This window comes from Carbonatibacter coralli (assembly GCF_039592655.1).
In the GTDB taxonomy this organism is placed as follows: domain Bacteria; phylum Pseudomonadota; class Alphaproteobacteria; order Kiloniellales; family Kiloniellaceae; genus Carbonatibacter; species Carbonatibacter coralli.
In genome coordinates this window covers 1-53,022 of sequence record NZ_JBBUTJ010000011.1, presented here as the reverse complement: position 1 = coordinate 53,022, position 53,022 = coordinate 1, and the positions used below count along the sequence as shown (strand labels likewise).

The window sequence follows — 53,022 nt, the reverse complement described above, 5'->3', positions numbered from 1 at the left end:
TTCTGTCTCCATTAAAGAAAACAGACACATGTGTGTGTACACGTATGATGCATAAACCGACAGTTTTACTGATACAAACAGCAAACCGCCGCCTACGCATCCCTTCCAAAAAACTATGTCAAACAGCTGATCCCAAAAGGATCTTTAATCTCGTCCAACCGAGCCGCGCTCAACCGCGCCGCCCCGTCGGTGAAGGCCCTTTTAAGGAACTCGCTCAACACACGCAACCCCTTTTTTTGCATTTTTGTAAAATAATTCGGACCTGCACCCCCAAAGGCCGCAAACCCTTAGAAAGAATCACTTTTCAAATACAAATGTGAACCAAATGCACCAGCACAACAAAACCACGCCCGATAGAAACAGGAGCTTCTGGCAGGAACACAACAATAAACATCAGAGCAAACAGAGTAGCGGACTCGGCAAAAACCGATTCCAGGACACCAACAAAACAAAAATTATTTGTATTTAAATAAATTTCGAATTAACCAAGTAAAAAGATCAAGATTAAACCACCTGAAAATTTCAAATTGTGACAAAAGACCAAGAAAAAATTAAAAAAAGACTTTCAAAAAGATCAATTCCGGTAACAAACCGGTGAAAATTTAACTCTTTGTTATTCCCTCCGAAACAAAAACTGAACCTACCTGATCATATTACCATAGTAGGCTACACAATGCGTCGTTTCCTGATCCTGCTTGCATCCATAACAGCTGCAGCCCTGTCTTCAGCCGGGCAGTCAGCACAGGCTCAATCCACTCCAAATCATGTGTTTCAAACTGTTGAAACCCTGAACCTTCAGCTGGAAGAGATCCTGAAGGCCAACTTTCTGAGTGTTCCTTCAGATCGTCCGCTGACCCGGGAAGCAAGACGCCCGCGTCATGTCTTTCAAAAAGCGCGCACTGTCTTTTCAACCCTGCAGACCTACAAACGCCTGAACGGCCTTCAGGTCAGCGCCCTGCCCGATATTCCGGGACGGGACCTGACGCCCGCCGATGTGCACGGACTGGTGACCCGGATTCATTCCGGCACAGAGGAACTGGCCAAGCGCTTCGCGGCCCCGGTCGTTCCCCAGTCGGAACTTCCGAGCGGAAAATCCCCGCGGGATGTCTATCAGGAACTCGAGCGCTCCATGGTTCTGCTCGGCAGTCTGGATGTGCCCAAACAACAGCCCAATGACGTTTACCAGACAGCCTCCACCATTGTGAATGTTCTGGAGGAGATTGCAAAAAGCAGAGGCGTTGAAGGCTACCCCCGGCAAACAGAGAAGATGCCCGGCAAAAAGCCCGGAGATGTCTACAATCTTGCAGGATCGATGCTGGACTATCTGAAAATAGGCAATCCGCTCTTTGAAGTCCCGGCCGGCGCTGCCGCCTATGACAACAGCCCTGAAAGAGTCACCCCAAAGGAAGTCAACGACATCATCGGCCTCCTGCTGGCAGACCTCGCCGTCATCAAGCGCAATGTCGGCCTGACATCGGAAACTCCCTATGCAGAACTCGAGGGCGGCAAGAATCCCAGTGACGTCTTTGAACGCATCAACACGAGCTACATGATTCTCATGATGATTGATCAGTAATGCGGGGTTCTTCAACTTCAGTCTGCAGAATTGCCATGCCCTCGTTATTTCAGCAGCACTGCGTGGCAAACAGAGTTTCGCACAACTTAACTGTTTTTTATCGTTTCTCGGGTCAAACAGGTAGAACCCAAAACCATAAAAACAGGACAGGGCTTTTGAAGATGAACAAAATTCTAGCTCTCTTGCTCACTCCACTGTTCAGTCTGTTGCTCCTCCAGCAAGAGGCCAGTGCCCAGGCGACTCCCAATCATGTTTACCAGACTGTTGAGACGCTCAACAGTCAGCTGGAACAGATCATCAAGGCAAACATGCTTGCAATTCCGGATGCCAAAACACCGGAAAAGGAATCAAGAAAGCCCCGGCACGTCTATCAAAAGGCCCGTACCATCTATTCCATTCTGCAAACCTACCGCAAGCTGAACGGTCTGGAGGCAAGAGCGCTTCCGAACATTCCCGCAGAGGCCATCAAGCCTGCGGAAGTTCAGAAACTTGTCCAGCAGACTCTGACGGACACGGTCGACATTGCCAGGCTTTATCAGGCCCCCCTGGCAGAGACGACCGCCCTGCCGGATGGCAAGAAGCCGGACGATGTCTATGTTGCCCTGACCAGAACACTTGAACTCCTGCAGGTTCTGGATGTCCCAAGGCAGCAACCGAATGACGTTTACCAGATCGCCGCAACGATCATGAACGTCATGGAGGAAATCGCCCAGGCAAGAGGCATTACGGACTACGACAAGGCTTCAAACATCATTCCCGGCAAGACACCGGAAGATGTCTTCAAACAGGCCGGCGGCATGCTGGACATGCTGAGAATTGAGAAACCTCTTTTCGAAATGCCCAATGGCGCTGCCACCTACACGGTCCCGAAAACACCGATCACACCGCAGGAAGCAAACGAAATCATGGGATTGCTTCTGGCTGATCTGACCGTTGTCAAACGCAATGCAGGTGTTACCACCGCAACACAATACGCTGCGCTCGAAGGCGGGAAAAACCCGAATGATGTCTTCGAACGAATCAGCACGTCCTATCTGGTTCTTCTCTGGTTATTGGGTGAGTGATAGTTATGTCAGCACTAAAGAAAATCACAGCCAAACTGGCTCTTTTGTCCCTTTTACCGATCGTCATCCTGTCGGTTGTCTTCTTTGTTTCCCTCTTCATTACCAGCCAGCTGGCCGAGGAAACGGAAACGCGCAATGCAAAGCTGAACGAAGACATTGTTGCAGTCGAGGAACTGAGAAACTCGATCGAGAAGGTAACCGGAGAACTCCGCCTTACGCTTTCCCAGAAGAACGAGGCTCACCTTTCGACCATTGCAGGCAGCAACCCGAAGGGCAGGGCCATCAGGGAAGAGCTTGATGCAAAGATTCTGCAAAGCGTACAGGAACTGCAGGAGCTGGTCGCCACAGCCGCCCGCCACGAGGTTCTCAAACGCCTGAATGTTGAAAACAAGGAACAGACTCTCATCTTCCTGCAACAGGCTGTAACCTCCCTGCCCAACTACGTTGCCTTTTCCAACGAATCCCAGGAACGCACTCTGGCGACCCTGATCAAGGGCGGCCAGGAAGCTGCAGCGGTGAACTACCGCTTTGAGGAAGTCGGCCGCAACCAGGTGATGCTCAACCTTGTGGAACGCATCGTCAAAACGGCAACGGCTCTTATGGCTTCAGCTACACAGGGCGTCGAGGAACAGGCTGTTCTGGCACAGGAAACAGCACATCAGGAACTCGAAAACATTGAAAACATTTCCATCATCGTGTTCAGCATCATCAGCCTGCTGGCTGTTGTTGTCGCCGTTCTGATCGGCAAGAAGCATCTGTCCGAACCTCTCAGCCAGACAGCGGGCGCCATGGTCAAGCTGACCAATGGTGACACCGACATCACACTCCCCGAGCGTGAAGGCGATGAACTGGCTGACATTATCGAACGCGTTTACAGCTTCAGGGAAGCACTGATCGAAAAGGAAAAGGTTGCAGAGCGTGACCGTCAGGAACTGGAAGTCCGCAACAGGCGCCAGAAAGAGCGCGAAGAGCTGATCCACAATTTCCAGACAAAGATCCAGTCGATCCTCGAGCAGCTTGACCATGTTTCCACCAACATGACCCAGACAGCCTCCTCCATGGTCTCGACCGCGTCCAGCACACTGGAGCGCGCCGAGAACCTGACACGCGGAGCCGAGGAAACCTCCGGGAATGTTCAGAGTGTGGCTTCAGCCGCAGAGGAGCTCGCCGCAAGTCTGCAGGGTGTCAGCACCCAGGCCGTTGCGTCCAATCGCTCTGCACAGGAAATCATGCAAAACGTTCAGGAAAGCACACGCCGCATTGAACTGCTGTCCCAGAACGCAGAGAGAATCGGCGCTGTGATCACCCTGATCAACAACATCGCCAACCAGACAAACCTTCTGTCCCTCAATGCAACCATTGAGGCTGCCCGTGCCGGCGAGGCAGGCAAGGGTTTCGCAGTTGTGGCGAACGAAGTCAAAACCCTGGCCGGACAGACGGCCAATGCAACGGATGAAATTTCCCAGCAGGTTGGCGAAATGCAATCGGCAACAAACGGTGTTGTGGAATCCATTCGCCAGATTTCCGAGGACATGGAACGCATCAGCGCAATTGCCAGCGAGATTTCCAACGCCGTGGAACAGCAGACCTCTGCCACACAGGAAATTTCGCAAAGCGTACAGCAGGCTTCCATCGGGACCCAGGAAACGACAAACAATTCCCAGGCCCTCAGAGGCGCTGCCGAGGAAAGCGGCGCAACAGCCGACACCGTGGATTCCGTCGCCCGCGATCTCTCTGTTCAGGCACAGGCCCTGCTCTCGGAGGTCAACGGCTTCCTGGAAGGCATTCGCAAGAATACCCAGAGCGCCTGAGCACCCTCTGACCAACCGGATCAGGCTGCCCGAAATGAAATTCATTCTTGGGCAGCCTCTTTTTTTTGTTATCATAAGCGCTTGATAAAACAGGCTGTGTGGTTTTGCTGAACCATATCGGAGAGAGAAATGCGCAAGGGTATCATCCTAGCAGGCGGCGCCGGAACAAGGCTCTGGCCCCTGACCGCTTACACCTGCAAGCAATTGCTTCCCGTCTATGACAAGCCACTCATCTATTATCCCCTGACCAGCCTTATCCTCGCGGGCATTCAGGATATCCTGATTATCTCCACTCCTGAAGACACACCGGTTTTGCAAAAGGCCCTTGGTGATGGAGCCTTTTATGGCGTTTCCATCCAATACGCCGTCCAGGAAAACCCCAACGGACTAGCAGAGGCCCTGATCATCGGGGAGGAATTTCTGGGTGGAGAAGACTGCTGCCTGATTCTGGGCGACAACATTCTCTATCGCTCCGGCTTTACCCATTTCATGAAAGCAGCAATTGCCGAGAACAGCGGCGCAACAGTTTTTGGCTTCCCGGTCAAGGATCCGTCCCGTTTTGGGGTCATTGAAACCGCGGATGACGCCCAGAAGGTCCTTTCTCTTGAGGAAAAACCCGAGAAGCCGAAATCCAACCTCGCAGCCATCGGCCTCTATCTCTATGACGGCAGCGCCAGTGAAAAGGCCCGATCACTCAAACCCGGCAAAAGGGGAGAGCTGGAAATCACCGACCTGAACCTGCTTTATCTCCATGAGGATCGTCTCAACCACTGTCGCTTCTCACGGGGAGACTTCTGGCTGGATGCCGGTCTTTTCGAAACCCTGAACGATGCGTCCAACCTTGTCAGGCTGACAGAAGACTACACCGGCCAGAAAATCGGATGCCCGGAAGAAGCAGCCTTTGTGATGGGGAACATTGATCGCGACACTGTTCTGGAACGTGCCGAAATGATGCCCCAAAGCGCCTACAGTGCATACCTCAGACGAATCGCGCGCCCAAAAGGCACCATGTTTGGAACCGAAGAATGACAATACTCGTAACCGGTGGCGCAGGCTTTATCGGCAGCCATCTCGTGGACCAGCTCATCAGGGCAGGTCACAGAACCCTTATCCTCGACAAGCTGACCTACGCAGGTGATCCGGCCAATCTGGAGCAGGCTCTGGGAACCGGTCAGGCCGAGCTGGTCAAAGGTGATATCTGCGACCAGCCTCTGGTTGAAGAGCTTCTTCACACCCGCAAAATCACGCAGGTTTTCCATCTGGCCGCAGAGAGCCACGTCGACAACTCCATTGAAGACGCCTCTCCCTTTCTGAAAACAAATGTTCTCGGAACAGCATCCCTGCTGGAAGCCTCCAGAAGCTACCTTGCCAGCAGTACGACTTCCGACGCCACACGACAAGCCTTTCGCTTTCTGCACGTCTCCACAGACGAGGTTTACGGGCACCTTTCCGAAGAAGACGAGCCCTTCAGTGAAACGACGGCCTATCGTCCCAACTCTCCCTATTCGGCCTCAAAAGCCTCCAGTGATCATCTGGCCCGTGCCTGGTTTGTGACCTACGGACTGCCTGTTATCATCACCAATTGCTCCAACAACTATGGCCCGAGACAGCACCGGGAAAAGCTGATTCCCACAATTATACGCAAGGCACTGGCCGGCGAACCAATCCCCCTTTACGGCGACGGACGCAACATTCGGGACTGGCTCTATGTCGCGGACCATGCCGCAGGACTGATCGCGGCGACAGCCAAGGGAGTTCCCGGAGAGACCTACTGCTTTGGCGGTGCCTGCGAGAAAAGGAATGTGGATATCGCCCGCGAAATCTGCGCCATTCTGGACGAGCTGCGCCCCTCATCAACCGGCGCCCCCTACAGCGACCAGATCACCTTTGTGGAAGACAGAAAAGGGCATGACTGGCGCTATGCCATTGATTGTGCGAAGGCTGAAAACCAGCTGGGATTTTCCGGAACAGGGACCTTCTCGCAACATCTGCGGGAAACGGTCAGAAGCTATCTGTAGCCTATGAAAAAGGCCGGCCTGTTCAGACCAGCCTTTCCCATCCCCAATTCCCCAAAGGAACACGCTAAACCTTTGGAAAAGAGAGAAGCTCTTATTTGGAGAGCTTCGCGACACCCAGTGGAACACTGAAGTCTGCACACCACACAAAGAAGCTGTCATAGTCAGCCGGGTTTACATTCGCCGGGATCGCGTAAACCTGAAGGCCCTTGTCATTGTGCAGCTTGGTGAACTCTGTGCTGGCATCGAACTTTTCACCCTTGCCAAAACCCAGTGTCGGTGCAGGAGCCCCATCCAGATCAAAGTCCTTTTCCAGAACAGCAATGTAGCCGGATGCTGTCTTCAGAATGGAAACGCCACCCTTCACAATATGATCGCTGCGTCCCTCGAAAGTGCCCGCCTGAACAACATCAGAAGACTGACCCGCAGATGCAGCCTGGAAAGGGACAGCGAAAGCCATAATGACAGCCAGTGTAGCCAACAGTTTTTTCAACATTTTCTTGCTCCGGTTATCGAGACTGTGTTTTGTCTCTGGTTACCCGTGAATTTGGGCCTGAAATCTTTTCTGGACTATTCGGTCCACAAACCAGATAATGGGCAATGTGGACCAGTCGGTCAAGAACAAGAAGGTCACAGTTTTGTGAGGAGCTCCAAATGGCCCGACAACGCGAATTCGACAAGGACGACATCCTCCGGGCAATCGTTCGGCTTTTCTGGGACAAGGGCTATGAGGCCACGTCCTACGCCGATCTGATGGAAACAACAGGACTCGGCAAAGGCAGTCTGTATTCTGCCTTTGGTGACAAACGCGCGCTCTATCTTCAGGCCCTGCGAAGCTACTGCGAAACAGAAGCCAAAGCAGCAGCAGATCTGTTTTCCGAATCAAAGGAGAGATCGACCAGTGAACGGACAGAATCCTTCCACATCTTTTTGGGACTTCCCATAGAGCCTGTCGAAACGGCCCGGGACAGAAGAGGATGCTTCCTCTGCAATGCAGCAGTGGAACAGGCACCGCAGAATGAGGATGTTCAGGAAATCGTCCTGCAGGCAATTGATCTGATGAGGCAGGGTGTTTTCGACGGGCTGGAAAAACTGCGGCCCGGCAATCCCAAAAACAGGGCCCGTGCCGAACAGCTTGTCAGCCTGTACTTCGGCCTGCGGGTTATGGCCAAGGCTGGAACCCCCGTCAACAGCCTGAAGGAAGCGCGGGATGAAGGGTTGCAATTCCTGATCGAGCTGTAAATCAGCCGTCCTGCCCTTCCAGCTTCTCGATAAGAAGGGCTGTCCGCTTCTTTGCAATTCGCTCTCTTTCTTCCTGGGTTTTACCCAGCGCAGAAAGTTTGGCCACAAAATCGATATGTGCATGGGCTGCATCCCGGGCCTTTTCGGAATCTCCGTCCAGAATGCTCTGCCCGATTTCAATATGCTGTTCCAGCAGGCTCTGTCCGGTACCCGGCATGGACCACAGGAAATCACGATTGAAAAAGACACCGCGGCGGGTCAGTTCATAGATTGAGCCCATCATGTGAATGAGAGTCGAATTGTGACTCGCATCGACAATCCCGGTATGGAACCTCATATCAAGCTCCTGCTCGAGCTTGAGATTGCCTTTCCCGTGCGCCTCTTTCATCTGTTCCATAATGCTGGACAAAAGTTCGCGATCGACAGTTGTCGCCCGTTCTGCAGCCAGAGACGCAGCAAAGCCTTCCTGTTCCCTTCTGTATTCCAGATAATCCATGAAGGCTGATTCATGGCGGGAATAAAGATCCAGCATCGCCGGAGACAAGGCCGTTCCGGTGAGCGGGGCCACAAAGGTTCCCTCTCCGTGGCGCACGCGAATCAAACCGTAATTTTCAAGCTGTTTCAGCGCTTCCCGGAGCTTTTGGCGCGACACGTCCATAATCTGTGCCATATCACGTTCAGGCGGCAGGCGCGTCCCCTCCTTGAGGACACCGGCAACAATCAGTCCCTCGATCTGGTTGACGACGGCATCCACGACCGAAGCATGTTCGATCTTCTCGAAAAAAGCTGTTTCCACCACCATCGCTCGTTCCTCCGCGTCCCTTGCCAGAGCTGGTTGTCGCCCCTTCATTTGCACGGGGCTTCTCTTTTGTTCCCTTTTCTGGCAAGCTCTTATTGTTGTTTTTGCGTTAAAAGTCACCAAGAAAAAGCCAAAAACTGTCAGGTTTCTGCACTTTCCCGTTCGAAAAGCCTAATCCATCATACAAGAAAAGAGTTGATTTGTCGCATTGGTCTATTTTATAAACCAATCATAACAAAGGTTCAAAAAAAGAACCAATTCTAATATGAAGAATGACTGAATAAGAGATCCAATCAAAGAGGTCTCGTAAATGTGCAAAATCGGGAAACAACACCGAAAGCACAACTTGTTGAACTGGAGGAAAACATGAAGAAAGCGTTATTGGGTCTGGTTGCAGCTGCAGCCATTCTGACTGCACCGGCTGTTCACGCAGCGGACAAACTACTTCTCAAAACACCGATTGCATTTGCCACTGCACTGCCAGGCCTGGGCAGCCCGATGCCACGTCTTGCCGAGCAGCTGGACCTGATGTCAGGCGGCACTCTCAAAATGAAAATCTATGAGCCGGGCAAGCTTGTTCCTCCGTTCGAGGTTCTTGACTCTGTCTCGTCCGGCAAGATCAACTCCGGCTACACCACCGCAGGGTACTGGGCTGGTAAAATTCCGGCCGCTCCGCTGTTCTCGGCTGTGCCTTTCGGCCCAGAAGCCGGTGAGTACATGGCGTGGCTCTACTACGGCAATGGCCTGAAACTCTATCAGGAAATGTACGACCAGGCCGGTTTCAACGTGAAGGTTCTTCCCTGTGCTGTCACAGCGCCGGAAACTTCCGGCTGGTTCGCCAAGGAAATCAACTCTCCCGAAGATCTCAAGGGCCTGAAAATGCGTTTCTTCGGTCTTGGCGGGAAAGTGATGGAAAAACTGGGCGTCGCCACATCCCTGCTGCCCGGTGGTGAAATCTTCCCGGCTCTGGAAAAAGGTGCGATTGACGCCAGCGAATTCTCCATGCCGGCAGTCGACACCCGTCTGGGCTTCTACAAGCTTGTGAAGTACAACTACTTCCCGGGCTGGCACCAGCAGGCAACTGTCTATGAGGTCCTGATCAACAAGGACGTCTGGAACGGCGCTTCCGCCCAGCACAAGGCCATTCTGGAAAATGCCTGTAAGGCTTCCATGGCTGACAGCTTCGCCGAAGGTGAAGCCATCCAGCACGCTGTCATGCAGGAAAACGTTGCCAAACACGGCGTGAAAATCAAGAAATGGTCCCAGGAAATGCTTGATACCTACAAGGCAACCTGGGAAGAAGTCGCCAAGGAAGAGGCAGCAAAGGACCCATTCTTTGCAAAGGTTTATGCTGATCTCAAAACCTTCCGCGACGGTTATCAGATCTGGAAGGACAATGCCTTCCTTCCTCGCTAATCAGGCGTAAGACCCAAAGGGCGGGGCCGGATCATCCGGCTCCGCCTCTTGGCATTTCCACGATCAGGATAACCATGGCCCCTCATCGCCCGAGAACAAAGGCGACAGGCAGCCAAAAACAGACATGGACATTGCGATAATGAGCGTTCCCCATCATAACCATGACGATCCCATAGCCACCTACGAAAGCATTCTGGAACACAAGGAAAACGATCATCAGCCGATTGCCGACTTCCTTGACCGGATTGTAAAGGGCGTCGGGCACACTGTGATGTGGGCCAACCTTCTGCTGATTATTGCGATCACCATTCAGGTCACACTCCGGTATCTTTTTGACCTGAACTTTCCCAAGCTTGATGAAATCCAGTGGCACTTCTATGGCCTGACCACCATGGTGGGACTGTCCTACGCCCTGACAACGGACAGCCATGTCCGGGTGGATCTGATCCACAACCAGCTGAGCATCCGGGCCAGACGCGTTATCGAGGTCATTGGCATTCTGACCCTGATGGTCCCCTTCATCTATCTGATGATCGATCAGGGCTATGACTACTTTTATGATTCCTTTCGCGTAGACGAGCGCTCGGACAGCCCGACCGGTCTGCCCGCGCGCTGGGCCTTCAAAGCTGTTATTCCGATTTCCTTTGTTCTGGTCGGCATTGCGGCACTGGCGCGTCTGATTCACGATGTCCATGCCCTGTTCAAAAATGCAGAGGGCGAGCGCATTGGCAAAAACATCAGGGTGCTTTTCCTGAGCCTGCTGGGCTTTGCGCTTGTGGGTTATGCCCTGACCTTTCTGGTGGAGACAACGGAAGAGAAACTGGTCATCGCCATGTTTATCTCCTTTGTCGCCGTTCTTTTTACCGGTTTCCCCGTTGCCTGGAGCCTCTCGGGCATTGGCATTGCCTACTGTGGCGTGGCCTACCTTTTCGACAATGACCTCATGCTCTGGACAGGTCTGGAAAGCACCCTGACCGGGCTCGATTACCTGACACTTGGCGCGACGATCAACCGGATCTACGCGACCATGTCCAACGCAGTCCTTGTTGCCCTGCCCATGTTCATTTTCATGGGCCTCATGCTGGATGAAAGCGGCGTTGCCCAGCGACTGATGAGTTCCATGCAAAAGCTCTTTGGCCGTACGCGCGGTGGTCTGGCGATCACCGTGACACTGATCGGGATTATTCTGGCCGCATCAACAGGCATCATCGGTGCTTCCGTTGTCCTGCTGGGCGTTCTGTCCCTGCCCACCATGATGCAGCAGAAATATTCCCCCTCGCTTGCTGCAGGTGTCGTTTCCGCTTCAGGTACGCTGGGCATTCTCATTCCCCCTTCCATCATGCTGGTGATCATGGCGGACCAGATGGCGCTCTCTGTTGGCGATCTCTTTATGGCTGCCCTGTTCCCCGGCGTACTGATCGGCTTCCTCTATCTGCTTTACATCTTCCTCATTTCCTATGTGAAAGCAGATGTCGCACCGGTTCCGGAAGATGCTGCAAGCCCGGACTGGGCCGCCATCAAGGATGTTCTGATTGCTGTGCTGCCAACCCTCGGCCTGATCCTCGCCGTACTGGGCTCGATCTTTGCCGGCCTGACAACACCGACAGAGGCCTCCGGTATTGGCGCACTGGGCGCAACACTGCTGGCTCTTGGCTATCGCAAGCTTAACTGGTCCAAGCTCAGGTCGGTGCTGATCTCGACCCTCAACACCACAGCCTATATCTTTGCCATTTTCCTTGGCGCCACTGTTTTCTCCTACGTTCTGCGCGAACTGGGTGGTGACGAACTGATCGAACACATGGTGGCCTCGACAGGTCTCGGCCCGGAGATGACCATTGTTTTCATTCTGCTGATCGTCTTCCTGCTGGGGTTTGTCCTCGACTGGATCGAGATCACCCTGATCATCCTGCCGCTCATGCGTCCGATCGTGGCGGGTCTGGGACTGGATATCGAAGGCTATGGCGTTCTGGATGAACCCGTCCTGATCTGGTTTGTCATTCTGGTTGCCGTCGCACTCCAGACCTCATTCCTGACGCCCCCCGTCGGCTTTGCTCTCTTCTACCTGAAAGGTGTCTGTCCGCCCTCCATCAAGCTGACGGATATCTATCGCGGGATCGTTCCCTTTGTTCTGCTCCAGCTTCTCGGCCTGAGTCTGGTCTTCCTGTTACCGGAACTGGCCACCTGGCTTCCTTCTGTTGCCTATTGAGGAGCTCTTTCGGAGTAAGACAAAGAAATGAGACTAACAGACTGTCATAACTTCCACGACTTTCGTCGTCTGGCACAGCGCCGCCTGCCCGGCCCCATCTTCAATTACATTGACGGGGCTGCCGACGACGAAGTCACCTATCGGCAAAACGCCCAGAGCTTTGAAAGCTGTGATCTGGTTCCCAATGTTCTGAGGGGGGTGTCCGATATCGACATGAGCACCACCGTCATGGGACAGAAACTGGACATGCCTGTTTACTGCTCCCCGACGGCTCTGCAACGCCTGTTTCATCACAGGGGCGAGCACGCCGTTGCGGCAGCTGCGGCAAAGTACGGAACCCTGTTCGGCGTGTCCTCGCTGGGGACCGTCTCACTTGAAGAGGTTCGCAAAACCTACGACAATCCGCAGGTTTACCAGTTCTACTTTCACAAGGACCGGGGACTGAACAGGGCCATGATGGAACGCGCCAAGGAGGCTGGCGTCAACATCATGATGCTGACAGTGGACAGCATCACAGGCGGGAACCGGGAACGCGACAAGCGCACCGGTTTCTCGATCCCCTTCCGCCTGACACTGGGCGGCATGATCCAGTTCGCCATCAAACCCGCCTGGGGGCTGAACTACCTGTTTCACGAGCCTTTCAGTCTTCCACAGCTTGATGCCCACATCGACATGGGCGGAGATGCCCTTTCCATCAGTCGCTATTTTACCGACATGCTTGATCCCGCAATGACATGGGATGATGTCGCAGAGATGGTCCAGCTGTGGGATGGCGAATTCTGTCTGAAAGGCGTCATGTCTGTTGAGGATGCCAGAAAGGCCGTCGAGATCGGCTGTACAGGTATTGTCCTCTCCAATCATGGCGGCCGTCAGCTGGATGGATCGCGGGCTGCCTTCGACCAGCTCAAGGAAATCATGGATGCGGTGGGCGGACAGATTGACGTCCTGATGGACGGCGGTGTCCAGCGTGGCACACATGTGCTCAAGGCCCTGTCACTGGGGGCCAAGGCCGTCGGGGTTGGCCGCTATTATCTCTATCCGCTTGCCGCTGCGGGTCAGAACGGCGTTGAACGTGCACTGGAGCTGATGAAGGTGGAAATCGAACGGGACATGCGTCTGATGGGCTGCAAATCCGTCGAAGAACTCTCGCCGGACAACCTGCGTTTCCGATAATGCGCACAGGCGGCTCTTGCCTGCCATACAGGAAAAGAGCCGCCGCGTGCAAAGCCTCGCCGTTCACGCACTATTCGTGACTGTGGAAAATTGCGTCCCCCTTTCCGTCCTGGGTAATGAGCAGAATACAGTCTGTTTCACCGACACAGGCATCTCCGTGGAAGGCATTGCCCGGCTGGATAACAAGGGAACCGGCAGGCAACACCTTTGTTTCCCCGGCAAAGCTGTGCTCCCATTCTCCCTGCATTGTCACAGCCCGATAATCATAGGTGTGCGCATGCTCCGGAACCCGGAATCCGGCAGGCATCTTCAGATACATGGCATAGGGCCCTGTTTCGCGATCTCCCCACAGGATTGTCAGCTCCATGGGCGTGCCTTCAATCGGTACCCATTTCATCTCTTCAAATCTGGTCATGAGGCCGCTGTCCGCCTGGGCACCGGACAGAGTCAGGCTTGAAAGAAGCACGGCTGCAGACCACTTGAGAAAACGCATTGATTTTTCCTTTCAAAAGGTGTGGAAACGGTCTCTCCAGAACTCCGGCAATCACGGGTTCTGTTTACAGTCATGAAGCTAGTGCTTTAGTCTGGATGACAAAATAAGCCCTTTTGCATCACAGCAATTCAGGAACGCCCATGCATCTCAACAGTGAAGAACTCCTGGTCATTCTGGCTCTCTGTCAGGAACGGACACTGGAAAAGGCTGCCGTTTCACTGGGCAAGAACAGCTCTTCTGTTTTCCGGGCCATCAAACGCATTGAGGAAAAAACCGGACAGCCACTTTTCTCACGCTCGAAAAAGGGATTTCACCCTTTTCCCCTTGCCAGTGAACTTGCCGGGAAAGGTCGCCAGATCAGTGACGCACTGGCAGAAGCCAACGCCTTGGGTGCGGAGCAGGACAGTCACCTGACCGGAAAGCTGCGTGTGACGACGACCGATCTGCTGCTGGAATATTATATCCTTCCCAATCTTCAGGCATTCCGACAAAAACATCCTGATCTGGATATGGAGTTTGATACAAACAACCAGTTTGCAAAGCTCTGGGAACGCGATGTCGACGTTGCGTTCAGGCCCTCGTCCCAACCACCGGAACAGATGATTGGCCATTTCCTGAAAGAACTGGGATACAGGGTGGTCTGCACGCCCGAATACTGGGCAAAGGCCCAAAATCACAGTGAGCTTCTCTGCAATGGCGACTGGCTTCTGCCCGGAGGCATGCTCTATCAGCACCCTGTGCGAAAGTGGTTTTCCAACAGAGTACAGCAGTACAGAACCATCACAGGTTTTGATTCAATGGGCCTGCTGATCAAGGCCGCAAAGCTTGGTCAGGGGCTGGCGATCCTGCCTGACCTGCCACCTGTTCTGGAAGGATTGACAGTGCTGGAAACAGAAACACCAAAAGACAAAACAGAGCTTTGGTGCCTCTATCATCCCAGCAACAAACAGAACCCGCGCATTCAGGCTTTCACCCGTTTTCTGAAACACATTACAGACAACTGAAAAAGCCCTGCCAAACGGCAGGGCTTTTTGTTCCGGTCTGCAACCTGAGCCTCTAACAGCCCCTGTCCATTATCGCACCAGCGACTGAACCGTCTTCAATGCCTCTTCCCAGTCGTGCCCATGAACAGAATGGATTTCCCCCTTCCGGGTGACAAAAAAGACCGGCGGGTAAACCCTGTCCATCTGCAAACCGGCTTCGCGCAACAGGGGATCAGCCTCTCCATAGGCTCCAGGTGTTGCAACATTACGGGTTTTCTCAATCAGATTGGCCCGCACAGTGAAACCCAGTTCCTCTCCCGAAGCTTCCACAACAGGCAAGCCATCGCGTTTGAACGCCATACAGGGCGGACAGTCGAATGCTCCATAGAAGTGAAAGGCGACGTCCCTCTCCCCGTCATTCTCTGCCCAGGCCGGTGTCAGAAGACAGGAAAGCGATACAAAAAGAACCGTCAGAAAACCACGAACAAGAGCCCGCACGAAAAGATATCTTTCAATCATGAAAACCATCCCTGAAAGGAAAACTGCTGTCTTCGGGAAACCTCGCTTGCTTTCCCGAATGATGAACGGGCCGATTTCAGACCCTGTAACGGAAATATCAGATATCATTGCTGTTCCAGCACCTTGCCTGCCTTCACAAAGGCAGCCACGGCTTCTCCCAACACCCTGTGTGTTTTGGCCGAGAAGTGAATCCCGTCCGAACCATCCGTGCTGATGACACTGCCTGCATCAAAAAACAGAACCCCAGCGTTTTCCGCTTTCCCGGCTTCCGCTGCAAAGGCCCTGGCAAAACCTCTGGAAGGCACTTCACCTGCACTGAAAAGTCCTGCCAGACCGGAACCGGATGTATCCCCCAGAGGCGGAGGAGCAATCACCAGAACCTGCGGAGCCCTGTAGGTTGAAAAAAGCGCCTGATCCATATTCCCGACACGGCGTGCCATTGCAAAGGCAGAAGCGGCAACATCAACGGGGTCAGTCTTGCGTCCGGCCTGTACATCATTGGTTCCCAGCATGATCACAACCAGATCCAGAGGATTTTGACGGGCGACAATGGCTGGCAGAGAACGGTTACCATTGAAGCTCTCGCCGGAAATTTCACCGGCATCTGTGCTGTCAACATCCGTCGTACGCCCGACCATGCCATCAACAGTGACAACCGCCTGCCCCTGCAACGCCCTTTCAAGAACGCCGCTCCAGCGGGTCCGGTCATCATAGCGCCCGGTCGGGAAGCCCTGACCGGATACGGGTTGCCACCCCCAGGTGTTCGAATCACCGTAGGTCAGTATCCTTGCCGGTTCGGCGGCCAAAGTTACCGTGGCAGAAAGGGTCAATAAACCGGCTGCAGCAAAGGCAGCAAAAGGTCTGAGGATTTTCATCATCTGTGCGCTCCTTGGGTCTTGCGATGAACCTTCAGAGCAGAATTTGGGAAGAATGAGCAGCAATAACCTTAGGCATTTAAGCAAAGAATGATTGCACAAACGCCTATGGACAAAACAGTCCTGTTACCGTGCAAGCGATCTGGCAGCCTCAAGGGCTTCTTCCCACTCGAAACCATGAGAGGAATACAGGGCTCCATCCAGAGTGATGACAAAAACTGGCGGGTAAAGGCTATCAAGTTCCAGTGCGGCTTCTCTCAACAGGGGGTCAGCCGAGCCAAAGGACCCGACCCTGAAAACATCAACGGTTTTGGCAAGCTGATGCACTCTGACCTCAAAGCCGTTCTTCAGACCAGCGCGTGAAACGACAGGCAGCCCCTCCTTCTTGAACGCGACACAGGGCGGACAGTCAATTGCACCGTAGTAGTGAAACGCCACCTCTGCCATAGCCCTGAACGGCATCTGAAAAAGAAGCAGGAACAGCAAGAATCTGATGACAGCGGACAAGACCTGTTCTCCAAAAAAAGAGGGCAGGGAAAGAATTCCCCACCCCAGTCATACTGTCAAAACAAGTCTCTGTGTTTTGACGCTCAAGCTCTGCGTTGGCCGGTATAGCGCCCGGCCTGTTCCGGACGCTCCAACGCAGCATGAGCCTGAACATAGAAAGCCAGTTTCTCGGACACCTGTGCATCAGGTTCACTGGACTTGCGTGCTTTCAGGTCCATATGCAGCAAAAGACTTTCAACAGTCGCCGCAACAGTTCCGTTCTCTTTCAAAAGGGAATGGATAATCTGCATCTTCTTGCCCTCGCCCATCAGGACCTGTGTCGTGATGGTCAGCTCTTCGCCTTCGACCATCTCGTCCAGATGACAGATGTGGCTTTCAACTGTGAAGTAGCTTTTTCCGGATGCAATGTAATCGGCATCAGCCCCGATCATGGACATGAAACGGTCCGTTGCCTGCGATGCAGCTTCCAGATAATGCGCCTCGTTCATATGTCCGTTGTAATCGGTCCAGCTGGACGGGATCTGGCGACGCACCGTAACCGGAAGTTCACCCTGGCTTGATGAAACCCTTGCCAGTTCAGCTTCATGGGCCTTGATCACACCGCCCGCGCCACTGCCGGACTGGCGCAGGGCCCGCATCATGCCGACCAGATTGTCATCCCGCAGGCGCTCCAGTTCGCGAATGGACAGATGACCGGACTGTTCATCAGACTGTCCTGCAATCAGGTCCACCAGTTCATCTGTGAACTCGGGAACATCCATCAGTTTTGTCCAGGGCCACTCAAGAGCGGGACCAAACTGGGCCATGAAGTGTTTCATGCCTGCTTCGCCCCCGGCAATGCGGTAGGTCTCAAACAGGCCCATCTGGGCCCAGCGCAGGCCAAAGCCCATGCGAATGGCCTCATCAATTTCCTCGGTTGTCGCCACACCGTCCTTCACTAGCCACAGGCTTTCGCGCCAGACGGCTTCCAGAAGACGATCAGCAATGTGCGCATCGATCTCCTTGCGGACGGTCAACGGATACATTCCGACAGAGCGCAGTGTTTTTGCTGCCCTTTGCATGCGTGTTGCATCGCCCACCAATTCGATCAGAGGCAGGAGATAAACCGGGTTGAACGGATGCGCCACGATCGCACGGGCCCCTTTCTCGTTCAGTTCGGATGGCTTGAAGCCCGATGTAGAGGAACCGATAATCGCATTGGCATCCGCTGCTTGTGTAATGGCGCCCAGGATTTTGTGTTTGAGCTCAAGACGTTCCGGAACCGATTCCTGAATCCATTCAGCGCCCGCAACGGCCTCTTCCAGACTGTCACAGAAAACCAGCGCCCCTTCCGAAGGCAAGCTGACATTGTAGAGTGCCGGCAGGCTGCGCCTTGCGTTATCCAGCACCTCATTGATTTTGCGTTCGGCTTCGGGATCAGGATCAAAGACCTTCACGTCCCAGCCGTTCAGAAGAAAACGTGCGACCCATCCGCCGCCGATTACGCCGCCACCGACAATTGTTGCTGTTCTTTTCATGGTGCAAGGGTCTCCGTATGACCATCAATGGACAAAACCTGTCCCGAAATTTTTGCCCCGGCCTCCGATGCCAGGAAATGAATCATGTTTGCGATATCCTCGGCCTTCACCCAGGTCTTCAGGGACACGCCCCTGACGTAAAGTTCCCTGACCTCTTGCTCGGAAAGGCCCCGGGCTTCGGCCTCAATGGCCAGCACCCGGTCCATCCGCGGTCCCTCGACGGCACCGGGGCAGATCACATTGACCCGGATCCCGTCACCGCCCAGCTCCATCGCCAGGGTTTTGGTCAGACCGACCAGCGCCCACTTTGCCGCAGAATAGGGACTGCGCATCGGATAACCGGCGATCCCGGCCGTCGATGAAGTCAGGGTGATCAGACCGTGACCCTGCCTGCGCATGATGCGGGCGGCCCAGCGACAGGTCAGAAATGCTCCGTGGACATTGGTTGCCACACACTCCTGCCAGGCCGCATAATCCAGATCCTCAATCGGTCCGGCAGGTCCACTGGTCCCCGCATTGGAACAGACAACATCAACAGCCCCCCACAGCTCTTCCAACCGGGCAAGGAAAGCGTCCATCTGTTCTTCGGAGGTCACATCGGCAACCCCGGTGATGGCTTCAGGATTTCGCTGTGCAAACTCTGCCACAGCAGCAGGATCAGCATCACAGATTGCAACACTGTCTCCTTCGGACATAAAGCGTTCCGCTATCGTACGCCCGATGCCCGAGGCTCCTGCTGTGACGAGGACTTTGCGCATTATTTTGCTGCAGGAGCACGCTTGGTCAGGCCAAGTTTCTCGCGCACGGCTTCCGGTCCCATAATGCGACCACCAAGGCCTTCGATAATACCGACAGACTTCTCCACCAGCTGGGCATTCGTTGCCAGAACGCCCTTTTCAAGGAAGAGATTGTCTTCCAGACCAACCCGCACGTTGCCGCCGGCCAGAACAGCAGCAGCAACATAGGGCATCTGGTCACGGCCCAGACTGAAAGCAGACCAGGTCCAGTCCGACGGGACATTGTTCACCATCGCCATCAGGGTGTTCAGATCATTCGGTGCGCCCCACGGAATCCCCATGCACAGCTGGACAAGTGCGGGAGAGTTCAGCGTTCCCTCTTCAACCAGCTGCTTTGCAAGCCACAGATGACCGGTATCAAAGGCTTCGATCTCCGGCTTGACACCAAGCTCTGTCATCATGCTGCCCATGGCCCGCAGCATGCCCGGTGTATTGGTCATGACATAGTCTGCTTCGGCAAAGTTCATGGTACCGCAGTCCAGCGTACAGATTTCCGGCAGACACTCGCGAATATGGGCCATACGCTCGGAGGCACCGATCATGTCTGTTGCATCCTCGTTCACAGGGAACGGGGATTCGGTGGAACCGAAAACAATGTCTCCGCCCATACCGGCTGTCAGGTTCAGGACAACATCAACATCCGCATCGCGAATACGGTCCGTGACCTCGCGGTAGTACTCGAGCTTGCGTGACGGTTTGCCTGTTTCCGGATCGCGGACGTGACAGTGGACGACAGCCGCACCGGCTTTGGCAGCCTCGATGGCAGAATTGGCAATCTGCTCGGGGCTGCGCGGCACATGTGGAGAACGGTCCTGTGTGCTGCCGGATCCTGTAACGGCGCAGGTGATAAAAACGTCGCGGTTCATTTGTAATGGCACGTGAAGCCTCCCTTGTTGGTCGCGATCCGGCACCCAGGTGCAATCGCCGATCTTTGACAAAAAGGATAGTCTTGCCTTCTTCAATTGAATTTTCCTATTATGCCAAAATCATTATCTGTTCAGGACAATCTGGTCATGCATGTCGCAGTTCTGCTCTTTGAAGGCTTTTCAAACATGGTCCTGTCCTGTTTGCTTGAACCCCTGCGCGCCGTCCGCGATCAGCAAAGCCCGGATATAAACTGGGTGATTCTCTCCCCTGACAATCAGCCGATAAAGAGCTCAAGCGGCCTGAGAATTGCCCCCGACCAGAACTGGCAGGATCTGGTACGCGCCGATCTGCTTATTGTTCTGTCCAGCTACCATTACCAGACCCATGCACACAGCCGGACCTCCAAACTGCTGCACAGCCTGTCCGGGAAGAGTGCCTCGATACTCGGGGCAGACGCAGGCACATGGCTGCTGGCAAAGGCAGGACTGCTGAAGGACAAAGAGGCAACAGCGCACTGGCAATTGCTCAACGAACTTGCAGAAACCTTCCCTGATCTGAACGTTCGGGAGGAAACCTTTGTCAAGGATGGCAAGATCTGGACCTGCGGAGGAGCTTCTTCTGCCATGGCACTGATGCTGGATTTTATCGAGGAAAACTTCGGCGCAGCCTGTGCTTTCGACGTTTCCTCCCTCTTTCTGCACGACATCAGCCAGACCAGAGAAGCCTCCCCCGTCTTCAGCCCCAGAGGCTCTCCCAGGCTGCACCGGCTCCTGACCTTGATGTCTGACAATATGGAACAGCCCCTGTCTCTTGAGGAACTGGCCCGAAAAGCGAACATGTCCCTGCGCAACATGCACAGGCTCTTTCTGTCTGAAATCCGGACTGCGCCGGGCCGCTACTACCAGCTTTTGAGACTGTCCCGGGCAAGGGATCTCGTTCTTTCAACCCAGCTTCCCCTGGGTGAAATTGCCCTGAGATGCGGCTTTTCAGGAGCCCCCTCTCTCTCAAAGGCCTTCAAGGGAATTTACGGCTTTCCACCGGGAACACTGCGGCAAGGCAACAACAGTAAAGGCAGGGAACCATGACCCTGAGGAAGAAACATACAGTTTCATTGCCCGACCGGGTCATTGGGGGTAATTGCATCTGATCCTGTGCGGGATGAGGTTTTATGCGGAGGCCTCCATCAAGCGCCTCCTCTTCGCTGGCAGAAGAAAACCCCTAGCGTCCCACAACGCCATAGAGGAAGATTTCCACAGCGTTGTTGACCATGGCTTCGCGTTCTTCCGGTGTCGGGGCAGCACCTTCCACCACAAGACTCTCAATCTGCCTGTAGCCAAAAAGGGAAGACATAAAGCTCTGCGCTGCCAGATCGGGCTTCCCGACCTTCAGCTTTCCACGCCTTGTCTGCTCTTCCAGATAATCCGCCAGCATCCGGCTGCTGTTTTTGGGCCCCTGCTCAATAAAGCCCTGTGCCGCAGTCTGATCATGCCCGGCATTCACAGTCATGGCCCGGATCATCATGATGCTTTGCGGGTCAAAAAGCATGTCCAGAAAACCACGCCCCAAAAGTGTCAGGGCCTCCCCGACCGGGATATCGAGATCCATAATGCTGCACAAAAAGGCACATTTCGCTTCGCAGGTTTCATACATAACCCGGGAAAACAGCTCTTCCTTGGAGCCGAAATGGCTGTAGACAGTACGCTTGGAAACTTCAGCCGCCGCCGCAATTTCATCCATTGAAGCGTTGTCAAAACCCTTCTCAAGGAAGATTCGCGTGCCGGCTTCCATGATCGCGGCACGTTTTTTTTCGCTCCGCGTCAAGGTTGAAAGGCCCTGTTTTCCATGAGTTCCAATGGTGCAATCACCATTTTCCAAAGCGTGTCTCCTTACTAAACTACACTGTATAGTTTACACGGTTTCATTTTCATGTAAACTGCACCGATTAGTTTACTTGGTGTCATTCATCTGTCCCCCACGGTCATAGCCTATTCTGGCTGAGACCGAAAGCCCATCCACCATCATCCCCAATTCAGTGGTGGATGGGTTTCTCCCCGAATGATGCTTTCTGGGTACATTTTCGGAGCAAAAGCCATGAGCAAATTTATGGATAACCTGTGGGTGTCCTATGGCAAGGCTGTCATCCGCTGGCGCTGGCTGGTCCTGCTTCTGTCACTTGTGGCAGTTCTGGGTGCAGCCTCCGGCGGACGTCATCTGGCCTTTACCAGCGATTATCGCGTTTTCTTCAGTGATGAAAATCCGCAACTGAATGCTTATGAAAGCTTTCAGGATATCTACACCAAAACCGATAACATCCTCTTTGTCCTGAAACCTGAAAACGGAACTGTCTTTACCCCGCAATGGCTGGAAACAGTCCGGGAGCTGACAGAACAGTCCTGGCAGATTCCCTCTTCCATTCGTGTTGATTCCATTACCAATTTCCAGCACACGGAAGCCGAGGAAGACGACCTGATTGTCGCCGATCTGGTTGAAGAGACAGCGCAGCTCTCACAGGAAGACCTGGAGAAAATCGCGCGCATTTCCCGCTCTGAACCGGCGATCATGAAACGCCTGATTTCTGATGACGGGCGCACCACCGGCGTCTCTGTAACCCTGCAATTACCGCAGGATGACGGAACAGCCCTGCGTTCTGCTGTGGAGTTTGCCGAAAGAATGGCAAACGACCTGCGTGAGGCCCACCCTGATCTCGAAGTTGCCCTGACCGGTCTTGCGCCTCTGAGCAATTCCTTCCCCCGCGCTTCACAGGCCGACATGCAGACCCTGATCCCGCTGATGTTCGGGATCATCGTCGTCGCCCTGCTGCTTTTCCTGCGCTCCGTTGTCGGAACCATCATGACCCTGCTGGTCGTTATCTTTTCTGCCATGTCAGCCATGGGCTTTGCCGGTTTTACCGGTATCCCGCTGACCCCTCCATCCGCTTCAGCACCAACCATTATCATGACCATCGCAATTGCGGACTGCGTGCATATTCTGGTGACCATGTTCCATGAAATGCGCCATGGAAAGAGCAAGCGTGATGCCATTGTCGAGAGCCTGCGTGTGAACATGCAGCCGGTCTTCCTGACCTCCATCACAACAGCCATTGGTTTTCTGAGCCTGAACTTTTCGGACTCTCCACCCTTTGGCGATCTGGGCAACATCTCCGCAGTTGGTGTCATGGCCGCCTGGGTTCTGTCTGTTTTCTTCCTTCCTGCCATTGTCGCAATCCTGCCTGTACGGGTGAAGGCCGTCCCTGCAGAAAAATCCTCTGTCATGGAACGTCTGGGCGAGTTCGTGATTCGCCAGCGTCAGAAGCTTCTGATCGGGATGTCCGCACTGATTATCGGGCTGACATCGATGATTTCCCTGATCACACTGGATGACCGCTTCGTCGAGTACTTTGATGAAAGCATCCCCTTCCGTGTAGACAGTGATTTCACCCGCGAGAACCTGACAGGCATCTACCAGATCGAATACTCGGTTGGCAGCGGTGATTCAGGTGGTGTCTCGGATCCGGACTATCTCCTCAGGCTGGAGGAGTTTGCTCAGTGGTACCGCACACAACCGGGCGTGATCCACGTGAACACCATCACGGACACCATGAAACGCCTGAACAAGTCCATGCATGCCGACGATCAGGACTGGTACATCCTGCCGGACAACCGCGAACTGGCAGCCCAGTATCTGTTGCTCTACGAGATGTCCCTGCCTTACGGTCTTGATCTGAACAGCCAGATCAATGTGGACAAGTCGGCCAGCCGCATTACGGTCACACTGGACAATGTCAGCTCCAATGACATGCGCCTGATGGCTGAAGCCGGCCGGGAATGGTTGCGAGAAAACGGTCTTGAGCCGATGGTTGCAGAGGGCACTGGAGCCAGTGTGATGTTCGCCTACATTGCGGACCGCAACATCAAATCCATGCTCGGTGGCACGGCCCTGGCTTTCGTTCTGATCTCCTTTTCCATGGTGCTCGCATTGCGTTCACTTAAATTCGGTCTGATTTCCCTCATCCCGAACATGGTTCCTGCAGCCATGGCATTCGGGGTATGGGGCCTGTTTGTCGGACAGGTGGGCCTGGCTGTATCCGTCATTGCCGCGACATCTCTCGGACTGATTGTGGATGCCTCTGTTCACTTCCTTTCCAAGTATGTACGCGCCAGACGCGAACGCGAGGAAAGTCCCGAGGATGCCATTCGCTATGGCTTCAAGACAGTCGGCATGGCTCTTTGGGTTACAACCGCCGTTCTGGTCATGGGCTTTGCCGTTCTGGCCTTCTCTTCCTTCAGCCTGAATGCCGATATGGGACTGCTGACAGCCATCACCATCGGTTTTGCGCTGCTCGTCGACTTCCTCCTGCTTCCCCCGCTTCTGCTGGCCTTTGACCGGAAAAGACAATCCGCCTCACTGGACCGCCCGACAGCCTCCCAGGCAGCAGAATAAACACGGAGATCCTTTATGATGTTGAAACACCTACTCTCTGCAGCAACAGCTGTTGCTCTCACACTGACGAGCGTCTCGCTCCCTGCTCTTGCAAACGAAACTCCCGAAGCAAGGGGACTGGCGGTTGCAACCGAATGGGACAAGCGCGATCAGGGCTTCGGCGATACCCAATCAGTCATGAAAATGGTTCTGGAAAACAGGAACGGCGAACAGAGTGTGCGCTCCATGATTCAGAAAATCTTCGAGATTCCGGACCCCGATACCGGCGACAAAAGCCTGACCGTTTTTCAGAAACCCCGCGATGTCAAAGGCACTGCCTTCCTGAGCTTTGCAAAAATCCTGGACCCGGATGACCAGTGGCTTTATCTGCCTGCGCTCAAAAGGGTCAAACGCATTTCCTCCAAAAACAAATCCGGTCCCTTTGTCGGATCCGAATTTGCCTATGAGGATCTCTCGGCCCAGGAGCTCAAGAAATACACCTACAAATGGCTGAGAGAAGAGCCCTGTGGTGATCTGCAGTGCGCCGTGATCGAGCAAATCCCCACCTACGAGAACTCGGGCTACACCCGCCAGATCGTCTGGTATGATCTCAGCGAATACCGCCAGCAGAAAATCGACTATTTCGATCGCAAGGGCGAATTGCTCAAGACCCTGACCTTCAGCGACTTCCGCCAATATCTCGATCAGTACTGGCGCGCTCACGACATGTATGTCGAGAACCACCAGACCGGCAAGAAAACCCGACTGGTTTTTGAAGAGATCAAGTTTCGTACAGGCCTCAAGGAAAGTGATCTCACCAAAAACTCTCTCAAGCGAGTCAAGTAATGCCCGGTTTCAGACAAGCAACCCTGAAAACCATTGCTCTGGGCCTGTTACTTGGTGGCGGGGGGCTGATTTCAGCCCCCCTTTCCCACGCTGGTGAAAGCTGGCTGCCGGGAGATGGCGTTTTCGAAGCAACCGGGTTCATCGGGTTTGACCTGCGCCTCTTCCCCCAGGATGCGATCCACACGGGCCAGCGCGATCAGCACCTGAATCCCTCTGTCGTTCTGCAGCCGGAATTCAGCTATGAATGGAATGACGGGGATGATCGCATCGACTTCATCCCCTTTGCACGACTGGACCCGCAGGATGATGAACGACGGCACTTTGACATCCGGGAACTGAAATACCTCCACATTGATGATGGCTGGGATCTGCGTGTCGGGATCGACAAGGTCTTCTGGGGGGTAACGGAATCCCGTCACCTTGTCGACATTGTCAACCAGACAGATGCTGTCGAGGCTCCCGACGGGGAGGACAAGCTGGGTCAGCCCCTGATCAATCTGGGTATCCAGAGCGAATACGGGGATTTCAACTTCATCACCATGCCCTACTTCCGGGAACGTACCTTCCCCGGCACAAAGGGCCGTCTGCGCTCGTCCATTCCTGTCGACACGGATCGTGCGGTCTACGACAATGATCTGGAAGAACTTCATCCGGACTTTGCCGTGCGCTATTCCGCTGTTCTTGGCGACTGGGATATCGGCCTGGCGAATTTTTACGGCACCAGCCGCGAACCCCGCCTGCTCTTTGACCCGGACAACTCTGTGCTGGTTCCCCATTACGATATCATCAACCAGACCAGTGCCGATATTCAGGCCACCTACGATGCCTGGCTGTGGAAGCTGGAAAGCATTTATCGCACAGGCCAGGGAGATGACTTCCATGCTGTCTCCGGTGGTTTCGAGTACACCTTCTTCGGTATTGTCGGGGATTACGGTGATCTCGGTCTTCTGGTCGAATATCACTATGATGACCGGGATGAAACAGCCCCCGGAACCATCTTTGATGACGACATCTTTGTCGGAACCCGCATCACGCTGAACGACGAGGACGACACAGACTTCCTCGCCGGTGTTGTCGTGGACCGTCTCAATCAGGGACGCAGCTTCCTGATCGAGGCCGACACCCGCCTGAACGACAACATGACACTTGAAGCAGAACTCAACATCTCTGACAACATCAGCAGAAACGACCTGCTGTTCGACACCCGTCAGGACGATTTCGCAGAAATCAGGCTGAACTACTATTTCTGAGCCTCTGCAGATGCAATCCGTCAAAGCCCCGGTCTGAACGCCGGGGCTTTGTTCCTGGTAAACCGGACAAACGGCAACCTGTTCCGACTTTCAAAACCTTTCAGAAAAATGTCGGACCTGCTGTCATTTCCCCTGATCGACAGATTGCCTCCCGCCAGCTTGACATGCCTCCCAACAGGCAATAAGGCGAAAGACATGAAACTCTTTGTTGTCTCCGACATCTTCTGCAAACCGGAACTCCCGTCCTGCCTCTCTACCAGACTACCTTTGGCAGATCAGGTTTCCCATCATGCTCTGAATGAACTGGCTGGTCGGCCAGAGCTTTCAGGAGAGGCATTACACCGCTATCTGTTTCAGGATAGAGGAATGAACAAAGCCGTGGCCACCCTCACAGAAATGATGACAAAGGAAAAGCACTGCTTCGGACTGGGCTACAGCGCCGGAGGCACAGCTCTCTGGAAAACAGCCGCCTTTCAGGCTGTTCCACTCCTTGGCCTCTTTTGTGTGTCTTCAACCCGTCTGAGAGATGAAACAGCCATTCCTGTTACCGCGCATGTTTTCTTCGGCAGCCAGGACCCGGGCAGGCCATCGCTGGAATGGCTCCGGACAGTGCCCGTCAGCTATACCCTGTTCGAAAATGCAGCTCACAGCGACTATCTCGAGAAAGATTCAGAAATGGTCCGGAAAACTGGCGATGTTATCCACAACGCCATGAAATCCTTCGCCCTTCAGCGAGATAGCACAAGAGATTCAAGATAACGTTCAATCCTTGTCCCGAATGACGCTTGAAAACTCTTCACATCTGCCGAAAATTCCCAAAGCCTGCAAACTTCAGCGGATTGTTTGTTCAGACGATGAAACATCCCTGAAAAGCAAATCGGCCAGAACCGTGAAAGTTCTGGCCGATTTGTTTTTACTTAACCACCGAAGTCATCAAGCATGATGTCTTCACGGTCCACTCCCAGATCGAGGAGCATGTTGATGACCGAGCTGTTCATGATGGGCGGGCCACACATGTAGAACTCGCAATCTTCCGGTGCCGCGTGGTTCTTCAGATATTCTTCATAGAGAACATTGTGAATAAATCCGGTGTAGCCGGTCCACTCGTCTTCCGGCAGCGCATCGGACAGGGCCACATGCCAGGTGAAGTTCGGGAACTCCGCAGCCAGTTCGTCAAAGTCCTCGACAAAGAACATCTCGCGCTTGGAACGCGCGCCATACCAGAAGGTAATCTTGCGATCCTTGTTCTTGAGACGCTTGAGCTGGTCAAAGATGTGGCTGCGCATGGGCGCCATACCCGCACCACCACCAATGAAGACCATTTCCTTCTCGGTCTCACGGGCGAAGAACTCGCCAAAGGGACCGGAAATGGTCACCTTGTCACCCGGCTTCAGGTTGAAGATGTAGGAGGACATCTTCCCGGGAGGGATGCCCTGTGTACCGGGGGGTGGAGAAGCCACACGGACGTTCAGCATGATCATGCCCTTCTCGTCCGGGTAGTTCGCCATGGAATAGGCGCGCTCAATCGGCTCGTCCACGACGGAGTCATATTGCCAGAGATTGAATCTGTCCCAGTCTTCCCGGTATTCGTCCTGAACATCAAAGTCACTGTACTTCAGCTTGTGGGCAGGAGCCTCGATCTGGATATAGCCACCGGCGCGGAAGTTGACATCCTCGCCTTCCGGCAGTTCCAGAACAAGCGCCTTGATGAAAGTCGCAACGTTGTCGTTCGAACGAACGGTACATTCCCATTTCTTGACGCCGAAGACCTCTTCGGGAACCTCGATTTCCATGTCCTGCTTGACCGCAACCTGACAGGAAAGACGATCACCACAGGAGGCTTCACGCTTGGTGATATGGCTTTCCTCGGTCGGGAGGATGGAACCGCCACCGGAGTGAACACGCACGCGACACTGCGCACAGGTGCCACCACCGCCACAGGCAGAAGGAACAAAAAGCTTCTGTTCGGCCAGCGTCTGCAACAGCTTTCCGCCAGCAGGCACGGACACAGTCTTCTCGCCATTGATGGTGATGTTGACATTGCCCGTCGAAACCAGCTTGGAACGGGCAGCCAGAATGACTGTCACCAGAGCCAGGACGATCAGGGTAAAGAGCAGGATGCCTAATCCAAAGGTAGCCAATTAAGCCTCCCTTACAATTTAACGCCACTGAAGGACATGAAGGCCATAGCCATCAGTCCGGCAGTGATAAAGGTGATACCAAGGCCCTGCAGACCATCCGGAATATCGGAATACTTCAGCTTTTCACGCACGCCCGCCATGGCCGTAATCGCCAGCGCCCAGCCGAAACCGGACGACACGCCATAGGTCATGGACTCAGCAAAGTTGTAATCCCGCTCAACCATGAACAGCGAGCCACCCAGAATGGCACAGTTCACTGTAATCAGTGGCAGGAACACACCCAGCGCATTGTAAAGCGGCGGGAAGTACTTATCGAGAACCATTTCAAGGATCTGAACCAATGCCGCGATCACACCGATATAGGAGATCAGGCCAAGGAAAGTCAGATCAACATCGCCAAAACCCGCCCACTCCAGAGCACCGGGAGCCAGCAGATAGGTCAGGATCAGATTGTTGGCAGGGACAGTAATGGCCTGCACAATCATGACGGAAATACCGAGCCCGATAGCCGTCGCAATCTTCTTGGAAACGGCAATAAAAGTACACATCCCCAGGAAGAACGAGAGTGCCAGGTTCTCGACGAAGATAGCCTTTACGGCAAGTGACAATAACGCTTCCATCAGTGTTCCTCGATCACCTGGATTTTGTAATCACGCGCTTCAACCTGTTCGGTCTTCCAGGAACGGAATGCCCAGATGATCAGACCGATCACGAAGAAAGCGGAAGGAGGCAGCAGCAGCATTCCGTTCGGAACATACCAGCCACCATTGTTGACAGTCTCGAGAATGGTCACACCAAACAGGGATCCTGCACCGAACAGCTCGCGAATAACGCCAACCATCATCAGGATCAGACCATATCCCAGACCGTTTCCAATTCCGTCAACGAATGACGCCAGTGGCGGGTTCTTCATGGCGAAGGCTTCCGCGCGGCCCATCACGATACAGTTGGTGATGATCAGGCCGACGAAGACCGACAGAGTCTTGGAAATCCCGAAGGCATAGGCCTTGAGGATCTGGTCAACCATGATCACCAGAGACGCAATGATCACCATCTGCACGATGATCCGGATGGAACCGGGGATCTGGTTTCGGATCATGGAGATGAACATGGAAGAGAAACCGGTCACCAGCGTCACCGCAATGGCCATGACGAACGCAACCTGCAGGGAGGAGGTCACCGCCAGCGCCGAACAGATACCGAGAACCTGCAGGGTGATCGGGTTGTTGTCGACCATTGGATCGACAATCAGGTCTTTATGGGTATGAGCCATCAGAGATCTCCTGCTTTAAGGGATGCCAGGAATGGAGCATAACCTGCTTCGCCCATCCAGAAACGGACGAGATTATCAACTCCGCGTGAAGTCAGTGTCGCACCGGCCAGTGCATCAACATGAAACTCCTCACCGGCAGCCGGAGCAGACTTGGCAACAGTAATTTGAAGCACGTTGCTGTCATCGTGGAGCTTCTTGCCATTCCACAGGGCTTTCCAGCGCGGGTTGTCAACCTCGGCCCCAAGACCCGGGGTTTCGGCATGACTGTAGAACTGCAGGCCATAGATGTCGTTGCCGTTCTCCTCCAGAGCAATAAAGCCGTAAAGAGTTGACCACAGACCATATCCATGAAGCGGCAGGATCACCTTGTCGAGAGAGCCATCCCCGTTGCGCAGCAGGTAAACTGTCACAAACTTCGACTGGCGGCCGATGGAGGCAGGATCATCGCTCAGGGCAATGGATGTCTCGGGATCATCAGCAGCAGCCAGATCATCAAATGTCGCCGCATCAAACTGATCTGTGAACCGCCCTGTCGCAATTTCCAGAACACGGGGTTCAAAGGCCTTGAAGGCTTCCGTCACATCAGTGCCCGGCTCATAGAGACCGGCCACCTGCAGAATGTTGATCTGCTTGTCCTTCAGCTTGTTGATCTCCTGCACCGGCTTGAGCGACACGGCAACAGCAGAAACAATCATGGACGCAACCAGACAGATCGTGGCAGCGACAAAGACCGTTTTGGGAACAGAGTCCGTTGGCAACTCGAGAAAACGACGCAACAGCCCTGGCTTTTTGTTCTCGTCATGCATTGCGTTTTGCTCTCCGTTTGATGTTGGCCTGCACCACGAAGTAGTCGATGAGCGGTGCGAAAACATTACCAAAGAGAATGGCAAGCATCATGCCTTCCGGGAAGGCCGGGTTGATCACGCGGATCATCACCACCATGAAACCAATCAGCGCGCCATAGATGAAGCGGCCGGTGTTGGTGTGGCTGGCTGAAACCGGCTCGGTCACCATAAAGGCCATTCCGAATGCGAAGCCCCCTGTCACAAGGTGCCAGTACCAGGGCATGGCAAACATCGGGTTGCTGTCAGAGCCAACCCAGTTCAGGAACAGGGAGAAACCGATCATACCGCCAAGACAGCCCACGACCAGACGCCAGTTGGCAATCTTCGTGATGAGCAGGAAGCCCAGACCAATCAGGCAGGCGAGTGTGGAGGTCTCGCCAATGGAACCCTGAACAGTCCCCAGAAAGGCGCTTGTCCAGTCCATGCCACGCGCTGCCAGCTGCTCGAAACCGTCCGCAGCACTCACAGCAAGCGCTGTCGCACCGGAAAATCCGTCTACCGGCGTCCAGATCGTGTCACCGGACAGCTGGGCAGGATAGGCGAAGTAGAGGAAAGCACGACCCGTCAGCGCCGGGTTGAGGAAGTTCTTGCCCGTTCCGCCGAACACTTCCTTGCCGATAACCACGCCGAAAGCAATACCGATGGCAACCTGCCAGAGTGGAACGGTCGGAGGCAGGATCAGTGCATAGAGCATGGAGGTCACAAGGAAGCCTTCGTTGACTTCGTGCCCACGCACAGTGGCAAAGATCACCTCAAAGATACCACCGACCACAAGGGTCACGAGGTAAATGGGCAGGAAGTACAGCAATCCGTGGAAAAAGTTTGCAAAGACACTGTCCGGATTAAAACCGACCCCCAGAGCCTGAACGATATCCGCACGCCAGCCGGACGGACCAAAAGTCTGAATGGCCGTATTGGTTTGCAGGCCGACATTGTAAAGGCCAACAAGAATACAGGGGATTGTCGCCAGCACCACATAGGTCATGATCCGTTTCATGTCGATGTAGGATCGTGCGTGCGGAGCAACTGTCGTTACTGTCTTTGGCGTAAAGGCAAAGCTCTCAATCATTTCATAGACCGGATAGAGCTTTTCGTATTTACCGCCTTTGTGAAAATTCGGTTCTATACGATCGAAAAAGTTGCGGAGACCCACTTGATTAACCCTCCTTCTCGATCTTGTTGAGGCAGTCGCGAAGCGCAATGCCGTATTCATACTTTGCCGGACAGGCGAAACCGACCAGCCCCAGATCTTCCTCGTCCAGTTCCAGAGCTCCGAGCGCCTGGGCCTGATCCGTATCCATAACCAGAAGTGCACGCAGAAGCTGGGTTGGCAGATAATCCTGCGGCATCAGCTGTTCAAAGGTCCCGATTGGCACCATGGCCCTGCGGCCACCGTTCAGGTTTGATGTCAGTGCATAGAGCTTTTTGGAAAAAAGCGATCCGAGCACAGGCTGAACGGCATACTTTGAAGCCATTGGTCTGACCCAGCCAAGCGGGATCTGCTTGCGGTCTTCCTCAATCAGTGTGATCTGGCGGGCATAGCGTCCCAGATAACCGGAAGCTCCTTCCCCCATACGACCACTCAGAATTGATCCTGAAATCATACGGACAGCAACATCACCGGATGGAAGATCCTTTGCCACCAGTTCTGCCATGTCTGCACCGGCAACAGTCCGGACCAGGCGCGGATTGGCGCACAGGGGGCCGCTCAGCGCGATAACGCGGTTTGCATCATAGTGCCCGGTCATCAAAAGCCGACCGATGGACATCACATCCTGATAGCCGATTGTCCAGACTGTCTTGTCACCGGCAAGAGGCTCAAGGAAATGAATGTGCGTGCCTGCAAGGCCTGCGGGGTGCGGCCCTGAAAAACCGGCAGCCGTCACGCCGGGGAGATCTCCACCGGGGAGGTCCACACCGGCTTCCTGACAAAGGTAGGTCGTGCCTTCTGTCAGCGATGTAATGGCTTCAAGACCCTTGCGGAAAGCGTCAGGATCATCGGCAATAATCTCTGCCGGATCAGCCGCAAGCGGCTCGGAATCGGTTGCTGTTACGAAAATCGCAGCGGCTTTCGCATCCGACGCAGGCACTTTTGAGTAGGGTCGCGTCCGGAATGACGTCCACAGTCCCGATGCACAAAGACGCTCTCTCAGGCCTTCTGCAGTCGAAGCGTCTCCGACAGAGGAGAAATCAATCGGCTCGGCAGCCGTGTCGTCAACTTCGATCACAACACTGACCAGAACACGTCTTTCTCCGCGATTGATTTCACGGATGCGACCGGAAACCGGAGAGGTGATCATCACCTCCGGCGTATCCTTGTGCGTCATGATGGGAGAGCCGACAGCTACGACGTCCCCCTCACTCACAGCAAGGCGCGGTTTCAGGCCGATGTAGTCCGCGCCCAGAACGGCAACGGAACCAACGGTGGCTTTGTCTTGGATTCCCTGCCCGGGCGCCCCCAGAACAGGAACATCAAGACCTTTTCGTAGCGTGAAATTAGGCACGATAACGCAAGTCCTGTACAATTTTTTTGCCCTTATGCGACATTTATGTTCCGTCTTAAAGGACTTTTTGGCTTCAGAAACCAAATTTTTGTTGAATCTGTTTTGGTACTGGACCTATAAGCCGATGAACCCAATGTCGCAAATAAGCCGATTGAAACGAGCATAAAATTAGCTTGGAGGCCAGTAGTGCCGAGTAACTTCCCAATTTCACGAAGAAATTTCCTGATCATGTCTGCCGCAGCCGCTACCTTGGGCGCGTGCAAATCAGAGTCGTCAGTCTTCAAGATTACCGGATTCACCATGGGGACCAGCTACTCTGTCGTAGCTGTCGATCACACACGCGCTGTAACAGAAACCGGGCTGCGTCGTGAAATCGAAGCCGGACTGCTGCAAGTCAATGCCCAGCTGTCCAACTGGGATCCGAATTCCGAAATTTCCCGCTTCAATGCATCACGGTCAACGGACGCTGTTGCGGTTTCCCCCGCACTGGCAGAGGTTATGAACGCTGCCGATCTGGTCCACACTGCCAGCGACGGTCAGTTCGATGTCACTCTCGGCCCACTGATCGACCTGTGGGGCTTTGGAGCAGCGGACAATTCAGTCCGTACTCCGGATGCAGCAGAAATCGAAGCTGCCCTTGGCGCTTCCGGTCAGAACCGCACACTGCAGGTTTCCGAAGGCTCCCTGCAAAAGCGTGTTCCCGGTACCGAAATCTATCTCTCTGCCATTGGCAAGGGCTACGGTGTTGACGTGGTTGCACGCAAACTCGAAAGCCTTGGTATCAAGGATTACATGGTTGAGATCGGTGGTGATCTCTACACAGCCGGCAACAATCCGGAAGGACGCCCGTGGCAGATCGGCATCGAGACACCGCTTGCCCATGATCGCACAACCCATCAGGTCGTTGACCTGTCCAGCCTGGGCATGGCGACCTCTGGTGATTACCGCAACTACTTTGAGCAGGATGGTGTACGCTATTCCCACATCATCGATGCGCAAACCGGCCGCCCGATCACACACACAACAGCCTCTGTCACTGTGCTGACAGAAAACGCCATGCTGGCCGATGCCTGGGCAACAGCCATGCTGGTGCTGGGCCGCGAGCGCGGTATGGAGATCGCAAATAATCGTGATCTGGCAGTGTTGTTTATTGAACGGGACGCCAACGCAACCCATAATAGGTTCATCACAACACCAAGCGCCCGTTTCAGCGCGCTGCAAGCCTAAAGATCGGACACTGAACCGTGGAAACCTTCCTTCTTGCCTTTGTTCTGCTCGCTCTGGTTATCGTCGGAATGGCGCTTGGCGTCATCATGCAGGGCAAGACCATCAAGGGTAGCTGTGGTGGCCTGAATGCCATTTCGGGCGCGGACCACTGTCTTGTGTGCAAGAAGGAAATCGACCCGGACAGTCCCCTGCGCGAGCGCCTCAGTTGCCCGCGCAAAAAGGATCTGGCCGACCAGATGTAAGGCTGTTTCCACAGTCCGGTTCTCTTCAGGAAAAAGCGCCTCTGACATCAGGATCAGAGGCGCTTTTTTCATATCAGGATTTTCCCTTATCCTCCGGGAGACAGCGGGACAAAGGCAAGGGTCAGAAGAGACCCCGCAGCGATCAGGCCGGAGATCCACAGCTGCCAGGCTGGCCCCTCTGCCTTCCAGACACGACGGTATTTGTACCCGGCCAGGCAGGCCACAACAAAAAATATGGTTGCACTCAGGGGTGTCAGGGTAAACAGGGTCAAAAAGCCGGGACCTTCCTAATCTGGTGATTTTCCTTTACACTCATAAGCATAGTCTAGCGGACAATCAAGTGAGGATGACTCCATGCCTACCTCCTACCAAGCTCCAAGAAGAAGCGACAGCGAACGCTCGAAAGAAGTCAGCCAGTCAGCAGCATCCAACCTCTCGGCCGGAACGGGCAAGGTCAAGGACATCATCCGGAAAAAGGGAGATGATGTCTTTTCCATTCGCCCCCAGGACACGCTGGGCAACGCGGTTCAGTTGCTGAGCGAAAAGCGTATCGGTGCGCTGATTGTCGCCGATGCGAACGGAACACTCCTTGGCATTCTCTCTGAACGTGACATTGTCAGAAAGCTGGCTGAAACGCCGGGCCGTACCCTTCCGCAGAAGGTTGAAGAAGTGATGACCGCCAACGTTGAAGTCTGCACGCGTGATGAACCTCTCATCTCCGTTCTCCGGCGCATGACCGAAGGTCGTTTCCGTCATATGCCGGTTATGGAGGACAACCGCCTTGTCGGAATTGTCACCATCGGCGACGTTGTCAATCACCGTCTCAACGAACTTGAATTCGAAGCCCTCCAGCTCAAACAGCTGATCGTTGGATAGAACAGCAAAAAGCCCGTATCACACGGGCTTTTTGTTTCGTGGAATTCCACAGTTCAAGAAGCAGGAGAGCCTGTTCGACCGATCCGGCTGTCCTGTTGTACCGGAGAAGGTTGCTGCTTCAGGCGGCCTGCCTGAACCACAAGGGGAACGGGTCCTCTGTTTTCTGAAAAATCTCCGGTGCGCTGAGGTATTCTTTCAGCAAACAGGCATCGAGCTGTGCACGAATTTTCTCTTCGCTCATTTCAGCCTTGAGCCCGATAAAGACAATTTCCTGTCTGCGATCACCAAAATCCCTGTTCCAGTGCTGCTTGATGATCCGCTCAAAGTCATCCCCCGCCGGCCAGCGTTCTTTCGGAACGGCAGCCCACCAGCGCCCGATCCCCTGATGACGTACGAACGCTCCGGCCTGCGAGACCTCGCCAACAAAGTCAGGACGGCTGGAAATCCAGAAAAAACCCTTTGCACGGACCACACCCGGCCATTCCTGATCGAAGAAAGCATGGATCTTCACCGGGTCAAAGGGCTCCCGTGCACGATAGACAAAACTGGTGATGCCATATTCCTCAGTCTCGGGAACATGGTCTTCAAAGTTGTACAGTTCCTGCGCCCACAGGGGATGCTCCTGCGCCTCCTCGAAATCAAAAAGGCCCGTATCCATAACCTCGTTCAGATCAACCTGTGACAATGTCGTTTCAAGGATTTTGGCTTTTGCATTCAATCCACGGACTATCGCGTTTACTGTTTCAAGTTCCTCTCTGGAAACCAGATCGGTTTTGTTCAGCACAACAACATTGGCAAATTCAATCTGTTCAACCAGCAGATCCACCAGAGTCCGCTCATCTCCCTCTCCAAGACTCTCTCCCTGATCCTTCAGAAAGTCGGTCGAGCTGTAATTCCTGACCAGACTGGCTGCATCAACAACCGTCACCATCGTATCCAGTCTGGAGACATCCGACAGGCTGTTGCCATCCTCGTCCCGGAAATCAAATGTCGTGGCCACCGGGAGCGGCTCGGAAATGCCGGTGCTTTCAATCAGGAGGTAATCAAACCTGCCTTCCGTCGCCAGGTCCCGCACCTGCATCAGAAGATCCTCACGCAATGTGCAGCAAATACAGCCGTTGCTCATCTCGACCAGCTTTTCTTCGGTTCGGGACAAATCTGCACCCCCGCGCTCAACCAGATCAGCGTCAATGTTCACTTCGCTCATGTCGTTGACGATAACCGCAACCTTGCGGCCTTCGCGGTTGTTAAGAATGTGATTTAAAAGGGTTGTTTTTCCGGCCCCCAGAAACCCTGACAGTACTGTAACCGGGAGTTTTTTCTCTGAACCCTGCATTGCCTGATCACCATCTCTTGATTTTAGTTATGTTATAACATAACATATTTGCATCACCCTGCTGAAAATTTCAAGAGAGAAAGGCTGAACAAATTCGATGAGTGTTTTTCGTACAAAGCGCATGGAGGCGCTCAAGGACTTCCCCGGGTACACAGATCAACTGGGTTTGGCAGAACGCACTGCACCCGAAAAAGCTTCAGCCTTCTTTCAGGAACTGATGAAAGAGCCTTTTCGCGTATCAGGCATGGTGCACAGGGAATCTGGCCGGGACGACATTCGGAACATTCTTGAAGATAATATTCCTGCAAGCCTGCAACGCGATTCCTTTTACGAAGAGTGGCTGACGGACATGGCCGAGGTCTCCAGACTGTTCTGCGACATACAGGGCACAGATTCCACTGGTTTCTGGCTCGGCTCCAAGCGGGGATGCAGACGTTATCACATCGACAATGTTGCGTTGAGAATGCTGGTCACCTACGCCGGCAAAGGCACAGAGTGGCTCCCTGATGAAGCCGCTGACCGTCAGGCTTTCTCCCGGAGGGAACCCAACGAGAAAATTGTGAAAGACCAGTCGGCCCTTCAGTTCATGAATCAATGGGATGTTGCCCTTTTCCGGGGCGGACCGGAAGGATTGTTCCATCGCACACCGGACGCAGCCTTGAACGAACCCTCCATACTGATGAGACTGGATCATCCATCATTCTGGGACAGAGTCCGGCAAGCCGAACAGCAAAAGCAGGTTGATCCTGTCCCGTGCTGAAAACCGTCGACCAGCCAGAACAGCAAAAAGCCCGCATGATGCGGGATTTTGTTTTGCGGCAGCTATACGAAATGAAATGGCGGTGTATTGAACCCCTTTGGGTTCGAATCCTCTACACTCACCGTTGTGTTGCAACAAATAATCGCCCTTAAAACAACGAAAAGCAAGTTTTATGTTGCAACGCCTTGTGCGGGTTTGATTTCCGTTCTTGGTATGACTTCAATCATCATGACGGAAGTACCGTACCAAACGCGCGTTCGAATCCCTTTTTGGGATTCATTGGAAACAGACCTAGTCTTCGTTGGTCGCGCTCGCGCTTAGGAAAAGAAGATCAGTTTTGGTCTGCTCATCTTTGAACTTAAACCCCCATCTATCTTCCATGAAAGACAAGAGGGTTTTGCCACGTTCTTCGATCTCCTCTGGTCGCCAGTGATCATTTTGAGAAACTGCAATTTCAGAATGCGAACCATCTGAATAACCGTTCCTGATCTTTTCACCTGCGTCATTTGATTTTGGCCTCTTTTTGTCATCAAAATCATCATTTTGTAAGGACGCGTTTATGGACATGGAAAGCAGCAGCAGGTTTCCAACTGAGCCACTGTAAAGATGGTAGTCCTGCTGATCTACACTGGAGAAAGCCTTCTGCCAGTTATCCGTAGGTGTTTGCGGAAACACATGTTCAATAGAAACCTTGTCCTTTGGTGTTTTGAGCAGATCCCCCCACGAGACCTTTTTCTGTCTGCTCTGGGAGAGTAAATTGAGTTCATATTCGTATAAGAAGTAACGCAACCCATGCCAACCGTAGTAGCCGCTTTTGCTTCCACTGTTGAATCTCTTGTAAAGGTAGTCATAGAAGTATCTTGAATTGAACGCGCCATCATCATGGAAGCAGTATGATGTGGCTGCATCTAATTTTTGCTTTATATCCTCAAGGGTCAGTTCACCACGATTGAATTCGCGTGATGCATTATAAAATTCACTATCCCTGTAGTTGCTTCTGGCTTGGCTTAATCGGAAAACAATAAAGATAAAGCGTTCAATTTGATTAAGAAGCTCTGTTCTTTTTTCGGGACTTTTTTCGTTCTTGAAAACTGACATTATGAGAGGACGGAAGTAACCCATGCCAATCCTATTTAATCGATCAAGAGCGTTTTTCTCTGCATCTGACAGCCCGGCAGCCAAATGAGGGTAGTAGGAGTTAAACCAATGAACAGCTGACTCTTTCAGGCTATTTACATACCGTTTGATTTCAAATGGCTGTAAATAAGCCACTGTTTTCGCATCAGTGTTTTTTGCTTCCCTATTATAAAATTCGATTAGTTTGCCAATTGCTGCACCGGGCGCACGATTGTTCGTCTGCACATTAAAATCGTGAAGATCACCGTTGTTAGAGAGTCTTTTTTTAAGGGCATTTAACTGATCCAAAGAATACGAGTTGAAGATTGGCTCTTTGATCAACTCTTCTAGCTCTCGGATGGCTCGCATGTAAACCTTACCTGCAGCACCAGCCTTAGTATTGGCATTCACAAAACTTATGTAATCAGCCTCTAAGTTGGTGGCATCATCTGCAGCGCCAATATCGCTATCCGTATCATCTATCTCAAAATCAGTGAGCTGTTCTTCTGGGAGTTCCAGAGCCACTTCACGCTCAATTTTCTTATGGATTTTCTGCGGGGAGAACTGCTCATCAAGTAGGAATTTTATGTAATCGTTTCCTTTTTTCCGAGAGTATTGAAAATACATGATCCAGTGGGCTTTGAGAAAATCATCATCATTTAGTGGCCGTTTGTCATTTCGGCCCAGCTGGTAGTAAACCTCTTTCCATGCGGCATTGATCGCATCACGCAGACTTTTGCGCTCTGCTGCGTCCAGCTCGTCATCAGAATATAGTGTTGTTAAGTAGATCAGGCGGTTTTTCAGAAGTTCGAGGTCTGATAAACGCTTGCCGCGATTGTTCATGGTTTCAAAGGCAACGAAAACGTCGAATTCGTCTTTGATCACATATTCATTAAACAAGAAACGCTTGGTCAGCTTTTTGTAAATTTCTTGAAGGCCATCCATTCCTGATTCTGCATAAAGCTCTTTCAGTTGCTCATAGAAATAGAGCTTCGCATTGCGTAAATTCAGTGTGTAGAAAGTCTCTTCAATTGACGGCGATCCGTCCTCGTTAAAAATTTTATGGCGAAGATACTCGTAGCTTGGATTATCGACGTTATAGCCAAATTTATATGTCCGGTACTGGTCGCCAGTAGGCTTAGTTTTGAATAAATATTTGTTGATAACAGCCTCTAGGCTGAGGCTGTCCGTGATATAAATCTCCTGATCGGCTTTATCTGCATTACCGTCCAGCTCTTTTACAAAATCAATAAATGCCTGCAAGAACACCACGAATGTTGTCAGGCGTTGCTGGCCATCAACGATATGGTACATCCGGTATGAATGATCATCCACCAGCCAGAATTCATTGTCTGTATCTGATACTTCTTTTGAGTTGAGTTCTTTCAGGGTAAGCACGCCGGTATAATGTGACCGATCTCCAGATAGATTGATCAGATCCTCCCAGAAGTCCTTAAGTTGGCTCTTCTGCCAAGCATAGCCCCTTTGATAATCAGGGATACGAAAAATCTTCTCTTTAAAAAGGCTGTCTAGTGACTTCGGTTCATCCATGGTGTCCCCCTGTAGTAATAATTTTCGGCTCAATCTTATTTGAATAATCATCCAGCCAGCAGAATGTGTTGACCAGTTTCATCTGCTCCACAGTACCGCATGGTATTTCCAGCAGCTTGGGATTAGCGACAACAACCGCCAAACACTGTGCGCGGGAGACGGCAACATTCAAACGGTTCTTGCTGTAAAGAAACTCAATATTACGCGGCAGATCTTCGGCGCTCGATGTCACCATGGAAATCAGCACGATGGGAGCTTCTTGGCCTTGGAACTTATCAACGGTGCCGACCTTGGTATTGTCCGGCAGGATGGAGCGCAGATAATTGACCTGCACATTGTATGGCGTAACCACCAGAATATCGTCTTCAGTGATCGGGCGTGCGGTGCCATCACGGTCGGTAAACTCTTGGCCGAGCAAGGCATCATATTTGGCTTTGATGATCTCGCCTTCTTCGATGCTCTTTTGTGAGGAGCCTTCATGCTCTGCCGGGATCATGACAACCCCCTCATTGGGCAGATCAACGCCTTGCAGGTTCAGGTTGCGTTCGGCGGTACTTTCATGGGCCGTCAGGCGACCATCATAGAACGCATCAGAGATAAACTGGCAAATGCTTGGGCGCATACGGCGTGTCTGGCCAAGGAAGATACCGCGCTCAGCCGGGATGGTGGAATGATCGCCCAGTAAGAATTCCAGCACCGACAATCCAGCTTCGCCCGGATGGGTACCTTGAATAGGTTGTCCAAGCTGCATCTGATCGCCTACCAGAATGATGTTTTTGGTCGCCGTGGCCATAGCGACCACATTGGCCGTGGCGACTTGTCCGGCTTCATCAATAAACAGGTAATCAAGCTGGCCATCAAAATGCGGGTTGGCAAATGTCCATGCGGTGCCAGCAAAGAGATCAGCGCCAAGGTTCATATTGTCGGTCTTGGTTTCGGAGCGGATAAACTGCCCATCAAAAATGGTCTCGTCATTCCCACCACTAGCCTTTTTGATGCCATGGAAATGCACACCTTTTTCAGCGGCAACGCTCTCCACTTTTTCCAGCAAGTTATGAATGGCTTTGTGCGAGTTTGATGTAACACCGATTTTCTTGCCGCGTTTGATCAGGTCCACAATGATATGGCTGCTGGTGTAAGTCTTACCCGCGCCCGGCGGGCCTTGGATAAAGAGATAGCTGTTATCTAACGCAGCAATGACTTCCAGTGCATCGCCTTGCAGATCACCAGAGGTGATGACCGCTTCACCCGTCTGCTTGCCCTGAATGCGCGGTACGTTTCGTGCCAGCAATTCGGTGGCGGCGTGAGTACCTTCCGGCGCTTCCAGCACATGATCGGCATAACGGTAGATGGCTGAGCGGATAATCTTGCTGTCAATCGGTCCCGGCGGGCCAATAGACAGGCTTTCCGGTAATGGCTCTTTACTCGCTCCGCGCTTGATTTTGACGATGCAGGCATCTTCATCAATCCCAACAATCGTGCCTGCATTTTCCATGACGGCAATATCAACGGCCTGTGCGCCGACCTTCAGCTTGTATTCCTGCGATGGGAAGCGGTAGCTGTAAATCAGGGAGCGCTTTTCAGGCTTGGGACTGCCAATTTGTTGTAGGCCACCAAGGCACTCCGTATCGTCAATCAGTGCGTCTTCAAATTTGTTCTGCCGTTCAAAGCTGCTCCACCATTGCGGCTTGGCTTCACGGTTATGAAATTCCAGCAGGTGCGACAGCCGCTCATTGATCGGTGGTGGATTATCCTCAATTACGCCAAGACGGGTTTGGTACTCCTCATATTCGATTTCCCAATCCTTGCGCTGCAGCTCTTCTTCCTCAACATATTCAGGCAAGCCCTTAAACCACGGCGCATCTTCCGGCTTAAGCGTCAGCAGCCAATCCCGCAGCAAGTGGGTGGAAACACAATCCACCTCGTTATAATCAGAAATCTCCTTCAGCAACTCATCGGCACCTGTTTCGCGCCATTCATTATAAACGATGATGCTATCAGCAGCGGTTGCCACGGCGTTGACCCGCTTGTCCATATAGAAGGTTTCCATGTTCTTGATGGAATAGCCGGGTTCAGATGTACGGATGCTTTCACGCACCACCAGATACAGATCAACGAATTTCTGATTGCGGAGCAGATTGTCCAGCTGCTCCTCACACACAGCATAACGGCAAGCCAAACGTTTGAGGGCTGTGGTTTCATAATGGTTGTAATGATAAATATGGGCATGTGGGTGTTCAGCCAGATGATCCGCCAGAAATGCCATGAAGCGCTTAAAGGTTTGTTTTTCCTCTTCATGGTCATGCGCCCAGAATGGAAGGAACAGCTCCTTGCCATCTTTGAAATAATAGACCCCAAACAAATACTCCAAGCCGTTCGGGTAAAGCGGATCGCCTTCCATATCAAAGAACAGGTCGCCATCATCCGGCACAGGCATTCGGGTAAAGCCCTTGCCCGGCGGGAACGGAATGATCTCGCATTTATTTTCGCCCGTGGTGGCTTTGTGGTGTTGCAGGACAGCTTGTGAGCGCAGGCGCAAAAACACATCACGGCTTAAGTCAGGGATTTTGGTGTCGGGCGCTGTGGCAGCAAGTTCAGCAACGCTGCGGATGTCAGCCTTCCGCAGCTTGTCCATTTGTGAGCGTTGGATATTGGCCACAAGGCTTAAATGACCATCTTGTTCCCACTGCGCTTTGCAGCCCTCGCGCCATGGACAGAAATTGCAATGGCCGCAAGGCTCAGGATATGAGTCCGCTGGCAGGTTTTGCAGATAGGTTTCAAAGCGGCCTTTGGCGCGGGTGTAGTAATAGAAAAAATCAGCCACGCGGAAGCTGTGTTTTTCATGATCTCCCAGAAACAGATGCATATCAGCCGGGCGTAGTCCTTGCAGGTCAGTCAGCAGCTCAGAATAGACACAGAGCTGCATAATATGCTTGGGCTCGGCTGTTCGTGCCAGTTTGGTATCCAGCACCTCATAGCTGAAATCACCCAAGCTGGATGGTGTATCGCACTTAATCAGGAAATCTGCATCGCCCCGCCAAGGCGGCATAAAGAACACGGCCTGATAAATCACATCCGCACCGGACTGCATGGCTTCCAGTGTGAGCTGGGCGCGGTCTTGTAAATTGCGGTCTTTAGGGATTTCAACGACAGATTTACCGTCGTCTTTGAGCTGTTGGAGATATGCTGCTTCGTGCTCCAAACCTTTTTGCTGCAGCAGCTGACCTGTGGTGCTGGCCTCGGCCTTATCCATATCCTCGCTCAGCGCCTTCACATCAAGAAAGCTCGCATGGTGACACCCCAAAAAGGTGACCAAGTCCGATGGTGAATAGAGAATCTGATCGTTACCGTATTGCTGCATATTATTTTTTACAAAAACGCCGTTACTGTATTTTTGTAGTTGACACGCAGAACATTCCGCGATACATTGATTTTAACAGTAATCGAATTACAGAGTTTTATCGAGATGATTTTGAAGTTAAAAGATATAGCCACGGTTTCATCGGGAGTGACATTTCGCTCTCGGATTGAGGCATCCAAGGATGGTGACGTTAGGGTCATTCAGATGAAAGACCTTGGTGACGATAACTTCGTGCACCTGAGCGAGAGCATTCACATCGACCACACTAAGCCTAAGCCGAATCAGCTTGCCAAGCTAGGGGATATTATTTTCCGTTCTCGTGGCCAGACAAACACTGCAGCACTACTTGATGAGGACGTGGAGAACACAATCGTAGCTGCTCCATTATTCCGTGTGCGGCCAGATCTAAAAAAGGTTGTGCCAGAGTTTTTGCTATGGTGGATCAACCAACCATCTTCGCAGTCTTATCTCGCGTCCAGATCAAAAGGCACCATGGTCAAGATGGTTAGCAAGCAAGGCTTAGAGGATTTGGAAGTTAACCTGCCTTCATTAGAGCAGCAAAAAAAGGTGGCTGAGTTTTTCAGTCTTTCCATGCGAGAGCAGCAACTTTTAGAAGAGATTAAAAATCGCAAAGCGATCTACACGCAAGGAATTTTGATGCAGATGGCATCAGAATCTCGCCCAACAGCGAGTAATAAAAAACCCGGTTTCGATGCGGCAACATCTACTCCGGGTCAAACTCAGTCAAGAGCAAGGAATTAATACTATGACACGAGGAAAAAATCAACATGTAGTGAAGCACCCGGACGGATGGGCCGTTAAGGGCGCAGGTAATAGCAAGGCAACGAAGGTCACCGATACGCAGAAAGAAGCGATTGAACGGGCCGAGCAAATTGCCCGCAACCAACAGTCAGACACCAAAGTTCATGGCCGTGACGGCAAAATCAGAGCCGGAAACAGCTATGGCAACGACCCATACCCACCGAAAGATACGAAATAAGCACAAGGAGCACAAAAATGACGAATGAAGCAATTAAACAACAAGACGTAAATAACGCTGCATGGGCTGCTTGTGACACCTTTCGTGGCGTTATGGATGCAGCTGGTTACAAGGATTATATCCTTGTGATGCTGTTCCTGAAATACATCTCGGATGTATGGAAGGATCATTATGAGGAATATCGCAAGCAATACGGTGATGACGATGTGCGTATTCGCCGCAAGCTAGAGCGTGAACGTTTTATCCTGCCGAAAGATGCTAGTTTTTACGACCTGTATGAAAAGCGCAACGAAGCCAATATTGGTGAGCTAATTAACATCGCATTGGACTCAATTGAGACATCCAATAAAAGCAAGCTGGAAGGCGTATTTCGTAATATTGATTTTAACTCAGAAGCTAATCTGGGCAAAACCAAGGACCGTAACCGCCGCCTGAAAATGTTGTTAGAAGACTTCCACAAGCCTCAGCTTGATATGCGCCCAAGCCGCATTTCTGAAGATGTTATCGGTAATGTTTATATTTACCTGATCGAACGATTTGCCTCTGATGCAGGTAAAAAGGCTGGGGAGTTCTACACCCCGCACAAAGTCTCTGAACTGGTTGCGAAATTGTGTAAGCCTAAGGTTGGCGCTCGCATCTGCGACCCGGCATGCGGTTCGGGCGGTTTGTTGATTGAGGCGGCCAAGGCTGTGGGTGATCGCAACTACTCTATCTATGGCATGGAAGTGAACGGCAGTACATGGGCCTTATGCCGCATGAATATGTTCCTGCATGGGGCCGACTCTGCCCGAATTGAATGGTGCAATACGCTGACCTCACCAACATTGGTGGAAAATGATCGCCTGATGAAATTCGACAATATCGTCGCAAACCCGCCATTCTCTCTTGATAAGTGGGGCGCTGACGAAGCTGAAGCTGACACGTATAACCGCTTCTGGCGCGGCGTGCCGCCAAAATCAAAAGGTGACTACGCCTTTATCAGTCACATGATTGAAGCAGCCGTGGAAAAAGAAGGTCGCGTTGCCATTGTTGTGCCGCATGGCGTTCTTTTCCGTGGCGCTGCCGAGGGGCGCATCCGTGAAAAACTAATCGAAGACAATCTGCTTGATGCCGTTATCGGTCTGCCGGGTAATCTGTTCCCGACCACATCAATCCCGGTCGCCATTTTGGTCTTTGACCGCTCCCGCGAAAAAGGCGGTGTCAATGAAGACCGCAAGGATGTTCTGTTCATTGATGCCAGCCAAGATTATCAGCCGGGTAAAAACCAAAATGCCCTGATGGATGAAAATATGGAGAAAATCCTGAACGCTTACGAAGCGCGTCAGACACAAGAAAAATATGCTCATTTGGCAAGCTATGACGAACTAAAAGAAAATGACTTCAACCTGAATATCCCACGCTATGTCGACACCTTCGAAGAGGAGGCGGAAATCGACATCGAAGCTGTTCAGCAAGAAATCGATACGCTCGAAGGTGAGTTAGCAGAAGTACGTGGCAAGATGGCTAACCTTCTGAAGGAGGTGGCAGCATGAGCAAAAAAGAATCGAAAAGTCTAACCATTCAAGATGAAGTCACAGAGTTTTTGCTTTATACCGCACCGGGGGGTGACATAAAAGTCGAGGTCATCTTGAACGATGAAACCATTTGGCTGACACAACAGCGCATAGCGGACCTATTTGGCGTACAGCGCCCTGCCATAACTAAGCATCTGAAAAATATATATGAATCTGGTGAGCTGGATGAGGAAGGCACAAGTTCCGTTCTGGAACATGTGGGGGAGACTGGGCAAACTTACCCAACAAAATATTATAATCTAGATGCTGTTATATCGGTGGGATATCGGGTCAATTCATCCCAAGCCACCCAATTCCGTATTTGGGCAACCCAGCTTCTAAAAGAATATATCGTCAAAGGCTTTGCCATGGATGATGAGCGTCTAAAAAATGGGCGTTATTTCGGGAAAGACTACTTTCAAGAGCTGCTGGAACGCGTCCGCTCCATCCGCGCTAGTGAACGTCGTATTTATCAGCAAATCACTGACATTTTTGCTGAGTGTAGCATTGATTATGACCCTAAGTCAGAAACAACCAAGCTGTTTTACGCTCATGTGCAGGACAAATTCCATTACGCCATCACAGGGCAAACCTCATCAGAGAAGATTTTCCATTCAGTAGATAGTGACAAGCCGCTGATGGGCATGATGACGTTTAAGAATGCGCCGGATGGCCGCGTTCTGAAATCCGATACCACCATTGGAAAGAATTATTTGTCCGAAGATGAAATACGCCGTCTGGAACGCGCTGTATCGGCCTTCTTTGATTATATCGAAGGCATTATTGAACGCCGCAACACCTTTACCATGGAAGGCTTTGCCGACAGCGTGAACAAGTTCCTTGAATTCAACGAATATCAGGTACTGGAAGGCTACGGCAAAGTGACCCGCAAACAAGCCGAAGAGAAAGCATTGGCTGAATATGAGAAATTTAACAAGCTACAAAAAATAGAATCTGATTTCGACAAGCAAGTCAAAGCCCTCGAAAAACAGCACACTAAAAAAATTGGTGCGGGAGGTGGTGATGAATAGAACGCCTGTCAGGTCAAGCAATATTGCTAGTGCTGGTTATGAGAACGGCACGCTTGAAATCGCATTTGTTGATGGTGGCGTGTACCAGTATTTCAACGTGCCTGAATATGTCTATCAGGGGCTGATGTCTGCGGCATCCAAAGGGCGTTATTTCCACGACCATATCAAAGATAGATACCAAACAAGAAAGGTGGGATGGTGATATGAGTAGTGTAAAAATTAGCGATATTTCTAGCTTTGTCACCAGCGGTTCTCGTGGATGGGCTTCATATTATTCAAATTCTGGTGCGTTATTTCTACGTATGACTAATCTACCCAAAAATGGAATAAAACTGCTCTTAAACGACAACAAATATGTTCAGCTGCCCGATAAGTCAAATGAAGGGAAAAGAACAGCTCTTCAATATGGTGACATTCTTATTTCGATTACAGCCGAGCTTGGAAAAATTGGTTTCGTAGAGCAACTGCCCGATTCTGAAGCATATGTAAATCAGCACGTATGTTTAGTTCGCCCCATTCAAGAAAAGGTACACCCTAAGTTTCTAGCCTATTATTTGAGCTCCCAACCTCAACGTAATTTGCTAAACAGGCTTAATGACTCTGGCGCGAAGTCAGGTCTGAACCTGTCAACAATCGCAAAGTTTCCAGTCATTCTCCCAGATAAGGCAACGCAAGAATTCATTGTCGATGCTCTGGAACAATGGGACACGGCTATAGAAAAAACCGAAACGTTGATTAATGCCAAAGAGCGTCAATTCGGGTGGTTGGTAACAAGGTTAATTAATAAATCCGGACATAAGAAAAAACAGCTTTCTGATTTTATCTCAGAGGTTTCTGTGAGAAATCGTGGCAACGAGATTGACCGCGTATTGAGTGTTACCAATCGCAGTGGATTTGTATTGCCGGAAGATCAATTTGAACGCCGTGTGGCGAGTGCGAATGTAAGCAATTACAAAATCGTACAGCAAGGCCAGTATGCCTATAATCCATCACGTATTAATGTGGGTTCCATTGCACGATTAGATGATTGGGACAACGGAATATTAAGCCCGATGTACACAGTCTTTAAGTTGGACCAGAAAATAGTGAATAGTGATTATTTTTTACATTGGCTCTCTTCTAGTGAGGCAAAACAGCGGATTAAAAAAAGTGCACAAGGCAGCGTGCGTGAGACGGTTAGTTTCGGTGATCTAGGGGCAATCCCAATTTGCCTTCCTGAGCTATCTGTTCAGCAAAATATAGCGAACACCCTCAACACAGCTCAGCAGGAAATTACGCTCCTCAAAAAGCTAGCCGATCAATACCGGACGCAAAAGCGTGGGCTGATGCAAAAGCTGTTGTCCGGTGAATGGCATATTAAAAATAAGGAGGCTGCGTAATGTCAGGGAGCAATATACAAGGCTTTCGCTTTAACGAAGAATATCTGTCACAAATTCCTGCGCTGCAGGAGCTGATCGCACTTGGCTATGAATATCTACCACCGGAACAAGCATTGGCGATGCGCGGCGGTAAAAACAGCAATGTACTGTTGGAAAGCGTGCTACGTGAGCAACTGAAGCAATTCAACAGCATCCACTACAAGGGTAAGGATTATCATTTCTCGGAAGCCAATATTCAGGAGGCCATCCAGAAGATCAAAAACGTTAAATATGACGGTCTGCAAAAAACCAATGAGGTTATCTATGATCTGATTACCCTTGGTACTGCACTGGAGCAGACGGTCGAGGGCAACAGCAAAAGCTTTAACCTGAATTACATTGACTGGAAAACGCCATCAAACAATGTGTTTAATGTCGTACCGGAATTCGCGGTGGAGCGTAACCGCAGCGTTGAAACAGCCAGACCGGACATTGTTCTATTCGTCAACGGCATACCATTAGCAGTGATTGAATGTAAATCCCCCAAGGTGGAGGTTGAGCAAGCCGTTTCGCAAAACATCCGCAATCAGGGTGATGAATACATCCCAAAATTATTCACCTATGTGCAATTGGTGATGGGTGTGAATAAGAATGCGGCTCAGTACGCGACTGCTGGCACACCTGCCAAATTCTGGGGCGTATGGAATGAACTGGAAGACAAAGAGGACAAGATTACCAAAATCATCAATACGCCTTTAAGTGATGATAAGAAGAACGCATTGTTCTCAGGTGAATTTGCGCCTGCGCGTGGGTTCTTCGATGCATTGGAAAATGAAGGCGAGCGTATGCTCACCGAGCAGGATAAAGCGCTTTACAGCCTTTGTCGCCCGGAACGGCTTCTGGAGCTAACCTATCGCTTTACGCTATTTGATACGGGAATTAAGAAAATTGCGCGTTACCAACAGTTCTTCGTAATCCGTTCCACGGTTGAGCGTATTAAGCGCCGCGACCGCGAAGGCATTAGAACAGGTGGTGTTATCTGGCATACGCAAGGATCAGGTAAATCCCTAACCATGGTGATGCTGACACGCGCACTCGCTTTGGATACTGAGGTTGTAAATCCGCGCATTATTCTTGTAACAGACCGTGATGATCTGGATAAGCAGCTGGGCAATACGTTTGCTGCTTGCGGCCTTTCCAAAGAACGCGCCACGTCTGGCCGTAATCTTGTGAAGCACCTGAAAGAAAAAGTCGGCATCATAACCACGCTCATTCACAAGTTTGATAAAGGCTGGGCATCGGAAAAATATGTCGATGAATCCCCGGACATTTTTGTGCTGGTGGATGAAAGCCACCGGACAAATTTTGGCTCGCTTGCCGCCAGAATGCGCCAGATGCTGCCCAATTCCTGCTATTTGGGCTTTACGGGCACACCACTTCTGAAAAAAGAGAAGAATAATTTCTCAAAATTTGGAGGGCTGATTGAGCCGCATTATTCCATCAAACAGGCGGTGAAAGATAAGGCTGTTTTGCCATTGCTTTATGAGGGCCGTCACGTAGAGATGGAGCAAAATCAAGCCGCCATCGACCTTTGGTTTGATCGTCATACGTCTGATTTAAACAAAGACCAGCAGGCTGACCTGAAAAAGAAATATGCCCGCGCTGAAATGCTGAATAAATCTGATCAGGTTATTTATATGCGGGCCTTTGATGTCAGCGAGCATTATCGTGCCAACTGGCAAGGCACAGGTTTCAAAGCTCAGCTTGTCGCCCCAAGCAAAGCGGCTGCGCTTAAATATCATGAGCACCTAAAGGATATTGGGTTTGTTACATCAGAAGTAATTATTTCACCACCAGATACTCGTGAAGGTCATGAGGAAGTGGATGAAGGCCCAACTGATGAGGTTGGCAAGTTCTGGGACAAGATGATGAAGCGCTTTGGTTCCGAAGAGGAATATACCAAGCAGGTCATCAACCAGTTCAAATATGGTGAAGAGCCGGAAATTCTGATCGTTGTTGATAAATTGTTGACTGGCTTTGATGCCCCCAAAAACACGGTTCTCTATCTATGCAGAACCTTGCGCGAGCATACCTTATTACAGGCTATTGCCCGCGTGAACCGATTACACGAGGGCAAAGACTTCGGATATATCGTTGACTATGCCAGTGTTCTAGGTGAGCTGGATAAGGCGCTCACGATGTATGATGCGTTTGAAGGCTTTGACGAAGAAGACCTCTTAGGCACGCTGACTTCGGTTAACGAAGAAGTGCAAATGCTACCGCAACGCTATTCTGATTTATGGGACGTCTTCCGAGAGGTCAAAAACAAGCATGATGAAGAATCTTTTGAGGTTCTTCTGGCGGATGATGAGTTGCGTGAGGATTTCTACGAAAGACTGGCTGAGTATAGCAAAACCCTCGGGATTGCGCTTTCAACTGATAAATTCATCATGGAAACGGATGAGGCCAAGCTACGAAACTATAAGGCTGATCTGAAACGATTCCAAAATCTGAAAAAATCAGTAAAACTGCGCTATGCAGAGGCCATCGACTACCGTGATTACGAGCCTAAGATTAAAAAACTGCTCGATACACATATTCAGGCCAATGAGGTTATTCAGCTAAATGCGCCTGTCGATATCTTTGACGATCAAAATTTTGATGCTGTCAAAAAAGGTCAAGGCATCCATTCTGGTAAATCAACAACTGCTAAGGCTGATACTATCGCGCATGCGACGAAGAAGGTCATCAACGAAAAGATGGATGAAGACCCCGCGTTTTATGAGAAGTTTTCAAAACTGATTCAGCAAGCCATTGATGACTTTAAAGCGCGTCGCATCTCTGATCTCGATTACCTTAACAAGATTAGTGATATTCGTGACTCAGTTGTTTCGAAAAAGCATGATGACGTACCAGAAAACATTAGCGGTAATGATGAAGCATGCGCGTACTATGGTGTAATCAAGCCATATTTCATGAAATATGAGGCAGAAGCACAGGAGATTGAGTCTGTATCCGCAGAAACATCTCTGGCTATTCAGCGTATCATTGAAGACCATTGGAAAGTTGATTTCTGGACCGATGATGATGCTCAAAAATCTGCCATTAACGACATAGACGATTTTCTTTATGACGAGGTTAAAGACAAGTTTGATATGGCATTAAGCTTGGAGCAGATGGATGAAATCATTGAAAAAACGATGCAGATAGCCAAAAGCAGGAGGCATGCATAATGAAAAGTATTGCCTGCACCATCAGCTACGGCAAAACAGAAATTGACTACGAACTTTTGATGATGAACCGTAAATTGTTAGAAATCGCGGTCCATCCTGACAAAAGTGTCGTGGTCAAAGCGCCGAAAACCTCATCGCTTGAAGCCATTGAAGACAAGGTAAAGAAAAGAGCCCGGTGGATTAAACGGCAAATTTCTTATTTCAATCAGTTTGATCCAAGGACCCCGGACAGGAAATATGTTGGCGGTGAAAGCCACCTCTATCTTGGTCGAAAATACAGGCTTAAAATAGAAGTATCTGACAAAGATAAAGTGCTTTTGAAAAATGGATATTTCTGTATCGAGGCGATCTCCAGCAAACCCGAGCACATAGAGAAGCTTATGGATTCTTGGTATAGGAGACGGGCGAAGATGTACCTGTCGAAAATCTTTGATGATTGCTGGGATAGTTTCAAAAAAGGAGACCTAAACAAACCAAATCTGAAACTGCAAAAAATGGATAAACGCTGGGGTAGCTTATCGGGAAAAGGTCAGCTCACGCTTAATGTCAATCTTATTCAAACACCCAAGGAGTGCATTGAATACGTTGTTATTCACGAGCTTTGTCACCTCATCCACCATAACCATAGTACCGAGTTTTACAAACTGCTGGACCGCACATTGCCTGATTGGATGAAGCGGAAACACAAACTCGAGATGGCTTTAATTTAAACCGCATATAATCCAGCTTCTGCAGCACGTCGCCGAACAAGCCCCTTTAATTTACGGCCACCTGCCCAGACCCAGCGCATGAATTGCTCTGGTACTTCGGCGTGTTCCTCGCGGTTGATTTTACGGCGCAGTGTTGAGCGTTGAAGCGCTCCACCACCAAGATTGTAGGTGAATGACACCAGCGCATCGAACTGACCATCTGTCAGTGGTACGTTAATCAGGCGCAAAACAGCACGTTCTGCTATCTGGGCATCTTGGCGCAATAATTCTTCGGCCTGTGATTCATCAATGCCTGCTGAAAAGTCCTCGTCGTTTTTGACAACGTGACCATAACCGATGGTGGGATAACCAGCGGGGCAAAAATAAACGGTCCGAGAGAAGCCCTCGAACCGTTTGATCAGGTTGACCTGCCCCCATGTGGTGATCCAACCTTTAAGTTAGATTTTGACACCATGAGCCGTCCAGCTGTGGCGGCTGGAGCGTAGCGTAAGCCAGAACAGCTGGACGGGGCAAGATTGTTGTTGGTGCAG

Annotated in this window: 48 protein-coding genes; 27 read left to right on the top strand and 21 right to left on the bottom strand. The window is 51.8% G+C overall.

Annotation, left to right across the window (positions count from 1 at the left end; genetic code table 11):
* Positions 1–673: 673 nt before the first annotated feature.
* The 5 genes from AAAH10_RS15785 (at position 674) to rfbB (ending at position 6,469) form a co-directional block, all read left to right on the top strand.
* Positions 674–1,576, top strand: coding sequence for a hypothetical protein (locus AAAH10_RS15785; protein WP_343565321.1), 903 nt, complete (start codon positions 674–676; stop codon positions 1,574–1,576).
* Between the two features lie 161 nt (positions 1,577–1,737).
* Entirely contained in the window at positions 1,738–2,640 is a 903-nt protein-coding gene (locus AAAH10_RS15780; RefSeq protein WP_343565319.1) for a hypothetical protein, read from the top strand.
* A gap of 5 nt (positions 2,641–2,645) precedes the next feature.
* Positions 2,646–4,451 (top strand): methyl-accepting chemotaxis protein, encoded by a 1,806-nt coding sequence (locus AAAH10_RS15775; protein WP_343565317.1) that lies wholly within the window; start codon positions 2,646–2,648, stop codon positions 4,449–4,451.
* A 129-nt stretch (positions 4,452–4,580) separates the two neighbouring features.
* A complete protein-coding gene (gene rfbA, locus AAAH10_RS15770) occupies positions 4,581–5,480 on the top strand; it encodes a glucose-1-phosphate thymidylyltransferase RfbA (RefSeq protein WP_343565316.1) in 900 nt (299 codons plus the stop codon).
* Positions 5,477–6,469 carry a dTDP-glucose 4,6-dehydratase gene (gene rfbB / locus AAAH10_RS15765; protein ID WP_343565315.1) on the top strand — a complete coding sequence of 331 codons (993 nt, stop codon included), beginning with the start codon at positions 5,477–5,479 and terminating at the stop codon, positions 6,467–6,469. Before rfbA ends, rfbB begins: the two co-directional genes overlap by 4 nt.
* A 91-nt stretch (positions 6,470–6,560) precedes the next feature.
* Here rfbB and AAAH10_RS15760 read toward each other — a convergent pair whose 3' ends face one another.
* Positions 6,561–6,962, bottom strand: a complete 402-nt coding sequence (locus AAAH10_RS15760) for a DM13 domain-containing protein (RefSeq protein ID WP_343565313.1) — start codon at positions 6,960–6,962, stop codon at positions 6,561–6,563.
* A 158-nt stretch (positions 6,963–7,120) separates the two neighbouring features.
* On the opposite strand from AAAH10_RS15760, the gene AAAH10_RS15755 reads away from it, so the two are divergent.
* Positions 7,121–7,708, top strand: coding sequence for a TetR/AcrR family transcriptional regulator (locus tag AAAH10_RS15755; protein WP_343565311.1), 588 nt, complete (start codon positions 7,121–7,123; stop codon positions 7,706–7,708).
* Between the two features lies 1 nt (position 7,709).
* Here the strand turns inward: AAAH10_RS15755 and AAAH10_RS15750 are convergent, their stop codons facing one another.
* Positions 7,710–8,510, bottom strand: coding sequence for a FadR/GntR family transcriptional regulator (locus AAAH10_RS15750; protein WP_343565309.1), 801 nt, complete (start codon positions 8,508–8,510; stop codon positions 7,710–7,712).
* 363 nt (positions 8,511–8,873) lie between these two features.
* Between AAAH10_RS15750 and AAAH10_RS15745 the strand changes: the two genes are divergently transcribed.
* The 3 genes from AAAH10_RS15745 to AAAH10_RS15735 all read left to right on the top strand — a co-directional run bounded on the left by AAAH10_RS15745 (position 8,874) and on the right by AAAH10_RS15735 (position 13,302).
* Positions 8,874–9,923 (top strand): TRAP transporter substrate-binding protein, encoded by a 1,050-nt coding sequence (locus tag AAAH10_RS15745; protein ID WP_343565307.1) that lies wholly within the window; start codon positions 8,874–8,876, stop codon positions 9,921–9,923.
* Positions 9,924–10,062: 139 nt separating this feature from the next.
* Positions 10,063–12,129, top strand: a complete 2,067-nt coding sequence (locus tag AAAH10_RS15740; protein ID WP_343565305.1) for a TRAP transporter large permease subunit — start codon at positions 10,063–10,065, stop codon at positions 12,127–12,129.
* A 27-nt stretch (positions 12,130–12,156) separates the two neighbouring features.
* Positions 12,157–13,302 (top strand): alpha-hydroxy acid oxidase, encoded by a 1,146-nt coding sequence (locus AAAH10_RS15735; protein ID WP_343565303.1) that lies wholly within the window; start codon positions 12,157–12,159, stop codon positions 13,300–13,302.
* Positions 13,303–13,372: 70 nt separating this feature from the next.
* Here AAAH10_RS15735 and AAAH10_RS15730 read toward each other — a convergent pair whose 3' ends face one another.
* Complete coding sequence (locus AAAH10_RS15730; RefSeq protein ID WP_343565301.1) at positions 13,373–13,795, bottom strand: cupin domain-containing protein; 423 nt, start codon at positions 13,793–13,795, stop codon at positions 13,373–13,375.
* A 140-nt stretch (positions 13,796–13,935) separates the two neighbouring features.
* On the opposite strand from AAAH10_RS15730, the gene AAAH10_RS15725 reads away from it, so the two are divergent.
* Positions 13,936–14,799, top strand: a complete 864-nt coding sequence (locus AAAH10_RS15725) for a LysR family transcriptional regulator (RefSeq protein ID WP_343565299.1) — start codon at positions 13,936–13,938, stop codon at positions 14,797–14,799.
* A 69-nt stretch (positions 14,800–14,868) separates the two neighbouring features.
* Here the strand turns inward: AAAH10_RS15725 and AAAH10_RS15720 are convergent, their stop codons facing one another.
* The 6 genes from AAAH10_RS15720 to bcoG form a co-directional block, all read right to left on the bottom strand.
* The gene (locus AAAH10_RS15720; RefSeq protein ID WP_343565297.1) at positions 14,869–15,297 is read right to left on the bottom strand and encodes a hypothetical protein; all 429 of its coding nucleotides are present in this window, start codon (positions 15,295–15,297) and stop codon (positions 14,869–14,871) included.
* Between the two features lie 104 nt (positions 15,298–15,401).
* Entirely contained in the window at positions 15,402–16,175 is a 774-nt protein-coding gene (locus tag AAAH10_RS15715; RefSeq protein ID WP_343565296.1) for a GDSL-type esterase/lipase family protein, read from the bottom strand.
* A gap of 123 nt (positions 16,176–16,298) precedes the next feature.
* On the bottom strand, positions 16,299–16,610 hold the full coding sequence (locus AAAH10_RS15710; RefSeq protein ID WP_343565294.1) for a hypothetical protein: 312 nt from the start codon (positions 16,608–16,610) through the stop codon (positions 16,299–16,301).
* A 152-nt stretch (positions 16,611–16,762) separates the two neighbouring features.
* Entirely contained in the window at positions 16,763–18,196 is a 1,434-nt protein-coding gene (locus tag AAAH10_RS15705; protein WP_343565292.1) for a carnitine 3-dehydrogenase, read from the bottom strand.
* Positions 18,193–18,954 carry an SDR family oxidoreductase gene (locus AAAH10_RS15700; RefSeq protein WP_343565290.1) on the bottom strand — a complete coding sequence of 254 codons (762 nt, stop codon included), beginning with the start codon at positions 18,952–18,954 and terminating at the stop codon, positions 18,193–18,195. The genes AAAH10_RS15705 and AAAH10_RS15700 overlap by 4 nt, the downstream gene beginning before the upstream one ends.
* Entirely contained in the window at positions 18,954–19,871 is a 918-nt protein-coding gene (gene bcoG, locus AAAH10_RS15695) for a 3-dehydrocarnitine:acetyl-CoA trimethylamine transferase BcoG (RefSeq protein ID WP_343565288.1), read from the bottom strand. The genes AAAH10_RS15700 and bcoG overlap by 1 nt, the downstream gene beginning before the upstream one ends.
* Positions 19,872–20,006: 135 nt before the next feature.
* Between bcoG and AAAH10_RS15690 the strand changes: the two genes are divergently transcribed.
* Positions 20,007–20,945: a GlxA family transcriptional regulator gene (locus tag AAAH10_RS15690; protein ID WP_343565284.1), complete on the top strand. Its 939-nt coding sequence runs from the start codon at positions 20,007–20,009 to the stop codon at positions 20,943–20,945.
* A 133-nt stretch (positions 20,946–21,078) separates the two neighbouring features.
* On the opposite strand, the gene AAAH10_RS15685 is transcribed toward AAAH10_RS15690, so the two are convergent.
* A complete protein-coding gene (locus AAAH10_RS15685) occupies positions 21,079–21,681 on the bottom strand; it encodes a TetR/AcrR family transcriptional regulator (protein ID WP_343565282.1) in 603 nt (200 codons plus the stop codon).
* A gap of 270 nt (positions 21,682–21,951) precedes the next feature.
* Between AAAH10_RS15685 and AAAH10_RS15680 the strand changes: the two genes are divergently transcribed.
* From AAAH10_RS15680 to AAAH10_RS15665, 4 genes are all read left to right on the top strand, one after another.
* The gene (locus tag AAAH10_RS15680; protein WP_343565280.1) at positions 21,952–24,300 is read left to right on the top strand and encodes an efflux RND transporter permease subunit; all 2,349 of its coding nucleotides are present in this window, start codon (positions 21,952–21,954) and stop codon (positions 24,298–24,300) included.
* A 15-nt stretch (positions 24,301–24,315) separates the two neighbouring features.
* Positions 24,316–25,125, top strand: coding sequence for an outer membrane lipoprotein-sorting protein (locus AAAH10_RS15675; protein ID WP_343565278.1), 810 nt, complete (start codon positions 24,316–24,318; stop codon positions 25,123–25,125).
* Positions 25,125–26,375, top strand: a complete 1,251-nt coding sequence (locus AAAH10_RS15670; protein WP_343565276.1) for a carbonic anhydrase family protein — start codon at positions 25,125–25,127, stop codon at positions 26,373–26,375. Before AAAH10_RS15675 ends, AAAH10_RS15670 begins: the two co-directional genes overlap by 1 nt.
* A 195-nt stretch (positions 26,376–26,570) precedes the next feature.
* Positions 26,571–27,134: a hypothetical protein gene (locus AAAH10_RS15665; protein ID WP_343565274.1), complete on the top strand. Its 564-nt coding sequence runs from the start codon at positions 26,571–26,573 to the stop codon at positions 27,132–27,134.
* A 158-nt stretch (positions 27,135–27,292) separates the two neighbouring features.
* Here AAAH10_RS15665 and nqrF read toward each other — a convergent pair whose 3' ends face one another.
* The 6 genes from nqrF to AAAH10_RS15635 are packed head-to-tail and all read right to left on the bottom strand — an operon-like array spanning position 27,293 to position 33,138.
* The gene (nqrF, locus tag AAAH10_RS15660) at positions 27,293–28,516 is read right to left on the bottom strand and encodes an NADH:ubiquinone reductase (Na(+)-transporting) subunit F (RefSeq protein ID WP_343565272.1); all 1,224 of its coding nucleotides are present in this window, start codon (positions 28,514–28,516) and stop codon (positions 27,293–27,295) included.
* 11 nt (positions 28,517–28,527) lie between these two features.
* On the bottom strand, positions 28,528–29,136 hold the full coding sequence (gene nqrE / locus AAAH10_RS15655) for an NADH:ubiquinone reductase (Na(+)-transporting) subunit E (protein ID WP_343565270.1): 609 nt from the start codon (positions 29,134–29,136) through the stop codon (positions 28,528–28,530).
* Positions 29,136–29,789, bottom strand: coding sequence for an NADH:ubiquinone reductase (Na(+)-transporting) subunit D (locus AAAH10_RS15650; protein ID WP_343565268.1), 654 nt, complete (start codon positions 29,787–29,789; stop codon positions 29,136–29,138). The genes nqrE and AAAH10_RS15650 overlap by 1 nt, the downstream gene beginning before the upstream one ends.
* On the bottom strand, positions 29,789–30,595 hold the full coding sequence (locus AAAH10_RS15645; protein ID WP_343565265.1) for a Na(+)-translocating NADH-quinone reductase subunit C: 807 nt from the start codon (positions 30,593–30,595) through the stop codon (positions 29,789–29,791). Before AAAH10_RS15645 ends, AAAH10_RS15650 begins: the two co-directional genes overlap by 1 nt.
* Positions 30,588–31,787, bottom strand: a complete 1,200-nt coding sequence (locus AAAH10_RS15640; RefSeq protein ID WP_343565263.1) for an NADH:ubiquinone reductase (Na(+)-transporting) subunit B — start codon at positions 31,785–31,787, stop codon at positions 30,588–30,590. The genes AAAH10_RS15645 and AAAH10_RS15640 overlap by 8 nt, the downstream gene beginning before the upstream one ends.
* Positions 31,788–31,791: 4 nt before the next feature.
* Positions 31,792–33,138 carry a Na(+)-translocating NADH-quinone reductase subunit A gene (locus AAAH10_RS15635; RefSeq protein ID WP_343565261.1) on the bottom strand — a complete coding sequence of 449 codons (1,347 nt, stop codon included), beginning with the start codon at positions 33,136–33,138 and terminating at the stop codon, positions 31,792–31,794.
* 300 nt (positions 33,139–33,438) lie between these two features.
* Between AAAH10_RS15635 and AAAH10_RS15630 the strand changes: the two genes are divergently transcribed.
* Positions 33,439–34,365, top strand: a complete 927-nt coding sequence (locus AAAH10_RS15630) for an FAD:protein FMN transferase (protein ID WP_343565259.1) — start codon at positions 33,439–33,441, stop codon at positions 34,363–34,365.
* A gap of 17 nt (positions 34,366–34,382) precedes the next feature.
* On the top strand, positions 34,383–34,607 hold the full coding sequence (nqrM, locus tag AAAH10_RS15625; RefSeq protein ID WP_343565257.1) for a (Na+)-NQR maturation NqrM: 225 nt from the start codon (positions 34,383–34,385) through the stop codon (positions 34,605–34,607).
* An 86-nt stretch (positions 34,608–34,693) separates the two neighbouring features.
* Here the strand turns inward: nqrM and AAAH10_RS15620 are convergent, their stop codons facing one another.
* Positions 34,694–34,879, bottom strand: coding sequence for a hypothetical protein (locus AAAH10_RS15620; RefSeq protein ID WP_343565255.1), 186 nt, complete (start codon positions 34,877–34,879; stop codon positions 34,694–34,696).
* 82 nt (positions 34,880–34,961) lie between these two features.
* Here AAAH10_RS15620 and AAAH10_RS15615 point away from each other — a divergent pair, with 82 nt between their 5' ends.
* A complete protein-coding gene (locus AAAH10_RS15615) occupies positions 34,962–35,483 on the top strand; it encodes a CBS domain-containing protein (protein ID WP_343565253.1) in 522 nt (173 codons plus the stop codon).
* Positions 35,484–35,601: 118 nt separating this feature from the next.
* On the opposite strand, the gene zigA is transcribed toward AAAH10_RS15615, so the two are convergent.
* A complete protein-coding gene (gene zigA / locus AAAH10_RS15610; RefSeq protein ID WP_343565251.1) occupies positions 35,602–36,819 on the bottom strand; it encodes a zinc metallochaperone GTPase ZigA in 1,218 nt (405 codons plus the stop codon).
* 97 nt (positions 36,820–36,916) lie between these two features.
* Here zigA and AAAH10_RS15605 point away from each other — a divergent pair, with 97 nt between their 5' ends.
* Positions 36,917–37,579 carry a DUF1826 domain-containing protein gene (locus tag AAAH10_RS15605; protein WP_343565249.1) on the top strand — a complete coding sequence of 221 codons (663 nt, stop codon included), beginning with the start codon at positions 36,917–36,919 and terminating at the stop codon, positions 37,577–37,579.
* 291 nt (positions 37,580–37,870) lie between these two features.
* Here the strand turns inward: AAAH10_RS15605 and AAAH10_RS15600 are convergent, their stop codons facing one another.
* Positions 37,871–40,246 carry a DUF262 domain-containing protein gene (locus AAAH10_RS15600; protein WP_343565247.1) on the bottom strand — a complete coding sequence of 792 codons (2,376 nt, stop codon included), beginning with the start codon at positions 40,244–40,246 and terminating at the stop codon, positions 37,871–37,873.
* On the bottom strand, positions 40,239–43,607 hold the full coding sequence (locus AAAH10_RS15595) for a TM0106 family RecB-like putative nuclease (protein WP_343565245.1): 3,369 nt from the start codon (positions 43,605–43,607) through the stop codon (positions 40,239–40,241). Before AAAH10_RS15595 ends, AAAH10_RS15600 begins: the two co-directional genes overlap by 8 nt.
* A gap of 39 nt (positions 43,608–43,646) precedes the next feature.
* Here AAAH10_RS15595 and AAAH10_RS15590 point away from each other — a divergent pair, with 39 nt between their 5' ends.
* Genes AAAH10_RS15590 through AAAH10_RS15555 form a run of 8 tightly spaced genes read left to right on the top strand, consistent with a single transcriptional unit; the run spans position 43,647 to position 52,492 of the window.
* Positions 43,647–44,369 carry a restriction endonuclease subunit S gene (locus AAAH10_RS15590; protein ID WP_343565243.1) on the top strand — a complete coding sequence of 241 codons (723 nt, stop codon included), beginning with the start codon at positions 43,647–43,649 and terminating at the stop codon, positions 44,367–44,369.
* Between the two features lie 4 nt (positions 44,370–44,373).
* Complete coding sequence (locus AAAH10_RS15585) at positions 44,374–44,607, top strand: DUF2188 domain-containing protein (protein ID WP_343565241.1); 234 nt, start codon at positions 44,374–44,376, stop codon at positions 44,605–44,607.
* Between the two features lie 17 nt (positions 44,608–44,624).
* Positions 44,625–46,139, top strand: a complete 1,515-nt coding sequence (locus AAAH10_RS15580) for a type I restriction-modification system subunit M (RefSeq protein WP_343565239.1) — start codon at positions 44,625–44,627, stop codon at positions 46,137–46,139.
* Complete coding sequence (locus AAAH10_RS15575; protein WP_343565237.1) at positions 46,136–47,191, top strand: virulence RhuM family protein; 1,056 nt, start codon at positions 46,136–46,138, stop codon at positions 47,189–47,191. Before AAAH10_RS15580 ends, AAAH10_RS15575 begins: the two co-directional genes overlap by 4 nt.
* Positions 47,184–47,393, top strand: coding sequence for a KTSC domain-containing protein (locus AAAH10_RS15570; protein ID WP_343565235.1), 210 nt, complete (start codon positions 47,184–47,186; stop codon positions 47,391–47,393). Before AAAH10_RS15575 ends, AAAH10_RS15570 begins: the two co-directional genes overlap by 8 nt.
* A gap of 1 nt (position 47,394) precedes the next feature.
* The gene (locus AAAH10_RS15565) at positions 47,395–48,570 is read left to right on the top strand and encodes a restriction endonuclease subunit S (protein ID WP_343565233.1); all 1,176 of its coding nucleotides are present in this window, start codon (positions 47,395–47,397) and stop codon (positions 48,568–48,570) included.
* Positions 48,570–51,782 carry a type I restriction endonuclease subunit R gene (locus tag AAAH10_RS15560; RefSeq protein ID WP_343565231.1) on the top strand — a complete coding sequence of 1,071 codons (3,213 nt, stop codon included), beginning with the start codon at positions 48,570–48,572 and terminating at the stop codon, positions 51,780–51,782. The genes AAAH10_RS15565 and AAAH10_RS15560 overlap by 1 nt, the downstream gene beginning before the upstream one ends.
* Positions 51,782–52,492, top strand: a complete 711-nt coding sequence (locus AAAH10_RS15555) for a M48 family metallopeptidase (protein WP_343565229.1) — start codon at positions 51,782–51,784, stop codon at positions 52,490–52,492. The genes AAAH10_RS15560 and AAAH10_RS15555 overlap by 1 nt, the downstream gene beginning before the upstream one ends.
* On the opposite strand, the gene AAAH10_RS15550 is transcribed toward AAAH10_RS15555, so the two are convergent.
* Positions 52,489–52,890, bottom strand: a complete 402-nt coding sequence (locus AAAH10_RS15550; protein ID WP_442490280.1) for a lysozyme — start codon at positions 52,888–52,890, stop codon at positions 52,489–52,491. The genes AAAH10_RS15555 and AAAH10_RS15550 overlap by 4 nt on opposite strands.
* Positions 52,891–53,022 lie beyond the last annotated feature (132 nt).

What these genes read in the sequence shown, in the direction of transcription:
- AAAH10_RS15600 (WP_343565247.1), bottom strand. Translation starts at nt 40,246, where the DNA reads ATGGATGAACCGAAGTCACTAGACAGCCTTTTTAAAGAGAAGATTTTT.
- AAAH10_RS15715 (WP_343565296.1), bottom strand. Translation starts at nt 16,175, where the DNA reads ATGATGAAAATCCTCAGACCTTTTGCTGCCTTTGCTGCAGCCGGTTTA.
- rfbB (WP_343565315.1), top strand. Translation starts at nt 5,477, where the DNA reads ATGACAATACTCGTAACCGGTGGCGCAGGCTTTATCGGCAGCCATCTC.
- AAAH10_RS15755 (WP_343565311.1), top strand. Translation starts at nt 7,121, where the DNA reads ATGGCCCGACAACGCGAATTCGACAAGGACGACATCCTCCGGGCAATC.
- AAAH10_RS15730 (WP_343565301.1), bottom strand. Translation starts at nt 13,795, where the DNA reads ATGCGTTTTCTCAAGTGGTCTGCAGCCGTGCTTCTTTCAAGCCTGACT.
- AAAH10_RS15740 (WP_343565305.1), top strand. Translation starts at nt 10,063, where the DNA reads ATGAGCGTTCCCCATCATAACCATGACGATCCCATAGCCACCTACGAA.
- AAAH10_RS15745 (WP_343565307.1), top strand. Translation starts at nt 8,874, where the DNA reads ATGAAGAAAGCGTTATTGGGTCTGGTTGCAGCTGCAGCCATTCTGACT.
- AAAH10_RS15780 (WP_343565319.1), top strand. Translation starts at nt 1,738, where the DNA reads ATGAACAAAATTCTAGCTCTCTTGCTCACTCCACTGTTCAGTCTGTTG.
- AAAH10_RS15570 (WP_343565235.1), top strand. Translation starts at nt 47,184, where the DNA reads ATGAATAGAACGCCTGTCAGGTCAAGCAATATTGCTAGTGCTGGTTAT.
- AAAH10_RS15575 (WP_343565237.1), top strand. Translation starts at nt 46,136, where the DNA reads ATGAGCAAAAAAGAATCGAAAAGTCTAACCATTCAAGATGAAGTCACA.
- nqrE (WP_343565270.1), bottom strand. Translation starts at nt 29,136, where the DNA reads ATGGAAGCGTTATTGTCACTTGCCGTAAAGGCTATCTTCGTCGAGAAC.
- AAAH10_RS15700 (WP_343565290.1), bottom strand. Translation starts at nt 18,954, where the DNA reads ATGCGCAAAGTCCTCGTCACAGCAGGAGCCTCGGGCATCGGGCGTACG.
- AAAH10_RS15750 (WP_343565309.1), bottom strand. Translation starts at nt 8,510, where the DNA reads ATGGTGGTGGAAACAGCTTTTTTCGAGAAGATCGAACATGCTTCGGTC.
- AAAH10_RS15720 (WP_343565297.1), bottom strand. Translation starts at nt 15,297, where the DNA reads ATGATTGAAAGATATCTTTTCGTGCGGGCTCTTGTTCGTGGTTTTCTG.
- AAAH10_RS15615 (WP_343565253.1), top strand. Translation starts at nt 34,962, where the DNA reads ATGCCTACCTCCTACCAAGCTCCAAGAAGAAGCGACAGCGAACGCTCG.
- AAAH10_RS15580 (WP_343565239.1), top strand. Translation starts at nt 44,625, where the DNA reads ATGACGAATGAAGCAATTAAACAACAAGACGTAAATAACGCTGCATGG.
- AAAH10_RS15670 (WP_343565276.1), top strand. Translation starts at nt 25,125, where the DNA reads ATGCCCGGTTTCAGACAAGCAACCCTGAAAACCATTGCTCTGGGCCTG.
- AAAH10_RS15560 (WP_343565231.1), top strand. Translation starts at nt 48,570, where the DNA reads ATGTCAGGGAGCAATATACAAGGCTTTCGCTTTAACGAAGAATATCTG.
- AAAH10_RS15785 (WP_343565321.1), top strand. Translation starts at nt 674, where the DNA reads ATGCGTCGTTTCCTGATCCTGCTTGCATCCATAACAGCTGCAGCCCTG.
- AAAH10_RS15705 (WP_343565292.1), bottom strand. Translation starts at nt 18,196, where the DNA reads ATGAAAAGAACAGCAACAATTGTCGGTGGCGGCGTAATCGGCGGCGGA.
- AAAH10_RS15680 (WP_343565280.1), top strand. Translation starts at nt 21,952, where the DNA reads ATGAGCAAATTTATGGATAACCTGTGGGTGTCCTATGGCAAGGCTGTC.
- AAAH10_RS15555 (WP_343565229.1), top strand. Translation starts at nt 51,782, where the DNA reads ATGAAAAGTATTGCCTGCACCATCAGCTACGGCAAAACAGAAATTGAC.
- AAAH10_RS15630 (WP_343565259.1), top strand. Translation starts at nt 33,439, where the DNA reads ATGGGGACCAGCTACTCTGTCGTAGCTGTCGATCACACACGCGCTGTA.
- AAAH10_RS15725 (WP_343565299.1), top strand. Translation starts at nt 13,936, where the DNA reads ATGCATCTCAACAGTGAAGAACTCCTGGTCATTCTGGCTCTCTGTCAG.
- AAAH10_RS15775 (WP_343565317.1), top strand. Translation starts at nt 2,646, where the DNA reads ATGTCAGCACTAAAGAAAATCACAGCCAAACTGGCTCTTTTGTCCCTT.
- AAAH10_RS15665 (WP_343565274.1), top strand. Translation starts at nt 26,571, where the DNA reads ATGAAACTCTTTGTTGTCTCCGACATCTTCTGCAAACCGGAACTCCCG.
- AAAH10_RS15650 (WP_343565268.1), bottom strand. Translation starts at nt 29,789, where the DNA reads ATGGCTCATACCCATAAAGACCTGATTGTCGATCCAATGGTCGACAAC.
- AAAH10_RS15595 (WP_343565245.1), bottom strand. Translation starts at nt 43,607, where the DNA reads ATGCAGCAATACGGTAACGATCAGATTCTCTATTCACCATCGGACTTG.
- AAAH10_RS15565 (WP_343565233.1), top strand. Translation starts at nt 47,395, where the DNA reads ATGAGTAGTGTAAAAATTAGCGATATTTCTAGCTTTGTCACCAGCGGT.
- AAAH10_RS15690 (WP_343565284.1), top strand. Translation starts at nt 20,007, where the DNA reads ATGCATGTCGCAGTTCTGCTCTTTGAAGGCTTTTCAAACATGGTCCTG.
- rfbA (WP_343565316.1), top strand. Translation starts at nt 4,581, where the DNA reads ATGCGCAAGGGTATCATCCTAGCAGGCGGCGCCGGAACAAGGCTCTGG.
- AAAH10_RS15645 (WP_343565265.1), bottom strand. Translation starts at nt 30,595, where the DNA reads ATGCATGACGAGAACAAAAAGCCAGGGCTGTTGCGTCGTTTTCTCGAG.
- AAAH10_RS15760 (WP_343565313.1), bottom strand. Translation starts at nt 6,962, where the DNA reads ATGTTGAAAAAACTGTTGGCTACACTGGCTGTCATTATGGCTTTCGCT.
- AAAH10_RS15605 (WP_343565249.1), top strand. Translation starts at nt 36,917, where the DNA reads ATGAGTGTTTTTCGTACAAAGCGCATGGAGGCGCTCAAGGACTTCCCC.
- AAAH10_RS15675 (WP_343565278.1), top strand. Translation starts at nt 24,316, where the DNA reads ATGATGTTGAAACACCTACTCTCTGCAGCAACAGCTGTTGCTCTCACA.
- AAAH10_RS15735 (WP_343565303.1), top strand. Translation starts at nt 12,157, where the DNA reads ATGAGACTAACAGACTGTCATAACTTCCACGACTTTCGTCGTCTGGCA.
- AAAH10_RS15585 (WP_343565241.1), top strand. Translation starts at nt 44,374, where the DNA reads ATGACACGAGGAAAAAATCAACATGTAGTGAAGCACCCGGACGGATGG.
- zigA (WP_343565251.1), bottom strand. Translation starts at nt 36,819, where the DNA reads ATGCAGGGTTCAGAGAAAAAACTCCCGGTTACAGTACTGTCAGGGTTT.